At 63.0% G+C, this 56484-nt stretch carries 50 protein-coding genes, 2 tRNA genes and 4 pseudogenes (1 of these 56 only partly in view); 22 read left to right on the top strand and 34 right to left on the bottom strand.

The annotated features are described in order from the left end of the window. The 4 genes from BW990_RS17820 to BW990_RS17805 all read right to left on the bottom strand — a co-directional run. Positions 1 to 27: the 5' portion of a DUF3047 domain-containing protein gene (locus tag BW990_RS17820; protein ID WP_076450213.1), read on the bottom strand. It extends 666 nt beyond the left edge of the window; the window shows 27 of its 693 coding nt (coding positions 1–27); it begins with the start codon at positions 25 to 27; its stop codon lies beyond the left edge, outside the window. Between the two features lie 99 nt (positions 28 to 126). Beyond that, positions 127 to 915 carry a calcium-binding protein gene (locus tag BW990_RS17815; protein WP_076450210.1) on the bottom strand — a complete coding sequence of 263 codons (789 nt, stop codon included), beginning with the start codon at positions 913 to 915 and terminating at the stop codon, positions 127 to 129. Positions 916 to 1026: 111 nt separating this feature from the next. Next, positions 1027 to 1710, bottom strand: coding sequence for an ABC transporter ATP-binding protein (locus BW990_RS17810; RefSeq protein ID WP_076450207.1), 684 nt, complete (start codon positions 1708 to 1710; stop codon positions 1027 to 1029). Further along, complete coding sequence (locus tag BW990_RS17805; protein ID WP_076450204.1) at positions 1703 to 2989, bottom strand: lipoprotein-releasing ABC transporter permease subunit; 1287 nt, start codon at positions 2987 to 2989, stop codon at positions 1703 to 1705. The genes BW990_RS17810 and BW990_RS17805 overlap by 8 nt, the downstream gene beginning before the upstream one ends. A 117-nt stretch (positions 2990 to 3106) precedes the next feature. Between BW990_RS17805 and BW990_RS17800 the strand changes: the two genes are divergently transcribed. The 4 genes from BW990_RS17800 to BW990_RS17785 all read left to right on the top strand — a co-directional run bounded on the left by BW990_RS17800 (position 3107) and on the right by BW990_RS17785 (position 5568). Beyond that, positions 3107 to 3748: an NAD(P)-dependent oxidoreductase gene (locus BW990_RS17800; protein ID WP_076450201.1), complete on the top strand. Its 642-nt coding sequence runs from the start codon at positions 3107 to 3109 to the stop codon at positions 3746 to 3748. 57 nt (positions 3749 to 3805) lie between these two features. Next, positions 3806 to 4132, top strand: coding sequence for a DnaJ family domain-containing protein (locus BW990_RS17795; protein WP_076450198.1), 327 nt, complete (start codon positions 3806 to 3808; stop codon positions 4130 to 4132). A gap of 70 nt (positions 4133 to 4202) precedes the next feature. Continuing rightward, a complete protein-coding gene (locus BW990_RS17790; RefSeq protein ID WP_076450196.1) occupies positions 4203 to 5321 on the top strand; it encodes a pyridoxal phosphate-dependent aminotransferase in 1119 nt (372 codons plus the stop codon). A 61-nt stretch (positions 5322 to 5382) separates the two neighbouring features. Then, complete coding sequence (locus BW990_RS17785) at positions 5383 to 5568, top strand: hypothetical protein (protein ID WP_076450193.1); 186 nt, start codon at positions 5383 to 5385, stop codon at positions 5566 to 5568. A 159-nt stretch (positions 5569 to 5727) separates the two neighbouring features. On the opposite strand, the gene BW990_RS17780 is transcribed toward BW990_RS17785, so the two are convergent. After that, positions 5728 to 6978 (bottom strand): pyridoxal-phosphate-dependent aminotransferase family protein, encoded by a 1251-nt coding sequence (locus tag BW990_RS17780; RefSeq protein ID WP_076450191.1) that lies wholly within the window; start codon positions 6976 to 6978, stop codon positions 5728 to 5730. 179 nt (positions 6979 to 7157) lie between these two features. On the opposite strand from BW990_RS17780, the gene BW990_RS17775 reads away from it, so the two are divergent. The 4 genes from BW990_RS17775 to BW990_RS17760 all read left to right on the top strand — a co-directional run bounded on the left by BW990_RS17775 (position 7158) and on the right by BW990_RS17760 (position 11292). After that, on the top strand, positions 7158 to 7862 hold the full coding sequence (locus BW990_RS17775; RefSeq protein WP_076450189.1) for a phosphatase domain-containing putative toxin: 705 nt from the start codon (positions 7158 to 7160) through the stop codon (positions 7860 to 7862). After that, positions 7859 to 9658 (top strand): ABC transporter ATP-binding protein, encoded by a 1800-nt coding sequence (locus BW990_RS17770; protein ID WP_083950704.1) that lies wholly within the window; start codon positions 7859 to 7861, stop codon positions 9656 to 9658. The genes BW990_RS17775 and BW990_RS17770 overlap by 4 nt, the downstream gene beginning before the upstream one ends. A gap of 96 nt (positions 9659 to 9754) precedes the next feature. Then, positions 9755 to 10495, top strand: coding sequence for a CAF17-like 4Fe-4S cluster assembly/insertion protein YgfZ (ygfZ, locus tag BW990_RS17765; RefSeq protein ID WP_076450187.1), 741 nt, complete (start codon positions 9755 to 9757; stop codon positions 10493 to 10495). Next, the gene (locus BW990_RS17760; protein ID WP_076450185.1) at positions 10492 to 11292 is read left to right on the top strand and encodes a fructosamine kinase family protein; all 801 of its coding nucleotides are present in this window, start codon (positions 10492 to 10494) and stop codon (positions 11290 to 11292) included. The genes ygfZ and BW990_RS17760 overlap by 4 nt, the downstream gene beginning before the upstream one ends. A gap of 124 nt (positions 11293 to 11416) precedes the next feature. Here BW990_RS17760 and efp read toward each other — a convergent pair whose 3' ends face one another. After that, positions 11417 to 11980 (bottom strand): elongation factor P, encoded by a 564-nt coding sequence (gene efp / locus BW990_RS17755; RefSeq protein ID WP_076450183.1) that lies wholly within the window; start codon positions 11978 to 11980, stop codon positions 11417 to 11419. Between the two features lie 217 nt (positions 11981 to 12197). On the opposite strand from efp, the gene BW990_RS17750 reads away from it, so the two are divergent. Beyond that, positions 12198 to 12518 carry a DUF6280 family protein gene (locus BW990_RS17750; RefSeq protein ID WP_076450181.1) on the top strand — a complete coding sequence of 107 codons (321 nt, stop codon included), beginning with the start codon at positions 12198 to 12200 and terminating at the stop codon, positions 12516 to 12518. 120 nt (positions 12519 to 12638) lie between these two features. Here the strand turns inward: BW990_RS17750 and BW990_RS17745 are convergent, their stop codons facing one another. The 6 genes from BW990_RS17745 to BW990_RS17720 form a co-directional block, all read right to left on the bottom strand. Continuing rightward, entirely contained in the window at positions 12639 to 13985 is a 1347-nt protein-coding gene (locus BW990_RS17745; protein WP_143526272.1) for a hypothetical protein, read from the bottom strand. A gap of 71 nt (positions 13986 to 14056) precedes the next feature. Then, a complete protein-coding gene (locus tag BW990_RS17740; RefSeq protein ID WP_076450177.1) occupies positions 14057 to 15469 on the bottom strand; it encodes a TolC family outer membrane protein in 1413 nt (470 codons plus the stop codon). Positions 15470 to 15528: 59 nt separating this feature from the next. After that, on the bottom strand, positions 15529 to 16182 hold the full coding sequence (locus BW990_RS17735; protein ID WP_076450176.1) for a protein-L-isoaspartate O-methyltransferase family protein: 654 nt from the start codon (positions 16180 to 16182) through the stop codon (positions 15529 to 15531). Positions 16183 to 16360: 178 nt separating this feature from the next. Further along, positions 16361 to 17401 (bottom strand): AI-2E family transporter, encoded by a 1041-nt coding sequence (locus BW990_RS17730; protein WP_076450174.1) that lies wholly within the window; start codon positions 17399 to 17401, stop codon positions 16361 to 16363. 34 nt (positions 17402 to 17435) lie between these two features. After that, a complete protein-coding gene (locus BW990_RS17725) occupies positions 17436 to 17780 on the bottom strand; it encodes a phage holin family protein (protein ID WP_076450172.1) in 345 nt (114 codons plus the stop codon). Position 17781: 1 nt separating this feature from the next. Next, positions 17782 to 18126 carry an ElaB/YgaM/YqjD family protein gene (locus BW990_RS17720; protein ID WP_076450171.1) on the bottom strand — a complete coding sequence of 115 codons (345 nt, stop codon included), beginning with the start codon at positions 18124 to 18126 and terminating at the stop codon, positions 17782 to 17784. A gap of 148 nt (positions 18127 to 18274) precedes the next feature. On the opposite strand from BW990_RS17720, the gene BW990_RS17715 reads away from it, so the two are divergent. After that, positions 18275 to 18348 (top strand) — tRNA-Cys (locus tag BW990_RS17715). 212 nt (positions 18349 to 18560) lie between these two features. Here BW990_RS17715 and BW990_RS17710 read toward each other — a convergent pair. The 5 genes and pseudogenes from BW990_RS17710 to BW990_RS17690 all read right to left on the bottom strand — a co-directional run. Continuing rightward, positions 18561 to 18908: pseudogene (locus BW990_RS17710) on the bottom strand (M10 family metallopeptidase C-terminal domain-containing protein); the annotation flags it as partial. Positions 18909 to 19068: 160 nt separating this feature from the next. Further along, positions 19069 to 19794, bottom strand: coding sequence for a proteasome-type protease (locus BW990_RS17705; protein ID WP_076450169.1), 726 nt, complete (start codon positions 19792 to 19794; stop codon positions 19069 to 19071). A 94-nt stretch (positions 19795 to 19888) separates the two neighbouring features. After that, entirely contained in the window at positions 19889 to 20731 is an 843-nt protein-coding gene (locus tag BW990_RS17700; protein WP_076450168.1) for a transglutaminase family protein, read from the bottom strand. Then, positions 20728 to 21681 (bottom strand): alpha-E domain-containing protein, encoded by a 954-nt coding sequence (locus BW990_RS17695; protein WP_076450166.1) that lies wholly within the window; start codon positions 21679 to 21681, stop codon positions 20728 to 20730. Before BW990_RS17695 ends, BW990_RS17700 begins: the two co-directional genes overlap by 4 nt. A gap of 7 nt (positions 21682 to 21688) precedes the next feature. Then, a complete protein-coding gene (locus BW990_RS17690) occupies positions 21689 to 23101 on the bottom strand; it encodes a circularly permuted type 2 ATP-grasp protein (RefSeq protein WP_076450164.1) in 1413 nt (470 codons plus the stop codon). A 185-nt stretch (positions 23102 to 23286) separates the two neighbouring features. On the opposite strand from BW990_RS17690, the gene selD reads away from it, so the two are divergent. Further along, on the top strand, positions 23287 to 25449 hold the full coding sequence (selD, locus tag BW990_RS17685) for a selenide, water dikinase SelD (protein WP_076450162.1): 2163 nt from the start codon (positions 23287 to 23289) through the stop codon (positions 25447 to 25449). Here selD and mnmH read toward each other — a convergent pair. Further along, the gene (mnmH, locus tag BW990_RS17680) at positions 25439 to 26509 is read right to left on the bottom strand and encodes a tRNA 2-selenouridine(34) synthase MnmH (protein WP_076450161.1); all 1071 of its coding nucleotides are present in this window, start codon (positions 26507 to 26509) and stop codon (positions 25439 to 25441) included. The genes selD and mnmH overlap by 11 nt on opposite strands. Before the next feature lie 215 nt (positions 26510 to 26724). Between mnmH and BW990_RS17675 the strand changes: the two genes are divergently transcribed. Next, positions 26725 to 26799 (top strand) — tRNA-Phe (locus BW990_RS17675). 27 nt (positions 26800 to 26826) lie between these two features. Here the strand turns inward: BW990_RS17675 and BW990_RS17670 are convergent. The 6 genes from BW990_RS17670 to BW990_RS17640 form a co-directional block, all read right to left on the bottom strand. Then, a complete protein-coding gene (locus tag BW990_RS17670; protein WP_076450160.1) occupies positions 26827 to 27948 on the bottom strand; it encodes a tyrosine-type recombinase/integrase in 1122 nt (373 codons plus the stop codon). Positions 27949 to 28199: 251 nt separating this feature from the next. Further along, positions 28200 to 28532 carry a DUF2190 family protein gene (locus BW990_RS17660; protein WP_076450158.1) on the bottom strand — a complete coding sequence of 111 codons (333 nt, stop codon included), beginning with the start codon at positions 28530 to 28532 and terminating at the stop codon, positions 28200 to 28202. Between the two features lie 2 nt (positions 28533 to 28534). Then, positions 28535 to 28753, bottom strand: a complete 219-nt coding sequence (locus tag BW990_RS17655) for a phage head-tail joining protein (protein ID WP_076450157.1) — start codon at positions 28751 to 28753, stop codon at positions 28535 to 28537. A 2-nt stretch (positions 28754 to 28755) separates the two neighbouring features. Further along, positions 28756 to 30531 carry a prohead protease/major capsid protein fusion protein gene (locus tag BW990_RS17650; RefSeq protein WP_076450156.1) on the bottom strand — a complete coding sequence of 592 codons (1776 nt, stop codon included), beginning with the start codon at positions 30529 to 30531 and terminating at the stop codon, positions 28756 to 28758. Beyond that, positions 30524 to 31894 carry a phage portal protein gene (locus tag BW990_RS17645; RefSeq protein ID WP_083950701.1) on the bottom strand — a complete coding sequence of 457 codons (1371 nt, stop codon included), beginning with the start codon at positions 31892 to 31894 and terminating at the stop codon, positions 30524 to 30526. Before BW990_RS17645 ends, BW990_RS17650 begins: the two co-directional genes overlap by 8 nt. 2 nt (positions 31895 to 31896) lie before the next feature. Then, the gene (locus BW990_RS17640) at positions 31897 to 32436 is read right to left on the bottom strand and encodes a hypothetical protein (RefSeq protein WP_076450154.1); all 540 of its coding nucleotides are present in this window, start codon (positions 32434 to 32436) and stop codon (positions 31897 to 31899) included. 173 nt (positions 32437 to 32609) lie between these two features. Here BW990_RS17640 and BW990_RS17635 point away from each other — a divergent pair, with 173 nt between their 5' ends. Next, the gene (locus tag BW990_RS17635; RefSeq protein WP_076450152.1) at positions 32610 to 32837 is read left to right on the top strand and encodes a hypothetical protein; all 228 of its coding nucleotides are present in this window, start codon (positions 32610 to 32612) and stop codon (positions 32835 to 32837) included. An 85-nt stretch (positions 32838 to 32922) separates the two neighbouring features. On the opposite strand, the gene BW990_RS21610 is transcribed toward BW990_RS17635, so the two are convergent. From BW990_RS21610 to BW990_RS17605, 6 genes and pseudogenes are all read right to left on the bottom strand, one after another. Further along, the gene (locus BW990_RS21610; protein ID WP_143526270.1) at positions 32923 to 33807 is read right to left on the bottom strand and encodes a hypothetical protein; all 885 of its coding nucleotides are present in this window, start codon (positions 33805 to 33807) and stop codon (positions 32923 to 32925) included. Continuing rightward, on the bottom strand, positions 33792 to 35561 hold the full coding sequence (locus BW990_RS17630) for a phage terminase large subunit family protein (protein ID WP_076450150.1): 1770 nt from the start codon (positions 35559 to 35561) through the stop codon (positions 33792 to 33794). The genes BW990_RS21610 and BW990_RS17630 overlap by 16 nt, the downstream gene beginning before the upstream one ends. Continuing rightward, positions 35554 to 36060: a DNA packaging protein gene (locus tag BW990_RS17625; protein WP_143526269.1), complete on the bottom strand. Its 507-nt coding sequence runs from the start codon at positions 36058 to 36060 to the stop codon at positions 35554 to 35556. The genes BW990_RS17630 and BW990_RS17625 overlap by 8 nt, the downstream gene beginning before the upstream one ends. A gap of 14 nt (positions 36061 to 36074) precedes the next feature. Then, positions 36075 to 36542 carry a hypothetical protein gene (locus BW990_RS17620; protein ID WP_076450148.1) on the bottom strand — a complete coding sequence of 156 codons (468 nt, stop codon included), beginning with the start codon at positions 36540 to 36542 and terminating at the stop codon, positions 36075 to 36077. Positions 36543 to 37005: 463 nt separating this feature from the next. Beyond that, positions 37006 to 39168, bottom strand: coding sequence for a VapE domain-containing protein (locus BW990_RS17615; RefSeq protein WP_076450146.1), 2163 nt, complete (start codon positions 39166 to 39168; stop codon positions 37006 to 37008). Between the two features lie 968 nt (positions 39169 to 40136). Next, a pseudogene (locus BW990_RS17605) lies at positions 40137 to 40550 on the bottom strand (transposase); the annotation flags it as partial. A gap of 185 nt (positions 40551 to 40735) precedes the next feature. On the opposite strand from BW990_RS17605, the gene BW990_RS21605 reads away from it, so the two are divergent. Both BW990_RS21605 and BW990_RS21600 read left to right on the top strand, forming a co-directional pair. Further along, on the top strand, positions 40736 to 41443 hold the full coding sequence (locus tag BW990_RS21605; protein WP_143526268.1) for a hypothetical protein: 708 nt from the start codon (positions 40736 to 40738) through the stop codon (positions 41441 to 41443). A gap of 12 nt (positions 41444 to 41455) precedes the next feature. After that, positions 41456 to 43351, top strand: a complete 1896-nt coding sequence (locus BW990_RS21600) for a hypothetical protein (protein ID WP_143526267.1) — start codon at positions 41456 to 41458, stop codon at positions 43349 to 43351. 44 nt (positions 43352 to 43395) lie between these two features. On the opposite strand, the gene BW990_RS17600 is transcribed toward BW990_RS21600, so the two are convergent. Continuing rightward, complete coding sequence (locus BW990_RS17600; protein WP_076450142.1) at positions 43396 to 43878, bottom strand: IS5 family transposase; 483 nt, start codon at positions 43876 to 43878, stop codon at positions 43396 to 43398. Between the two features lie 18 nt (positions 43879 to 43896). On the opposite strand from BW990_RS17600, the gene BW990_RS17595 reads away from it, so the two are divergent. Beyond that, the gene (locus BW990_RS17595; protein ID WP_076450140.1) at positions 43897 to 44925 is read left to right on the top strand and encodes an IS110 family RNA-guided transposase; all 1029 of its coding nucleotides are present in this window, start codon (positions 43897 to 43899) and stop codon (positions 44923 to 44925) included. Positions 44926 to 45158: 233 nt separating this feature from the next. Here BW990_RS17595 and BW990_RS17590 read toward each other — a convergent pair. Then, positions 45159 to 45506 (bottom strand): annotated as a pseudogene (locus BW990_RS17590) (transposase); the annotation flags it as partial. Between the two features lie 153 nt (positions 45507 to 45659). Between BW990_RS17590 and BW990_RS17585 the strand changes: the two are divergent. From BW990_RS17585 to BW990_RS17570, 3 genes are all read left to right on the top strand, one after another. Continuing rightward, positions 45660 to 46076 carry a helix-turn-helix domain-containing protein gene (locus BW990_RS17585; protein ID WP_234990296.1) on the top strand — a complete coding sequence of 139 codons (417 nt, stop codon included), beginning with the start codon at positions 45660 to 45662 and terminating at the stop codon, positions 46074 to 46076. Positions 46077 to 46420: 344 nt separating this feature from the next. Further along, positions 46421 to 47359, top strand: a complete 939-nt coding sequence (locus tag BW990_RS17580; protein WP_076450134.1) for an MBL fold metallo-hydrolase — start codon at positions 46421 to 46423, stop codon at positions 47357 to 47359. 2047 nt (positions 47360 to 49406) lie between these two features. Further along, on the top strand, positions 49407 to 50669 hold the full coding sequence (locus BW990_RS17570) for an MFS transporter (protein WP_076450130.1): 1263 nt from the start codon (positions 49407 to 49409) through the stop codon (positions 50667 to 50669). Between the two features lie 4 nt (positions 50670 to 50673). Here BW990_RS17570 and BW990_RS22355 read toward each other — a convergent pair whose 3' ends face one another. Further along, on the bottom strand, positions 50674 to 50892 hold the full coding sequence (locus tag BW990_RS22355) for a GDCCVxC domain-containing (seleno)protein (RefSeq protein WP_076450250.1): 219 nt from the start codon (positions 50890 to 50892) through the stop codon (positions 50674 to 50676). A 1142-nt stretch (positions 50893 to 52034) separates the two neighbouring features. Here BW990_RS22355 and BW990_RS21595 point away from each other — a divergent pair. Continuing rightward, positions 52035 to 54221 (top strand): Hint domain-containing protein, encoded by a 2187-nt coding sequence (locus BW990_RS21595; RefSeq protein ID WP_143526266.1) that lies wholly within the window; start codon positions 52035 to 52037, stop codon positions 54219 to 54221. A gap of 27 nt (positions 54222 to 54248) precedes the next feature. Beyond that, positions 54249 to 54470: pseudogene (locus BW990_RS17545) on the top strand (transposase); the annotation flags it as partial. A 194-nt stretch (positions 54471 to 54664) separates the two neighbouring features. Here BW990_RS17545 and BW990_RS21590 read toward each other — a convergent pair. Next, positions 54665 to 55939 (bottom strand): hypothetical protein, encoded by a 1275-nt coding sequence (locus tag BW990_RS21590; protein WP_143526265.1) that lies wholly within the window; start codon positions 55937 to 55939, stop codon positions 54665 to 54667. Between the two features lie 238 nt (positions 55940 to 56177). Between BW990_RS21590 and BW990_RS22350 the strand changes: the two genes are divergently transcribed. Beyond that, positions 56178 to 56484 (top strand): hypothetical protein (locus BW990_RS22350; protein ID WP_234990295.1); only part of this gene is annotated, 307 nt, incomplete at its 3' end.

Raw genomic sequence — 56484 nt, 5'->3', positions numbered from 1 at the left:
CAGGGAAAAAAGGCGGCGTGCGGTCATGGCGTTCTCGCTTGTCCTCGTCATTTCGCTGTGACGGAGGCTAGACCGCAGCCAGGTTACAGCGAGCCACATTGACGTGAGAGGCCCGCGAGAGACGCGTCAGAGCGCCATGTCCTCGAGGAAGGCGATGCGGGAGGCGTCGACCGGTTCGGTGAGCCCGTCGAGCGTGATGACCGTGCCGTCGGAGAGGCGCAGCTCCACGCCGGTGGCGGTGACGGTCTGGGCGGCGATCTCGGGCGCCTCTTCGCCGGTATAGCGCACCACCAGCATGTCCTCGGTGCTGTCGAAATCGGTGACCGTGGCAGCGCCCGCCGCCACGAAGGCATCCGCGCCCGCACCACCCGTGGCGATGTCGGCCGGACCGAAGAACAGAAGATCGTTGCCTGCCCCGCCATCGAGCGTGTCCGCCGCGTCGTCCTCGGCCCCGGCATCAGTGGCAAAGAGCACATCCGCCCCCTCGCCGCCCTCGAGGCTGTCGGCATCGGCACCGCCCACCAGCGTATCGTCGCCCTCGCCGCCCAGCAGCAGGTCCGCGCCCGCTTCGCCGAAGAGGACGTCGTCGCCTGCCTCGCCCGCGACCGTGTCGGCATCGCCGCCGGCACGGATGTAATCGGCCCCGCCGCCCGCCGAGACGCTGTCCGCGCCGCGATCGGTGAAGGCGCTTTCATCGGCATCGGTTCCGACGACCACATCGTCGCCACCGCCACCGGGCAGCGGCAGGGTGTCCTCGGGCAGGTCCGGGATCAGGTCCGAAATGTCGGCGGCGTCGGCGCGTGCCGGATCGGCGCCGAACTCGTCGGGCGTCTCCGCGTCCCCGGTGCCAAGAAGGCCCGCGCCGACCGCGATCGGGGTCAGCGCGAACAGAATGAAAAGAAGTTCAGCACCCATGAGTCACCCGCAGGATATTGTCGTTGCGGAGCAGAAAAGCCGGTCTTTTGGGTGATTATGTGGCATCTCCGTGCCCTTCCGGACCCGGGACCGCGCGCCGATGCAATCGGGTCACACCGCGCAGAGGCGTCCCTGATCGAGCCGCACCTGTCGGTCCATGCGCGCGGCCAGCTCGAGATTGTGCGTGGCGATCACGGCGGCGAGGCCGGTCTCGTGCACGAGGCGCATCAGCGTGTCGAACACCCGCTCGGAGGTTTCGGGATCGAGGTTGCCGGTGGGCTCGTCGGCCAGCAGAAGCTTCGGCGCGTTGGCCATGGCGCGGCAGAAGGCAACGCGCTGCTGCTCGCCTCCCGACAGGGCCGCGGGACGATGATCGGCGCGGCTCGTGAGGCCGACCGACGCCAGCAAGGCGGCGGCGCGCGCATCCGCCTCTTTACGTGAAGCTCCATTCGCAAGCTGCGGAAGAACCACGTTTTCTTCCGCGCTGAACTCGGGCAGCAGATGGTGGAACTGGTAGACGAACCCCACCGCCTCGCGGCGCATGGCGGTGCGGCGACGGTCGGATTGGCCGGTCATGTCCTGCCCGCCGATGGCGACGCGGCCCGCATCGGGCGTATCGAGGAGCCCCGCGATGTGCAGAAGCGTCGACTTGCCGGCACCCGAAGGGGCCACAAGCGCCACCGCTTCGCCCGGCGCGACCTGCAGATCGACCTCGCGCAATACATGAACCGCGTTCGGCAAGCCATTATTATAGCTTTTCGAAATACCCCTGAGATCGAGCGCGGCATCACTCATAGCGCAGCGCCTCCACCGGGTTCATCCGGGCCGCGCGGCGCGCCGGAAAGATCGTCACGATGAACGAGAGGCCAAGCGACAGGCCCACCGCCGACAGCACGTCCGCCAGCTCCAGCTTCGCGGGCAGCTGGTAGAGCCCGCGTACCGAGGGGTCCCAGACCCCGCCGCCCGCCACGTAATTCACCGCCGAGAAGATCGGATCGATGTAGATCGCGAAGATACAGCCGAGGATCACGCCCGCGACCGTGCCGATGATGCCGGTGAAGGCGCCGCAGATGAAGAACACCCGCAGCACCGCCCCTTCGGTGAGCCCCATCGTGCGCAGAATGCCGATATCGCGCCCCTTGTTCTTGACCAGCATGATGAGGCCCGAGGTAATGTTCATTGCGGCGATCAGCACGAGCACCGACAGGATGACGAACATCACGTTGTCCTCGATCTCGAGCGCGTTGAGAAACCCGCCCGAGGCGTCCTGCCAGGTCCAGAGATAGGCGCCGGACCCGGCCGCGGCCTGGACCGCCTCGCGGTAGTCCGACACGGCTTCGGGTTCGGCGACAATCACTTCGATTTCATCGGCTTGCCCGTCGCGGTTGAAGTAAAGTTGCGCCTCCGCGAAGGGCATGTAGGCGCGTGTGCGGTCGATGTCGTAGCGCCCGGCGGAAAAGATGTAGACGACCTCGTAGGATTTCACGCGGGGGCTTTGCCCGAAGGCGGTCTTCACCCCGTCGGGCGAGATCAGCTTGACCATGTCGCCAAGGCGCAGGCCCAGTTCGCGCGCCACCCCGGAGCCGATCGCGATGCCCTCGCCGTACCGCGCGAAGTCGCCGCGCCCGGTTTCGGGATCGACGATGCGCGGCAGGGTCTGCACGTCCGACGCCGCCATGCCGAAGACCTCGATCCCGGAATTGCGGCCATTGGCATTGGCCATGACCTGCCCCTTCACCACCGGTGCGGCATGTTCCACCCCTGGCACGTCCGCAAGGGCCGCCGCGCTGGCCTCGAAATCGGTGAAGCTGCGGCTCACGACGCCGTTTTCGGTCACCGTTTCAGCGGCATAGACGGTGATATGGGCATTGGCGCCGAGGATCGTGTCGACGAATTCCGCGCGAAATCCCGACCGGACCGCCAGCGTGGCGATCAGCGCGAAAACCGCGAGCGTGATGCCGATGAGGCTGATCCAGGTCATCACGCTGACGCCCCCCTCGGCGCGCCGCGCACGCAGGTAGCGCCAGGCGATCATCCATTCGAACGGGGCAAAGGGGGCGGTGCGTCGGGCCATGGCGCCTCAGGTCTGGTGTCGGGCGATAGGTGACCGCTGCGCCCTGCCCCGTCAAGCGCGGCGGCGGCTTTTCTTCGGCGCGGCGCCGCTTAGCTAAGGGGGAAAGGAGATGACGTCATGAGCAAGATTCTGGTGATCGGCGCGACCAAGGGCATCGGCCTCAACGTGGTGGAATACGGGCTCGAACGGGGGCACGAGATCCGCGCCTTCGCGCGCTCGGCGGATGCGATGACGCTGACGCATGACCGGCTGGAGCGCTGGCCCGGCGACGCCCTGAAATCCGAGGAGCTCGCCGCCGCGCTCGACGGGGTCGACGCGGTGGTCATGTGCCTCGGGATCGAGGAAAGCCTGTCGATGATCTGGAAGAAGGTCACGCTCTTCTCGGAGGCCACGAAAGCGCTCATTCCGTTGATGGAGGCCTCCGGGCCGAAGCGGCTTCTGGTGGTGACCGGCATCGCCGCGGGCGATTCGATCCGCGCGCTGAGCTGGATCGAGCGGCAGGGCCATGCGATCCTTCTGGGCGAGCCCTACAAGGACAAGACCCGGCAGGAGGACTTGGTGAAGGCGTCGTCGCTCGACTGGACCATCGCGCGGCCGGTGATCCTCACCAAGCGGCCCATGACCGGCCAGTACAAGGTGCTGACGGAGCCCCGCGATTGGCGGATGGGGCTCATTTCGCGCAAGGATGTCGCCCATTTCCTGATCCATGCGATCGAGGATAACGCCTATGTGCACCAAGCCCCGGTGCTTGCCCGTTGAAAGGGCGCGCGCGGCATGTCTTGATGGCCGCGCAACACCAGTCAGGGACCGACGCGCATGGCCATGTTTCCCCGGATCGCCGAGCAGCGCATGCAGGAAGCGGCGGAGGACGGCCTCTTCGACAACCTCAAGGGCGCGGGCCAGCCGATCCCGGACCTGCAAAGCCATGACGGCCTCGATGCGGCGACGCGGGCCGGGTTCCGGATCATGTCCGAGGCGGGTGCCGTGCCCTTCGAGGTCAGCCTGAAACGCGCCCTGAACGACGCGCGCGCGGCCCTGCGGGATTGCCGCGACGCCGAGGCGCGGCCTTCGCTGATGCGCAAGCTCGCCGATCTCGAGATGCGCTACGCGATGACGATGGAACAGCGGCGCCGCGGACGCTAAGCGCCCGGCCCCCGTCGGGCGCGATCCTGCCCCCTTGCCTGCGGGCGGCGGCTGGGCATACTCCGCGGCCATGACCGGACCCAGATATACCCGCCTCGCCGAAACGCTGCCCTCCGACGTGCCCTTCGTGGGGCCCGAGGTGCAGGAACGCCGGATGGGCCGGCCCTTCCGCGCGCGGCTCGGCGCCAACGAATCGGTCTTCGGCCCGTCGCCCAAGGCGATCGAGGCGCTGCATGCCGCCGCCCCGGACGTGTGGATGTATGCCGACGCGACGAGCCACGCGCTGAAACAGGCGCTGGCCGCCGAGATGGGCGCGCGGCCCGAGAACATCGTGATCGGCGGCGGCATCGACGGGCTTCTGGGCAACCTGGTGCGGCTCCTGGTGGAACCCGGCGACCCGGTCGTGACCTCGAAGGGCGCCTATCCGACCTTCAACTACCACGTCACCGGCTTCGGCGGCATGCTGCACAAGGTGCCCTTCCGCGACGACCGCGAGGATCTGCCGGCGCTGATCGACCGGGCGCGGGAGACGCGCGCCAAACTGATCTACCTCTCCAATCCCGACAATCCGATGGGGTCGTGGTACGCGGGCAGAGAGATCGAGGCGGCGCTCGACACCCTGCCCGAAGGCACGCTCCTGCTGCTCGACGAGGCCTATATCGAGTTCGCGCCCGAGGGCACCGCGCCCCGGATCGACCCGGACGATCCGCGGGTCATCCGCATGCGCACCTTCTCGAAGGCGCGCGGGATGGCCGGGCTTCGCGTGGGCTATGCCACCGGCGCGCCCGCGCTGATCCGGGCCTTCGACAAGGTGCGCGACCATTTCGGCATGACCCGGCCGGCCCAGGCCGCGGCGCTGGCGGCGCTGCAGGATGCCGGCTGGCTCGCGCAGGTGCAGGACGCGGTGGCGGCGTCGCGCGACCGGATCGGCCGGATCGGCCGGGCGCACGGGCTGACGCCCCTGCCCTCGGCCACGAATTTCGTGGCGCTCGATTGCGGCGGCGACGGCGCGCATGCCAAGGCGGTGCTCGATGCGCTGGTGGCGCGCGGCGTCTTCGTCCGCATGCCCTTCGAGGCGCCGCAGAACCGCTGCATCCGCGTCTCCTGCGGGCGGCCCGCCGATCTCGATGTGTTCGAGGAGGTGCTGCCGCTGGCCCTCGCGGATGTGAAGGCCGCGGCGGCGGGCTAGGACTTTCCTTACGGGTCTTTCGATATATCCTGTCTGCAACCAGCAGAAAGGCGACAGGATCATGCGCGATCACCCTCAAGGCCGGGCGCCCGATTACACCACCCCCGCTTTGGTCATGGCGGCGATCAACCTGTTCTGGATGCTGGGCGTGATCTGGGCGCTGTTCGGCCTGCCCGTGGTGCTGGCGCTGAGCTGGGCGCTGAAGACGCTGATCGACTGGATGGGCGCGCGTCGCAGCCGGGCCTGAGCACCGCGGTCCCCTCACGATCGGACCGGAAATACCTCCAGAGAGCGCGAGAGACAGCGTCTCTCGCACGGGCGCGGCCCGGCCTCGCGCCGGACCGCGCCCGTCCCCCCGCCCCGCCGGGAGACGGCGTGCGGCGCATTCAAACGCTGACGACGCCCCTCAGCCCCAGCGGGCGACCTCCTGCGGATGGGCGGGCGTGGACAGCACCGCGCCGGTGCCCTCGGCCACGATGCGCGCCGCCGCCGACACCCCGCCCGCGCCATGCGGCACGCCCAGCGCGGCAAGCCCCGCCTCCACCGTGCCGAGCATGCCCAGCACCATATGCGCGTTCACATGCCCCATATGGCCGAAGCGGAAAAAGCCGGTGCCGGTCGGGTCGCCCTCCTCCGACATGCCGAGCCCGATGCCGAGCGTCACACCCGCCTGCTCGTCGGTCCAGGCGCGCAGGCGCGCACCGTGCGGCGCCCCGATGCGCAAGGCGGTCACGGCGTGGCTGCGCTCGGCGGGATTGGCCACGTTGAGCCTCAAGGGCCCCTCGCCCCCCCAGGCATCGACCGCCGTCCAGATCGCCCGGGCCAGCGTCGCATGGCGCGCCCAGATCGCCTCCATGCCCTCGGCGTGGATCATGTCGAGCGCGGCGCGCAGGCCATAAAGGTGATGGGTGGGCGCGGTGCCGCCGAAATACTGGTAGAACATCTGCGGATCGGCGCGCGGGGACCAGTCCCAGTAGCGGCTGACCCGCGGCATCCTGCGGCGCACCGCATCGGCGCGGTCGTTGAAGAAGACGAAGCCCAGCCCCGGCGGCACCATCAGCCCCTTCTGCGAGGCGGTGATGGCGATGTCGGCGCCCCAGAGATCCATCTCGAAGCGGTCGCAGGCCAGCGAGGCGATGCAATCGGCCATCAGAAGCGCCCCGTGCCCGGCCTCGTTCAGCGCCCGGCGACATTCGGCGATGTCCGACCGGATCGACGAGGAGGTGTCCACATGCACCGCCAGCACCGCCTTGATCGCGCCGCCCGCATCCTCGGCGAGGCGCGCGCGCAGCCGCTCGGGGTCGATCGGCGCGGTGCGGCCGAAATCGAGGATCTCCACCTCGATCCCCATGGCCTCGGCCATCTCCGCCCAGCCATGGCCGAACCGGCCGGTGGCGCAGACCAGCACCGTTTCGCCGGGTGCCACGGTGTTGGCCAGCGCCGCTTCCCAGGTGCCGTGACCGTTGGTGATGTAGATCGCCACATGACCGTCGGTGCGCGCCACGCGCTTGAGGTCGGGCACCATGCCGGCCACCATCTCGGTCAGCTCGCCCTCGTAGATGTTGGGCGAGGCGCGGTGCATCGCGCGCAGGACCGCATCGGGCATGACGGAGGGGCCGGGAATGGCGAGATAGGGGCGGCCTTGGGCAAGCGACATGAGCGCGGCATCCTGTGCTGGGGGCGTCGCCTTGCAGCGGCAACGGTCCGACCCTACTTCCGGACAGCGGGGCGTCAATCGCGACACGCCCCGGCGCCGGAATTTCCGCGAAGGGTTTCGCGCCCGGGCGCGACGGGATACACCCCGCCCTCGTGACCCTGAGGCCAGTATCGGACCCGATGATCAGAACTGCTTGGAACTGGATCGCCGCGGCGGAGCGCCGTCTGATGCGTTCGTTCGGGAAGGATATCTCGACCCCGTGGAACCGGTTCCTGTCGCGCGTCCACATGGCCTTCTTCGATCACGGCATCCTGCGCGGGCTCTGGACCAATTTCTACAAGGTGGCCCCGGGCATCTTCCGGTCGAACCATCCCACCGACCGCCGCTTCCGGCAGTTCAAGGCGATGGGGATCAAGACCGTGGTCAACCTGCGCGGCCCGGACAAGTTCTCGTTCTACCTGTTCGAGCGGGAAATCTGCGAAGAACTGGGCCTGACGCTGGTCGATGCGAAACTCTGGGCGCGGCTCGCACCCTCGTCAAAGCGCATCCTCGCGGCCATCGACGCGATCCGGCAGGCGGAAAAGCCGCTGGTCTTTCACTGCAAGTCCGGCGCCGACCGGACCGGGTTCCTCGCGGCGGTCTACCTGATCGTCTTCGAGGGCGCGACGCCCGCCGAGGCGCGCAAGCATCTGGGCCTGCGCTACCTGCACCTGAAATTCACCAAGACCGGCATCCAGGACTACATCATCGACGTCTACGAGTCGCGGCAGGCCATCGGGCCCATCGGGTTCGAGGACTGGATCCGCGACGAGTACCGCTCCGCCCGGCTGCAGGACGGCTTTGACCGCAAGATCCCCCCCTCCGAACTGGCGCATCCCGAATGAGCGAGAAGACCCGTCTCAAATCCTCCGAGGACTACGCCGCGGGCGAGGACAACACCTTCCGCGAGCGCGTCGCGCTTTTCGGCTGGGTCTGGCGCGACTACCTGATCCGCCACTGGCCGTGGTTCGTCGCGGCCTTCCTCCTGATGTCGGTCGAGGGCGCGATGTTCGGCGCGCTGTCCTACATGATGAAGCCCATGTTCGATAAGGTCTTCGTCGAGGGCGGCGAGCAATATATCGGCCTCGTGGGCTTTGCCTTCTTCGCGATCTTCACCATCCGCGCACTGGCGGGGATCGGGCAGAAGACGATCATGTCCCGCGTCTCGGCGATCTCGATGATGGAGCTGCGCGAGGCGCTTCTGCGGCACATCATGACGCTCGATGGCGGCTTTCACCAGGCCTACGGGCCGGGCTACCTGATGCAGCGTCTCAATGGCGACGTGAACACGATCAACACCGTCTGGAAGGCGTTCATCACCGGCGCGGGGCGCGACGTGGTGGCGCTCATTTCGCTCTTCGGGGTGGCCTTCTTCATCGACTGGCGCTGGACGCTGATCGCGCTGGTGGGGGCGCCGCTGCTGATCCTGCCGGCCTTCTTCATCCAGCGGCTTCTGCGGGGCAATTCGCGGCAGGTGCGCGACATGGATGCGGGTCTCTCGACGCGCCTCAACGAGATCTTCACGGGTATCGTGCCGGTCAAGCTCAACACGCTGGAGAATTACCAGGCGGGCCGTTTCCGCAGCCTGGCCGAGCGCGTGGTCGGCATCAAGATACGCAGCTCCGCCGCCGAAGCGGCGATCCCGGGCCTGATCGACATCATGTCGGGCCTCGGTTTCGCGGCGGTGCTGTTCTTCGGCGGCAGCCAGATCCTGTCCGGCGACAAGAGCGTCGGCGATTTCGTGGCCTTCTTCACCGCGATCGGCCTTGCTTTCGAGCCGTTGCGGCGCCTCGGCGCGCTGTCGGGCAAGCTGCAGCCCGCGCTGGCGGGGCTCGAGCGTCTGCGCGAGCTTTTCGATCTGGAACCCGCCGTGCGCGACCCCGAGAACCCAGCCCCCGCGCCCACCGCCCCGCCGCGCATCACCTTCGACCGGGTCAGCGCGGGCTACGGCGACGGGCCGATCCTGCAGGAGGCGAGCTTCGTCGCCGAGGCGGGCAAGGTCACCGCGCTGGTCGGGCCTTCCGGGGCGGGCAAGTCGACCGTGTTCAACCTGCTGACCCGGCTCATCGATCCCGAGACGGGCACGGTGACCCTCGACGGGATACGCACCGAGGACATGGCGCTTGGCGATCTGCGGGCGGTCTTCTCGGTGGTGAGCCAGGACGCACTTCTTTTCGATGAAAGCCTGCGCGACAACATCCTGCTCGGTCAGACGGGCGTGCCCGAGGCGCGGCTGCAGGCGGCGCTCGATGCGGCGCGGGTCACCGATTTCCTGCCCAAGCTGCAGGGCGGGCTCGACGCCACGGTGGGTCCGCGCGGATCGAAGCTCTCGGGCGGGCAGCGCCAGCGCGTGGCCATCGCCCGCGCCATCCTGCGCGACACACCCGTGCTGCTGCTCGACGAGGCCACATCGGCGCTCGATGCGCAGATCGAGGCGGATGTGCAGGCGGCCCTCGACAAGTTGGCGCGCGAACGCACGACGCTGATCATCGCGCACCGCCTGTCGACCATCCGCAGCGCCGACAAGATCGTCGTGATGAACCAGGGCCGCGCCGTGCAGGAGGGCACCCACGAGGCGCTTCTGCGCGAAGGCGGGCTTTACGCCGATCTGCACAATCTGCAAATCCGCGACGCCGATTGAGCCTTGCGTTTTGCGCAGGTACCCGGGCGCGCTCCGCGCTCCGGTTGCAGGCCGCGCGCGAGGGTTTAGGTTAACGGCACATGAAAAGAGGCTGATATGAGCGAGACAGAGCGCAGTGTCCTCCGCATCGCGGGCGAAGAGGCGCATCACTTCCTGCAGAACCTGGTCACCAACGATCTGGGCAAGCGCGCGGCGGGCCCGGTCTATGCCGCGCTGCTGACGCCGCAGGGCAAGTACAAGGCGGATTTCTTCCTCGTGGCCGATGGCGACGACATCCTTCTGGACGTGGCGACGCCGATTGCGGCCGATCTGAAGAAGGCGCTGACGCTCTACAAGCTGCGCGCCAAGGTCGAGATCAGCGACACGGATATCGCCGTCGCGCGCGGCACCGGGGCGCCGCCCGAAGGCGCCTACGCCGACCCGCGCGATCCGCGCATGGGCTGGCGCGCCTATGACGGGCGGCCCTCGGAGGCGGGCGTCGATTGGGATGCGCTGCGCGTTGCTGCCTGCATCCCCGAAAGCGGCGTGGAGCTGACGCCCGAGAGCTACATCCTCGAAATGGGCTTCGAGCGCCTGAACGGCGTCGATTTCCGCAAGGGCTGTTATGTCGGCCAGGAAGTGACCGCCCGGATGAAGCATAAGACCGAGCTCAAGAAGGGCCTCGCCGTGGTCGAGGTGGATGGCGAGGCCGCGCCCGGCACCGAGATCACCGCGGATGGCAAACCGGCGGGCGTGCTCTACACCCAGGCGGGCGGCGCCGGGCTGGCCTTTCTGCGCTTTGCCCGCGCGACAGGCGACATGGAAGCGGGCGCGGCCCGCGTGAAGGTGCAGGGATGAGCCTGCCGCAGCCTCTTCTCGACGCGCTCGGAACCACGGTCACGCGGACCGAGGCGCTGGCGGGCGGCGATCTGAGCCAAGTCGCCCGCGTCACCCTCGCAGACGGGCGCGACATGGTCACCAAGCGCGGGCCGCTCGTCGATGCCGAGGCGCGGATGCTGTCGGCCATGGCGCATGTCCACGCGCCGGTGCCGCAGGTCCGGCACGCCGAGCACGGGCTGATCTGCCTCGATTACCTGCCACCTGCCCCGGCCACATCGGCGGGCTGGCGCGATTTCGGCGCGGCGCTGGCGCGGATGCATTCCTGGGACGGGCAGGATTACGGCTGGACCGAGGATTACGCCTTCGGCGACGTGCGGATCGAAAACGCCGCGGCAGCGTCCTGGCCCGCTTTCTGGGGCGAGCGGCGCCTCCTGCCGTTCCTGCCGCACCTGCCCGCAGCGCTTGGCGCACGGCTGGAGGCGCTGGCGGCCGATCTGGGCGACAGGCTGCCCGCGTCGCCCAAGCCCGCGCTGCTGCATGGCGATCTCTGGGGCGGCAACGTGCATTTCACCGATCAGGGCGCCTTCATGATCGACCCGGCCTGCTATTACGGCCATTCGGAGGTCGATCTGGCGATGCTGACCCTGTTCGGTCAGCCCGATGCCGCCTTCTGGCGCGGCTACGGCCGCCTGGAGCCGGGTTTCGAAGCCCGCCGGGTGATTTATCAGCTCTTCCCGGCGCTGGTGCATCTGCGGCTTTTCGGAGAGGGCTACGCACCGATGGTGACCGGGCTTCTGGACCAGGCCGGCGTTTAGGGACGTGTGACGCGAAGCGCGGCCTGAACGGCTGCGGGGCTGGCCGTAACGGACCGCCCCCGCAAAATTGAAAAAGCCGCGGGCCCCTGGGGCGCCGCGGCTTCTTGATTGTGCGGAACGCGGTTCAGGCGCGCTCGGAATATTCCATCGTCTCGGTGTTCACGACGACTTCCTCGTCCTGGCCCACGAAGGGCGGGACGTTGATCTTCACACCATTGTCGAGGATCGCGGGCTTGAACGAATTGGCCGCGGTCTGCCCCTTCACCACCGGCTCGGTCTCTGCGATGCGGCAGGTCACCTTCTGCGGCAGGGTCGCGTTCAGCGCCTCCGATTCGTAAAATTCGACCTGGATCGTCATGCCGTCCTGCAGGAAGGGACGGCGGTCGCCGAGGATCTCGGCGGGCAGTTCGACCTGGTCGTAGGTCTCGGCATCCATAAAGGTCATGACGCCGTCGGTCTCATAGAGAAACTGCATGTCGCGCTGTTCGAGGCGGACGCGCTCGACCTTGTCGGCGGAGCGGAAGCGTTCGTTCAGCTTCGAGCCGTTGCGCAGGTTTCGCATTTCGACTTGCGCGAAAGCACCACCTTTTCCGGGCTTTACATGATCGACCTTCACCGCGGCCCAGAGGCCGCCGTTATGCTCGAGCACGTTGCCGGGGCGAATCTCGTTTCCGTTGATCTTGGGCATGTGGCAATTCTTTGACGAAAGGTTGATCGGATCGTGCCGCCCCCTATATCTGCCCATTGGGGACCCTGCAACCTTACCATATATCGTGTGGGACCAGAACGTAGCTATGCGCCTCGCGAAGGGGAGTTATGCGTTTCTGCTGTATCCGAATCGCGGTGGATAGGCCATAAGGACCCTCACGCCCGAAGGACAAGATCAATAACCAGAAGGACGACACATGCGAGATTTCGTTGACGGAACGGCTTTCAATGCCGAGCAGGGCAACCGTGCCCGCAAGCTCTTCGCTGCCGTTGTGCTTGCCGCGCTCGACGACGCCATCGCCGACGACAAGAAATATGGAAACGGACCCGAACAGATCGCCCGATGGGCACGGTCGCGCGACGGTCGAGAGGTGCTTAGCTGCGCCGGTATCGACCCGAACGAGCGTGTGGTGGAAGGTCTGATGGAGTTCGTCTCGAAAGGTGTGCGTACCTCTGTCGCGCTCTCGCGCGAAGAGAGCGAGCGTCGCAACGCCGCGTTGCAGGCCGAAGCCGCCTGATCTTTCGAGACCTATGATTTCCCTGATTTGGCGCGCCTCCGGGCGCGCCTTTTTTATGCGCGGGTCGCAAACCGTGCCGCCGCATGGCGCGGGCCCGCGGAACGGACCCGCGGGGCGCGCTTATTCGTAGTTCTGGCTCATCAGCGCGCGCTGGATCTCGCGCCGGACGAGCTTGCGCACGTTGCGGGTGATCCGTTCGCCAAGCGCCCCCTGCAATTCGCTGCGCACAATGCCCACGACAAGCGCGCGCAGGGCCTCTTCGTCGAGACCGGCGGTCGGAGAGGCGGGCGTCTCGTCAAGCTCTTCCTCTTCGAGATCTTCGGCCATACGGGATAGTTCGCCCGCGCGGCGCGTCTGGAAGATCGCCTCGGGCCGGGGCGCGTCTTCCCATTCGAGCGTGTTCAAGAAGCGCTGCGCATAGCCCGCATTGCCGCCCTGCCCTTCGCGTTCGTCGTCCCATTCCTCGGAGCTGCTGCCGCTGATCATCGCCTCCAGCTCGGCGATCTTCTGCTCGAGCGACATGCCGTCGGACGGCGGGGCTGCGCGGTCCATGCCCGCCTCTTGCGCGGCGGCATCCATCCTCTGCGTCCGGCGGGGCCAGACCAGCGGTGCGGCATCGGCCTCGGGCGTCTCGGCGTCATCGCGGGCGTGGTGCGGATCGGCGTCTTCCGGGCTGTCTGCATGCCCTGCGGTCGCGGTCTCCTGCGCGTCGGCGCGCTCGGTCCCGGCCGCGTCGTGGTCGCCGGAGGGTGCACGGCGCAGCGCGTCGGCCAGTTCCTCCTGCACGACCTGCGCGAGGACCGAGGCCGGGGAAATCGGCGCATCGGCTTCGTCGTCCTCCGCGTCCTCGTCGTATTCCTCGACGGTCACGGCGGTCAGAACGGATTCGGCGTGGGTCTCGCCGTCATGGTCTTCTTCGTGAAGATCTTCGTCGTGATGGTCTTCGGCGTCTTGATGCTCGCCTCGGTGCTCTTCGTCGTAGTGGTGATCCTCGGGCGCGTCGGCCTCCCAGGCCTGCGGCTCTGCGCGTTCGGCCGCGTCCCCCCGCGCCGCCACCTGATCGAGCAGGAGCACCGGGTCGAGCGGTTCCTCATAGGCGTCGAACCCGTCCGAGGGATCGTGCTCGGCATGGGCGCTGTTATCCGCCACGCGATGCGGTTCGGTCAGCAGGATCGGCTGGGGCGCATCATGCGACGTGGCCGCGTCCCGGGGCTGCGCGGCCTCCCCCGGGGTGTCTCGGTCGTCTTCCCGGTCGGCTTCGTGATCGGAAATGCGTTGCGCCGGCGTCAGGATGAGCCGGTCCGCGCGCAGCACCTGCGCGGCCTTCTCCGCCCGCGCCGCTGCGGAGGCATCGACCTGTTTGGGTTGCAACGCACGCGCCGCGGACCCGCGACCGTCATCGGTCACAAGCCGACGGATGGACGCAAGCACGTCCTCGATTTCGACGCTCGAGCCTTGTTTGGACATCTTGTTCACCGCTCTACCTCGGAGCCGAGTGTAACCCCGCCCCCGATTCCGCACAACAGATCGGAAAAACCTTAATCTTTTCCAATCGCCCTCAGGACACGGTTCAGCTGTTCCCCCTGGCTGGAGAGCGCCGGCGCGTCCTTGACGAGGTTGTAATAGACGGTGGGATCATATTGCTGCACCGGCAGATTCAACGCCGAGGCGGTCAGGCGGCCCGTCGCGGCGATCACGTTGTAGGCCGCCACGTATTCGTCCACCTGCGCCGAGATCAGCAGCGTGCGCGCATCGAGCAGGTCCTGCTCCGCGTTGAGCACGTCGAGCGTGGTGCGCGCGCCGAGCTGCGCCTCTTCGCGGATGCCGTTGAAGGCGACCTGCGCGGCCTCGACCTGCTGGCGGCTGGCCTGGATGGCCGAACGGGCCACCTGCACGTTGACATAGGCATTGGCGACGCTCTGGCGGACATTGTCGGACACGACGAGCAGCTGCGCGCGCCGCTGGTCGCGGATGGCCACCGACTGGCGCAGCGCCGAGGTCAGCGCGCCGCCGCGATAGATCGGCCCCGACGCGCCGAGCGAAATGGAGCCGCCGCGATTGTAGAAATCCCGGTCATCGAGATCCTGCGTCAGGCTGTAGCGCCCGGTCAGGTTGACGGTGGGCTTGAGCGAGGCCTCGGCGATCTTCACGCCGAGATCGGCGAGCGTCACGGCATATTGCGCGGCGATGAGGTCGGGCTGGGTTTTCAGCGCGATGGCGGTCGCCGCCTCGACCGAGGGCGGGATCGCGGGCACGGTGCCGAGGGCGCTGCTGCCCCCGGGGCGACGGCCCGTCGCGGTGATGTATTCCTGTTCGGCCCGGGCCACGTCGCCCTGCGCGACGGCCAGCTGGCTGCGCGCTTCGGCAAGACGGGCTTCGGCTAGGGCCACGTCAGTGCGGGTGACCTCGCCCACTTCGAACCGGTCCCGGGCGGCGCGCAATTCGCGGCCGATGACGGTCAGGTTGTTCTGCCGGACCGCCAGCACCCGCTGGGCGCGCTGCAACTCGAAAAACGCCTGGGCGCCGCGGAAGAGGATTTCCTGCTCGATCCCGATCAGCTGGTAGCGGGTGGCCAGCACCGCCTGCTTGGCCGCGTCGATGCTGAGCCGGGTGCGGCCGAAATCGAAGACCAGGAGCGAGGCCTGCAGACCGATCGACGCGCTTTCGCTGACCGTGCCGACGCGGTCGCCGAAGGAGCTGGCGCTGCGGCTCTCTCCGAATTGGCGGGTGACATCGGCGGTCCAGTCCAACACCGGGCGCAGCGCCGCGACGGCCTGGGCGACGTCCTCGTCGGCGGCGCGCAGAACCGCGCGGTTCTGTTCCAGAAGACCCGAGCTGTTATAGGCCCCGACCAGCGCATCGGCCAACGTGTCCGCGCGGGCAACATGGCCCCCCGCGAAGGTCGCAGCGAGGCCCAGCCCCGCCGCAAGAATGATCTGTCGTAGCGCCATCCGGCTGTCTCCTGCCTGTATCCCTGCCCGGGCCGCGTCGCGGCGGCCCCTCGGCCGCGTCAGAGTGCGAAGGCCCGCGCCTGGGCAAAGCCCGGCAGGATCGGTGCGCTCGCGTTGAAGGCGTAGCGCCAGTTCAGGTGGCCATCGATCTTGTAGCCGATCCGCACCGTGCCGAGACGCCCCTCGACGAACAGGCAGGCGATGCGCCCGCCCTCCTTCAATTGCGCGGCGATGCCCTCGGGCAGCTCTTCGATGCCGCCTTCGAGAATGATCGCGTCATAGGGCCCGTGTTCCGGCGCGCCGTCCTTGAGCGGACCCTCGTGCACGATCACGTTGTCCGCGCCGGTCTCCGAAAGGATGCCGGGCGCCTCGGCGGCGAGATCGGCCTCTTCCTCGACCGCAACGACGGCCTCGGCGATCCGGGCCAGCACCGCCGCCGAATAGCCGTAGCCGCAGCCGATATCGAGCACGAGCATGTCATTGGTGACGTTGAGCGCATCGACCATCTTGGCGAAGGTGCGCGCGGCCAGAACTGTCCGGTCGCGCGCGATGTCGATGGGTTCGGAAATATAGGCGATCTCGGCCTTGTCGCTCGGCAGGAAGGCCTCGCGCGGGACGGTCAGCATGGCCTGGATGATCGGGAACTTGGTGACGTCGGAGGGACGGACCTGCGTGTCCACCATTACTCTCCGAAGGGTCGCGTAGTCTGACATCCGCTAAACTCTTTCGTTCAGAATTACCCTTCGGTTCTGCCACAGCCGCGCAGGCCCGGCAACACGGCTCGCGGGCGAAAGCCCGACAAGGCGATCACTTTTTGCCGGAGGAGCGCGCAAGTGTGCGGGGCGTGCAACGCATCTGCCGGGCGCAGCACCCGGCGGGGCGCGGTTCGGCTCAGCTCGGCCGCACCGCGCGGGTCTGCGCCTCGAGGCTGTCGTCGCTCATCGCGACGGCGATCACCAGAACCGGAATGGCCACGATCCCGCCGATCGGCCCCCAGAACCAGAGCCCGATCACCAGCGCCATGAACACCAGAAGCGGATTGAGCCGCACATGCCGCCCGACGAAGGCCGGGGTGACGAATTGCGCCTCGATGAGGTTCACGAGCATGAAGAGCACAGGCGGCGCCGCGACCATCAGGCCCTCGAAATGCACGAGCCCGCCCAGCAGCAGCACGACGACCATCACCGCGGGCCCGAGATAGAGCACGTAGTTCAACAAAGCCGCTCCGAGCCCCCAGACGTAGGGCAAGGGCATGCCAAGCGCGGTCATGATCGCGGTCACCGCGATCCCGAGGGAGAAATTGACGATGGTGATCGCCACGAAATAGCGCGAGACGAGCCTTTCGGCGACCCGGAACCGCCGCTTGATGAGCTCGGTCTCGCCCACGGCGCTGAGCCTGCGGGCGAGGAAGGAATAGACCTCGAGGCGGTTGACCATGAAGAAGTAAAGCGTGCCGGCGAAGATCAGGACCTGGCCCAGAACCGCCGGCGCCGCGAAGAGCGCGTCGGTGACCGAGGGCACGCTCGCCCCCTCGTCGCTGCTGCCGTCCCCGTTGCCGCCGCCGAGGGCCTCCTTCATTTCCTCGTTGACGTTGCCGATGCTGCGCAGCGTCTCGCGGAACTCGAAGACGATCTCGCGGATTTCCCAGCGGATGGCGGGGATGGCGTCGACGAAGCGCCAGAAGACGGGCTCGAACGCGACGACGGCGGTGGCGATGACGCCCAGCGTCAACAGCAGGATGACGGAGGCAGCCACCCCCACCGGCAGGCCGAGGCGGCAGAACGCGTCGAGCACCGGCGCGGCGATGATGCCGGTCACGACCGCGAGCGTCATCGGAGCGGCGATGTCGGAGGCGTAATAGAGCACGCCCGCGACGAGGATCGCCGCGATCACGATGACGGAGACCTGAAAGGCGCCGGTCTTCTGTTTCAAGTCCTGCTCCTCCCCGCGCGCACGGCCGCGCGTGTCACTTGCGCGACCTGCGCCCGGCATCGAGCCCGATGAGGAAGCCCTCGATCAGTTGCGCGATGGGAAGATCGGCGGTTTGCGGCGCGGCGGAATGCGAGCCGACCACGACCGGCCGCGTCGACACGATGCGCCCGACACCGAGCAGGATCAGGCCGATGGCCACGAGGCCGCCTCCGATCACCTGCGCCGCGAACAGCGCATCGCGCAACTCGACCAACAGGATCCAGAGCGCGGCGCACAGAAAGGCGAGCCCCGCGAGAATGAAAAGGACGCCGACAACCGAAAAGGCGGCCCCGCTCACCTTGCGGCGCGCGACGGCCTGTGCATGGGCGATCAGTGCCATGTCACTTCCGGCTGGTCAGGAAACCGAACAGAAACCCGAGACCGACGGCAATGCCGATCGCCGTGGCCGGCTGGCGGCGGATCGCCTCGAGCGCCTGGTCCTGCGCGTCCTCGGCGCGGTGCCGCGCCTCGCCATAAAGCCGCTCTCCTTCCGAGCGGGCCGAGGCGTAGCGCGCCTTGGCGCTTTCCAGCGTCTCGCCGGTGCGCCGCGCGCCGATATCGCCCAGAAGCTCGGTGATCGAGGCCAGATCGGCCTTCAGCGTGTCGATCTGCGCCATCAGCGCTTCGGTGTCCTGTCCGGCGTCGCCGCTGCCTTTAGACCGGGTGGTGGTGTCGGATTGTGCCATGGTCCCTCTCCATTGTTCCATCAGTCGAACGCGGGCCGCGCATCACTTGTTCCGGCGCAATGCGGCAGAGCGGCGAAAAACCACTCCGCGGGGCAGACCATAACCGCTTGACGCGGTCAGCCGAGCCTCCTAGAGACAGGGTCGCTCTGGCGAGTTGGCGGAGTGGTTACGCAGCGGATTGCAAATCCGTGTACACCGGTTCGATTCCGGTACTCGCCTCCAAATCCCCACCTCTCCGGTATCGCTGAACGCGCGCTTCTTTGTCGCGCGATTGATCGCCTGGGTGGTGGCGCAATTTGAAAATTCACACATTATCAATAACTTGCGCACCAAACCTCAGGATTCACATTAGGTTGCAAAAGGCGGGTCTGACACGAAAAAGGGCCGCCCCGAGGGCAGCCCTTCTGACGCGACCCTGATCGCGCCAACCTACGTCAGGCGTAATCCATGGCGCTCGTCTGGGCCAGACCGAAGCCTTCGAGGAGGATGGTCTGGTCGAAGAAGCTCAGCTCCAGCCCGTCCAGCGTCTGATCCACCTCGAGATTGCGCAGGACGTTCAGGGCGCCGTAATCGCTCACATCCAGACGGTCGACGCCGCGCTCGTAATCGGTGATGACGTCGTAACCGGCCTGCCCCTCGACGAAGATGAAGGTGTCCGCCCCTGCACCGCCGGTCATCACGTTGTCCGCCGCGTTGCCGACGATCGCGTCGTCGCCCGAGCCGCCCGTCGCATTCTCGATCACGACGCCGTTCGCAATGGTATAGCCGCCATAGATGCCGTCCGCATAGGAGAGCCAGCCGCCGCCCTGTTTATGGCCCCAAGTATATTAAGATGGACGATGATCTGTCGCCTCGCGAAACAGTAAATCTACAGCGCATGATACCATGGCGCAACAGGCATTCAGGCACTCATGCAAATACTGGAAACCGCGCGTTTCCGGATCAGACCGTTTCGATTTCCTGGAAGGAGCGCCGCAGCGCTTCGGACCAGGCGTTGCTCATGGCCTGGAAGCCGGCGTCGTCGGCGTCGATCCGCCGGGCCCGCGCGATCCGCAGGCCGTGGTTCTCGATCACCACGAGATCGAGCGGCATGCCGACGCTGAGATTGGAGCGCAGCGTCGAATCCATCGACAGCAGCACCGCCTTTTCGGCGTCCATCAGCGACGTGGTCGGTTCGATCACCCGGTCGAGAATGGGCTTGCCGTATTTGTGCTCGCCGATCTGAAGATAGGGCGTCTCGGCGGTGGCCTCGATGAAATTGCCCTGCGAATAGATCAGGAAGAGCCGCATCGCCCCGTCCGCGCGCTGGCCTGCGAGGATCAGCGAGGCGGAGGTCGAGACCTTTTCCTGTTGCTGGATCTTGCCGCGGATCTCGTGGCTGACCTCGGCCAGCGTGTCGCCGACGATCTGCGCCACGGCCAGCATCGAATGCGCGGTCATGATCGAGCGCTTCTCGTCGCCGCTGTCGATCGCTTCGGTGAGCCGCGCGATGGTGGTCTGGGTGACCGACAGGCTGCCCGCGGTCATGATCGCGATCACCCGCTCGCCCGGGGCCTCGAAGGTGAACATCTTGCGATAGGTCGATATGTTGTCGAGCCCGGCATTGGTGCGGGTGTCGGACAGCAGGACCATCCCTTCATTGAGCAGAAGGCCGACGCAATAGGTCATTGATTCGAACCTGTGAGGAGGACACGCCGCGAGATAGACGCAATCGGCGCGCCCGCGCAATCGGCATCGCGCGGACGAGGTAAAGGCCGTGGCGTCATTGCTGCGCCTGGGCCGCGGCGGGATCGTCGGCGTCGCGGATCTTCACCCGCACATCGAGCGTTTCGCCCCCGCCGCCCGACACGACGCCGCGAATGGGGGCCGCGTCCTGCGCGTCGAAGCCGGAGTTCAGCCGGATATAGCGGTCGTCCGGACAGCAGCGGTTGGAGGCATCGAAACCGACCCAGCCCAGATCGGGCACGTGCAGCTCGGCCCAGGCATGGCTGGCCTCGGACATATGCTCCTCGGCGGCGCTGAAAAGATAGCCGGTGACGTAGCGCGCGGGGATGCCCGAGAGCTGCGCCAGCGTAATCAGCACATGGGTCTGGTCCTGGCAGACACCCTTGCCGCCCTCCAGCACCTCGGCGGCCGGTGTCAGCTGGTCGGTCTCGCCCGGTACGTATTGCACCGTGTCGGAGACCATCGCGGACAAAGCGTGCGCGCGGTCGAGAGGCGTCGCCGCGCCCATGCCTTCGAGCGCGCGGCCGGCCAGTTCCCGCAGGCCCTGGCTGGGCCGGGTCAGGTCGGTCGCGGTCAGGTAGGCCGAGGGCGGCACCTTCTCGCGGTGTTCCTGCAGCACGCCCGCGAAATCCTGCGTCTCGACCGTGCCCTCCACGACGATCTCGAAATGATCGCGCGGACCCTGGACCGTCACCGTCTCGGTCCAGTCGCCGGCGCCGTCGCGAAAGGCCGCGCCGCGCGTCGCGCCCTCCATCCGCACCTCCCAGGACTGCACCTGCTGGTTGGCGCAGCGCGACGGCGTGAGCCGCTGCGACTGGATCAGACGCGCGATCGGTGCGCCGAAGCTGTAGCGCGTGACATGGTTGACCGTAAGTCTCATTCTGGCACCCCGCTGAGATAGGTGGCTTGCACCGCCGCCGCGATCTGGTCGTTGCGGCGCATGAAGCGCAGAAGGAACTGGTGAAGCCCCTCGTCGAAGATATCCTCGACCGACAGCTCGGCGATCTCGCCCAGAAGGCCGCGCGCCACGGTGGCCGCGCGCGAGGGTTGCTTGTAGCCCCGCGACAGCGCCTCGAGGTGATCGACGCTTTCCTGCGTCGCCGACAGGAGCGAGCGCGGAAACTGCCGGTTGAGGATCAGCAGATCGGCGATCTTCGCCGCGGTGATCTCGCCCTTGTAGCTCCAGACGAAGGCGCGGTGGGCCTGCATGGAGCGCAGAAGCGTCGCCCATTGCGTCTGATCGAGCGCCGATCCCACATAGGAAAGGCTCGGCAGGAGCACGTAGTATTTCACGTCCAGAAGCCGCGCGGTGTTGTCCGCCCGCTCCACCGTATAGCCGAGCCCGATGAAGCGGTAGCCGTCGTCGCGCAGCTGCGTGCCACTGATCGCGCCGCGAATGAGCGCGCCCGCGCGCAGCGCCCAGTCGGTCATGTCGTTCAGCAGCAGCTTCGAACGCTCGGTGCGGTGAAACTCCTGCATCTCCTGGAAGCTCGTGTTGATCGCGTCCCAGACCTGGCTGGTCAGCGCCGTGCGCACCACGCGGGCATTCTCGCGCGCATTGGCGATGCAGGACATCACCGAGGCCGGGTTCGAGCTGTCGAAGAACAGGAAGGTCTCGACGTTGCGCTGGTTGGGATCGCTGTATTTCTCGCGGAACGCCTCGAGCTGGCCAAGCGCCTGCAAAACGGCCTCCCAGTCGTTGCGGTAGCCGCCGCCGATATCGGGCAGAAGCGCGTTGCGCCCGCCCATCTGCAAGAGGCGCGCGGTGGTCTCGGCACGCTCAAGATAGCGGGCCATCCAGTAGAGATGCGATGCGGTGCGGCTCAGCATGTCTGTCTCACTCCGCCAAGACCCAGGTGTCCTTGACCCCGCCGCCCTGCGACGAGTTCACCACCAGCGAGCCCTCCTTCAGCGCGACGCGGGTCAGACCGCCGGGAACCAGTTCGATCTTCTCCCCCACGAGGCAATAGGGCCTGAGATCCACATGCCGAGGCGCCACGCCCTCCTCCACGAAGGTCGGACAGGCCGAAAGCGCCAGCGTGGGCTGGGCGATGTAGTTCCAGGGCCGCTCCTCGATCTTGGCGCGGAAGGCCTCGATCGTAGCCTTGTCCGCCTTGGGACCGACGAGCATGCCGTACCCGCCCGAGCCGTGCACCTCCTTGACCACCAGCTCCGACAGGTTCTCCAGCACGTATTTGCATTCATCCGCCTTGGCGCATTGCCAGGTCGGCACGTTCTCGAGGATCGGCGCCTCGCCGAGATAGAAGCGGATCATCTCGGGCACGAAGGTATAGATCGCCTTGTCGTCGGCCACACCCGCGCCGGGCGCCGAACAGATCGTCACCCCGCCCGAGCGGTAGACGTTCATCAGCCCCGGCACGCCCAGCATGGAATCGGGCCGGAAGCACAGCGGGTCGATGAAGGCATCGTCGATCCGGCGGTAGATCACGTCGACCTTTTTCGGGCCTTCGGTGGTGCGCATCCAGCAGAAATCGCCCTCGACGAACAGGTCCTGGCCTTCGACCAGCTCGACCCCCATGAGATCGGCGAGGAAGGAATGCTCGTAATAGGCCGAGTTGAACTGCCCGGGCGTCAGGATCACCACGGTCGGGTCGCGGTCGCATTTCTGCGGCGCGACCGAGGCCAGCGTCTTGCGCAGCGTGTCGGCGTAATTGTCCACCGGCGCAATGCGGTTCTCCACGAAGAGGTTGGGGAACATGCGCATCATGATTTCGCGGTTCTGCAGCATGTAGGAGACGCCCGAGGGCGTGCGGCAATTGTCCTCGAGCACGTAGAACTGGTCGGGTCCGGTGCGCACGAGGTCGATGCCCACGATATGCGACCAGACGTTGCGCGGCGGGCGGAAGCCGACGACGGCCTTCTCGAAAGCCTCGTTATGGGTGATGAGATGCTCGGGCACGCGGCCCGCGCGGACGATTTCGCGCTGATCGTAGACATCGGCGAGAAAGGCGTTGAGCGCCGCGGCCCGCTGCCGGATGCCGCGGTCGAGCTTGCGCCATTCTGAGGCGGTGAAGACGCGCGGGAACATGTCGAACGGAATGAGCCGTTCGGGATCGCCGCCCTCGCCATAGACCGCGAAGGTGATGCCCACCCGGCGGAACAGCGCCTCCGCCTCGTTCTGCTTCATCGCGCGCAGGTCGGCGGGCATGTCGTTCTGCCACTTCTCGAGGTTCCTGTAGGCCTCGCGGACATGGCCCTGATCGACCATTTCGTTGAATGTCTCTGCCATCGTTCCCCCTTCGTCGACCTTAAGACATAACGCGCAGGGGCGAAACGCAATGGCATGGCGGGAAAAAGCGCCTGTTCGCGCGGCATTCGCATAAATGCGCGGCGCTTGGTGCCCGGGCTTTGCGCTTGCCCGTGGGCGCCCGAGGGCCCATGTCGGGATCAAAGCGCTTAGGAGAGCTCCCTGCCATGCATCAGCCGCCCCTTCCCCTGACCCGCGATCTGGTTCTCGTCGGCGGCGGGCACACCCATGCGCTGGTGCTGCGCAAATGGGGGATGGACCCGCTGCCCGGCGCGCGGCTGACGCTGATCGACCCGACGCCGGTGACCGCCTATTCGGGGATGCTGCCGGGTTTCGTAGCGGGACATTACGCCCGCACCGAGCTCGATATCGACCTCGTGCGGCTGGCGCGCTTTGCGGGGGCGCGGCTGATCCTCGGGCCGGTCACGGGCATCGATCCGGCGCGCCGGCTGATCGAGGTGCCGGGCCGTCCGCCCATCGCCTATGATGTCTGTTCGCTCGATGTGGGCATCACCTCGGCGATACCGGGCCTGCCGGGATTTTCCGACCACGCGGTCCCGGCCAAGCCGCTCGGGCCCTTCGCCGACCGCTGGACCGGCTTTCTCGAAGACGAAGGCCCCGCCCGCGTTGGCGTGATCGGGGGCGGCGTCGCGGGCTGCGAGCTCGCCATGGCGATGGCCCATGCGCTGCGGCAGCGCGGCAGGTCGCCCGAGATCACCGTCTTCGACAGCGCGCAGGCGCTGCAGGGGCTCGGCGCCCGCACCGAGCGCGGGTTGCGCGGCGCGCTCAAACGCAACGAGGTGACGCTCCGCGAACACGTGGTGATCGAGCGGGTGTCGGAGGCGGGCCTGCATCTTGCCGATGGCACGCTCTCTCCAGCGGATTTCATCGTCGGCGCGGCGGGCGCCAAGCCGCATGACTGGGTGGCGGCGATGGGCCTCGAGCATGAGGACGGCTTCCTGTCGGTCAGCGCCCGGCTGCAAAGCAGCGATCCCGCGATCTTCGCCGCGGGCGATTGCGCCCATCTCGCCCACGCGCCCCGCCCCAAGGCCGGCGTCTTCGCGGTGCGCGCCGCGCCGGTCCTGTTCTCCAACTTGCGTGCGGCCCTGGGCGGCGGAACCTGGCGTCGCTTCGAGCCGCAGGGCGATTACCTCAAGCTCATCTCGCTGGGCCGCCAAAGCGCTTTGGGCGCGCGGTTCGGACTTTTCGCCGAGGGCGATTGGGTCTGGCGCTGGAAAGACCGGATCGACCGGCGCTTCATGGAGCGGCTGTCGACGCTGCCCGCCATGACGCCGCCGCCCCTGCCCCGCCATCACGCCGCCGGTCTTGCCGAGGCGCGCGGATCGAAGCCCATGTGCGGCGGTTGCGGCGCCAAGGTGGGGCGCGCCACGCTGGCCCGCGCGCTCGCCACGCTGCCTGCGCCCGCGCGCTCCGACGTGACCGCCCTGCCCGGCGACGATGCCGCGCTTCTGCAGATGGACGGCGTGCGGCAGGTGCTGACCACCGACCATCTGCGCGCGCTCACCCTCGATCCGGTGCTGATGACCCGCATCGCGGCGCATCATGCCTTGGGCGATATCCACGCCATGGGTGCCCGGCCCCAGGCCGCGACGCTGAACCTGACCCTGCCGCGCCTCTCGGACACGCTGAGCGAACGGATGCTCGAAGAGATCGTCACCGCCGCCACCGAGGTTCTGCGCGGCGCCGGAGCGGAGATCGTCGGGGGCCATTCCTCCATTGGTGACGAACTGACCGTCGGATTTTCCCTGACGGGCCTGCTCGAGCGCGCCCCGATCACGCTGTCGGGCGCGCAGCCAGGCGACGTGCTGCTCCTGACCAAGCCGATCGGCTCCGGCACCCTGCTTGCCGCCGAGATGCAGGGCGCGGCATCGGGCCATGACGTCGCGGCCTGCTGGGAGCTCATGTGCCAGGATCAGGCGGCAGCGGCCGCGTGCCTGCGCGACGCGCGGGCAATGACCGATGTGACCGGGTTCGGACTGATCGGGCATGCGCGGAACATGGCGGAGGCGTCGGGCTGCGGGCTCGTGCTGTCGCTCTCCGCGATCCCGGTCATGGCCGGGGCGCGCGCATTGGCCGAGGCGGGCCACCGCTCGACGCTCTATCCGCAGAACCGCGAGGCCGCGCCGGAGCTGCCCGAGACGGCCGCCCATGCGCTGCTCTTCGATCCGCAAACCGCCGGGGGTCTTCTGGCTGCATTGCCCGCAGAGGCCGCGGCGGAAACGCTCGATGCCTTGCAACGGGCGGGCTATCCGGCGGCGCGCATCGGCCGCGTGACCGACCGCGCGGGCAGTATCGAGGTCACGCCCTAGGCGCTGTCTCCATCCGGTCGAGCGCCGCCTCGATCTCGCCCGCCACGCTGTCCAAAGCGCTTTGATCGAGCGATCGGGCTGCAATCCGCGCCATGATGCGCGGCGCCTGCGCTCGCATCGCCGTGGCATAGGCCGGGTCATAATGATCGCGCATCAGGCTTTCCACGAGCCCCGGCTTGTCGCCCCGCGCGATCCGGTCGTTCCAGTCATCGACCAGCGCATGGCCGCGGTGACGCCTGAGCGGCGCGAGCTTGGCCCGCAACCTGTCGGCATCGGCCAGGATATCCGCATAGGCGTCGACCAGATAGGCGGTGCGCGCCTCGATCGGCGCTTCCACCTCGATCCAGGGCGCGTCCTTCATGGCGGCCCAGAGCGAGGGCGGCAGGATCAGCTCGCCGATCTTGCTCGATTCCGCCTCCACCACGACCGGGCGCGCCGGATCGAGCTGCAGGATGTCCTGGGCCAAAGCGCTTTCGAAGGCTTTCTGGCTCGGCTGCCCGCCGGGCCGCGCGCCCAGGAGAGATCCGCGGTGCCGCGCGAGCCCTTCGAGATCGATGACCTGCACGCCCCGCCGCTTCAGCACCGCCAGAAGATCCGTCTTGGCCGTGCCGGTATATCCGCCGAGCTGGACGAGCCGCAGGTCGAGCGGCGCGTCGTAGAGCATGCCCGTCACGAGGCGCCGATAGGTCTTGTAGCCGCCGTCGATCGTATCCGCGCGCCAGCCGATCTCGCGCAGCATCCAGGCCATCGAGCCCGAGCGCTGCCCGCCGCGCCAGCAATAGACCAGAGGCTGCCAGCCGCCCGCACGGTCCGCAAGCGGCCCCTCGATATGCCGTGCGGCGTTCTTGAACACGAGCGCCGCGCCGATCTTGCGGGCGCGAAACGGGGAATCCTGCTTGTAGATCGTCCCGACGCGGGCGCGCTCCGCATCGTCGAGCACCGGCAGGTTGATCGCCCCGGGCAGATGATCCTCGGCGAATTCCGCGGGCGAGCGGACGTCGATCACCGTGTCGAAGCCGTGATCGCGCAACTGTTTCAGATCGGTCGGGGCCATGGGCATGGGCGAGCATGTAAAGCAGCCGCCCCCCGCGGGAAAGCGCGAATTGGGCTCTTTTCGATGCGCTTTTTTCGCCTGATATGTGGCCTGGTGTCCGGCGTCGCCCGGGCTGGTCGAGCGACTTGGCGATACGGCCCGGATTTTTCGCCCGGGCCCTCTGGACACCCGTTTCAGTTCTGGCTAGACCGCGCTCACCCGAGGGCGCCGCCCTCACCCGTGCCCGGGTAGCTCAGGGGTAGAGCAGTGGATTGAAAATCCTCGTGTCGGTGGTTCGATTCCGCCCCCGGGCACCATCCTTCTTTAGAAGCTCATATTATCAGTCACTTAGGTTGCGATTTTGTCCCACCCGGCACAACCGCTGCCAAAAGTGGGACACTTTCGTCCGGGGTTTGTTCTAGGGAAAGACGACGAAGGGCGCTTTCGGCACGGGTTTTCTGACTGGCCGCGCGGGTGTAACGGGTGACTTCTTTGCTGGTTCGGTGGCCGGTGATCGCCATGATTTCCTGTTCCGTGCATCCCAGTTCGGCAAGCCGTGCTGCGGCGGCCTTGCGGAGTCCGTGAACCGCACAGTGCGGAAGCCCGGCTTCGTCGCTCCATTTGCGGAAGCGATTGCCGAAGCCGTTCGATGTGAACGGCCGACCAAAGGCGGTTTTCAGGAAGGCCATGTCGCCAGTGTCGGTCGCGTCGATGATCCGCTGAAGCTCGGGGATGATCGGAATTTCCATGCGGACCGGCTTGCGATTGCGGCCTTTGTGCTGCTTGAAGATCAGCCATCCATCGCGGACGTGTTGCTTACCCAACACCACTAGATCGGCGCGGCGTTGGCCGGTGTAGAGAGCGAGGGCCAAGGCGAGCCGCGCGGGGGTGCCAATTGGATGCACTTGTTCGTATTTCTCAATCTCGGCCAGCGTCCACGAATGGTAGCCGTCGGGGTTACCTTTTAGGTATTCGACCTTTTCCGCCGGGTTGTCGTCGTGATGGTCATAGCGAAGCGCGTAGCGGTAGAGCTGGCGCACGGCCTTCACCATGCCGTTGGCGGCCTCGGGTCGGTCCGCCATCTCATCACGGCGGACGCGGATATGGCGGGGCAGCAATTGAGCGAAAGGTTTGTCCCCGTCGCCCTTGTGCTCGCAAAACCGTTCAAGGATGGACCGGCGGACCTTCTGAGTCCGGGGGTCCAGCTCTTGAAACATGGCGCTCTTGAAGTATTGGACGCAAAGCCACCTGAAGCTCTTAGGCACCACGCGCCCGGCCTTATCGGTCTTGGCCTCTTTCGGGCCAGCGGCAGCGGTGCGGTAGTCTGCCAAGAACTCAGGCGAACCGGCGGGGCCGCGCAAGCGAACCTTCCGCCCGTTGCGGCGGTAGTAGAGGCGGACGTTGCCGTGGCGGTCCACGTCCTCCACCACGTATTTCAATCTGAATTTCATCGAACCCTCGGGCATCCTTTAATCCCAAGCATTGTGGTCGGACTCGTCCCCACCGGGCAAGGCGTCAAAAAATTGGTCCAAAGCGCGCACGTCCCACACCCTTCGCCCGTCGATTTTCTTGGCCTTGGGCATCCGCCCGTCACTCACCATGGCGTCGAATTTGGACGTGCCAACGCCGATGTATCCAGCCGCCTCCTCGCGCGACAGCCCCCGCCGCGTGGGCGGCGGAAGAGCTGAGCGCGCATGAGTGGAAGCGGCGGGCATGGTCAGCCGTCCAGCCGCACGACAACGGATGCGGACGGGTTGGCGGCGGCCGTGACTGCCACGCCGATGCGGTCATTCGCGCCGGTGCCGTCTTCGGTCGTGACCACGCCATTCGCGGCGTCGAAGTAGAGCACGTCGCCCACGATTACGGCGTCGGTGGACACCTTGGGCAGCATGAAGCACCCGACGGTAACAAGGTCGAGGCCTTCGCCGCTGGCGGCGTCGCCAGCCGCCACGCCGATCAGCGCGCCGATTTGGACGATGCTACCCGAGGTGATCGCCCCGGGCGCTGTCAGAGTGAGCGTGTCACCCGGTTGGACGTAGTTCGTTGCCATGCTCAGAGTCCTTTCGAGGTTCTGAAGAGGATGGTGGAAGGCGGCCGCCGGGTGACGGCCGAGATTTCAGCGTCAAGCGCGGCAAGGGCGCGGGCCATTTCGGTATCGGAGCGGTATTCCACTTCCTCGCCGTTCTGGTCCCGGTAGCGACGCGCACCGCTCGCCCGCGCTGTCATAAGCGCGTCACGTGCGGCCGTGAGCTGGGCGAGCGTCAGGGCCATGTTCAGGCCCCGGCGTTGCGGAATGCGCCCCGATGATCGACGGCACCGCAGCCGAAGTCGAGCACCACGCGAAACTCCCGGCCGAGCGTTTCCCAGCCATCGCGGCTGGCGAGCTGCGGCCCGGGCGCACTGGACAGGTAGGCGTATTCCAGCACCGGGGCCGTGGCCGGGTCACCGAAGACCCACCATTGCTGGCCAGTAATGCGCGGCTCCACCAGCAGCGACAGCTTCGTGGCGTAGACGTTCACGTCGTCGGTCGTGGCCGGGTAGATGCTCGCCAGCAGCTTTTCGGCGGCGCTTTCGGCCTCCGGCCCTACCAACAGATACTTGGGCCGGACGTTGACCGGCGTCTTGCCATCAAGGCCCTTCTGCGTCCGCATGGCGAGCCGAGCTTCATCCAGTGCGCCTTCGACCCCCGCACTTCCGAGGGCGACCCCCGTGCCTGCAAAGTTGCCGTGATCGGCATGGAAGAGGTTCTTCCCATCCGACAACTTAACGCCGCCACCGCTGTTTGCGGTCAGCAGGCCCATGAGCTGCGCCGCTTCGGTTTCGGCCGCCGCGCTGCCCATCATCTCGGCCCAGCGGCCGAACGCCCCCAGATCATCGTTGATGATCGCCTTGCGGGTCAGGCTGAACATGCCGCCAAAGGTTTCAAGTGAATAGCCTTCCTTGGTCTCGCCCGTGGTCATGGCCTTGATTTCACCATGCTCCGAAACCTTCTGAAGCCCGGAAAATTCCGCCACCTTCAGGATGGACAGAGCGCGGAAGTCCGACGCCGTGCGCTGGCGGGCCAGCGTCTTCAGCACCGACTCCGCACGTTGATATGCATTCATCAGCACGCGGTTGCCCGCCCCGGTCAGCAGCTCGGGGAAGTCGCTGGTGCCGTGCATGGCGCGCGTCATCAGCTCTTCGCGGCCCATCATGCCCACACGCTCGCCCGCCCGGGTCAGGGCGTCGCGGGCGAGGTCTTCCAGTCCAAGGCCCATATAGGCCCGGGCATCGTCGCTGGGGGCGTCGCCAGCCATGCGGCAGGCCAGAGCTTCGGTCTGGCGGGTAGCGATGACGGCCGGGTCTTCGTTCTGCGGTGCGACCGTGCGGATGGTGGGCGCGGTGCGGGTGGCGCGGGCGGCGACGGCCTCTTCCCGGCCGAACTCGCGCACTTCATCGTCGGTCAGCTCTTCGCCCGCTTCTTCCATGCGGGTTGCCCAGTCCTCGGGCAGATTGTGGGCCGCCCGGACGCGCTGGATCAGCGCGCCGCGGTCGGTCGTTTGGGTATCTTTCGGCACGTCGGCCTCCTCTTGATGCCGCACGGCCGCGTTCGGGTCGGCGGGGTTGCTAGTCAGGGTAACTTCGGAAAGCGTGATGCGCTTGGCGGTCTTGGTCCGCATTGCGCCACGCTTCCCGATGGTCCATCCGGCAACGCGGTAACCTATGCTGACGCCCGACAGGGTTCCGTCCGCGATCCGTTGCCCGACGGGGGCAACATCTTCGGCAGAGGAAAGCCGCATGTCGGCTTCAATGGCGGCGTCCGCGCGCCGGACGGATACGGTTCGGCCCAGAACCGCCCGCACGGTGCGGGTATTGTGCGAGTCGAGCACGGGCAGGTTTTGCGCCGCCAGATCGAAGGCGTCCGGCGGCAGGATTTCCAGATAAGGGCCTTGCGCGTCACGGCGGGCTACAGCGTGAGCCGTGGCGATGACGGCCGAGAAGGTCCGGGTTTCCGGGTCGAAAGAGTTCATCCGCACTTCGGCCGAGCGTGTCAGAATATCTTCAAGCATTGCCGGACTCCTTGGGTTTGGGGGTGAAGCCGTCGACCGCGATTTCCGAGTCCAGGTCTTCCAGTGCCCAGCCCCGGGCAGCCACGGCCTTGCGGCGGCTGGTCAGTCCGGCTTCGATCTCGGCCACGGTCGCTTGCGTGTCCTTCAGCGGGTCCACTTGCTGCCACGCCGGGGGCAACCACTCGGCCCGGTAGGCGCGCGGGTCAGACTCGTAGTCGGGCGCGTCCAGCGCGCCGGACAGCACGCCCCACGCCACCACGCGCCGCCAGATCGGGTTGAGGAGCTGCGGCACGAAAACGCCATACTGGACTTGCTCGCACCGCTGGCGGAAAGGCAGAAGCCCGGCGCGCAGGCTGGAATAGTTCGCGTCGCTCAGGTCGCCGTCCAGAAGGTGCGAGGGCAGCCCAAGCCCAGCGGCGAGCTGGCGCAGGTTAAGGCGCAGGAAGGCCCCCAGCTCTTGCGCCTGCGCCGGGCTGTTGAATTTCACGTCCAGCCCCGACGGCAGCCGTTTCAGCGTGCCGGGTTCAAGGCCGGAATCCATGATGCCGCCCGCTTCGGTGCCGTCGTAAGGCTCGCCTGCCGTGCCGTTCATGTCGGTCAGGAAGCCCGCGTGCATGGCGGCCACCTTGGCCCCCATCAAGAGCGCGTCGCAGAGCTGGTCGAAGTCGGACGCGGACAGGATGACGGGGGCCAGCCACGACACGCCCCGGACTTGGCCCGGGCCGAGTGGCTTGAACACGTGCAGGATTTCCGCCGCCGGGATGCGGACTGGCGACGCGGTCGTGGCGAAGGTATCGGTGGGCTTGGCAGGCAATACCCAATAGGCGGCGCGGGTGCCAGCGGCGGCAAACTCCACGCCCGAGACGATGTAGCGGCCGTCGGCCAGCTCGCGGGTCAGGGACTCGTCCACCAACTCGGGCGGCAAGAGGCGCAAGCGCGGTCCCTCAGGCGTGTTGAGGAGCTGCACAATGGCTTCGCCGTCCACGACAAGGCACCGGGCAATCTCGGCCTGAAGGCCCCAAACGTCCGTCCGACCGTCTACGTCAGCCTCTTCGCCCCATTGCGTCCAGAGTGCCGAAAGCCCGGCCCGCGTGTCGGCGTCGCGGTGCTGGGGCGTCGGGTTGATGCCCGTGCCAGCCAGCGCGCCCACGTAGTTGCCCACGCCCTGAGAAAGCCAAGGGTTGTTCGCCGCCAGATACCGGGCGCGGTTGCGCAAAGTCGGTCCGGCGGCGGCCGTCTCGGCCCCGTGCCGGTGATAGGTACCCACCCCCCAGCCACGCCGCCCACCCGCCGCACCATCGAAACGGCGGGTCTGCACGGCGTGGGCCGGAGTGCGGTTCAAGAGGCGCGACAGCAGGGACACGATCAGGCTCCCAGCTCCACCAGCAATTCCGCAATCAAGCGGGAGGCATGAACGGTGAAAGTCGCAACGGGCTCTTTGGTCTTAACCTCAGAGAACACATTGTCAGCGACGGTCGCCGCACTCGCATCGTCGGAGGGCCAGTCAGCAAAGAATGCAAGACGGCCGTCACGATGAAGATGCAGGTTGAAGTCGAATGTCTGCCCTTCGCGCACGCGCTCAACGGCTTCTTCGACCGGCGACATGGGACGCTCACCGCCATCAAGCCTGACGCGGCGGGCCGGTCCCGCGGGTTGGCTCTGCATATCGCGCGCGAAAGTATCCAGCACCCAGCGGTCAGAGAGGATGCCACTTGCCGCTTGAAGCACCCGCAGGGCGCAGATGGTGTGGAGGGGATAAAGGTCGGCCCGGCCGCGACGATCAGCAGGCGGGAGGTAGTGTCGTTGCGACAGGTTTCGCAGCGCCTTGTCGAGCGCGGGCAGGTTCTCTTCAGCAATCGCGTCGATGCGTGCGAAACAGGTCGTGGCTTCTTTGATGGTGAACACGGTGAGCCTCCAAAACAGCTTGAAGACTCATTAACTCACAAATGAGTTGTATGGCAAGTCAGAATCACCTTAGAGTTTAGGCGTGGCCCGTTCGCAGAGTGTGGGTCACGAAAGTGCCAAAGGCGGCCGGGGATTCCTCGCTCCGGCCGCCGCCCGCAAAGCAGGAAAATCCAATGCTGGAAGCTCTCGAAAGCACCCGCAGGGTGCGTGAAATAGTTATTGCCGCATTGGCGGCTGCGTCTGAAATGGGGATGTCCGTAGGCGAAGCTGCCGCGATGACTCAGGCTTATCTTGCGGCACGTGGAATGCCGGACGTGCCCGACCCTATCGCCTTCGCCACCGAAGGCCGCCACACCATGAAGTCGGGAGACCTTCGTGCGCCGCTTGTCATTCGGAGCTGAAACGAAGCAACATGCCACAAAGATTGGCAAATAAAGCGGCGGGCACATCGGCCCGCCAATTTCATTTTGGACACCTAGCAAGAAACTATAGCACAGAAAATAAGACTATCAGCATAGTCGTTAAGGTTGGAATTAGAAGACACGCCAGCCCAAGAATAAACAGAATGTAAATAAGTGCTCTAATCGGGAAGTTACGAAAGTCGTCTATTCTATATCCAACATAGAATACTTCTTTTGATAAATCGTTTGCCACATGGTAAAGCGGCATATGAAACGCTCGCTCTGCTCTTCTTTCGCTCACCATCAACTCCATAATCCTATCAGTCATGAAGTGACCGGTCCCCGTCTGAAGCTCAGCGAGTGTATCAGAGCCCAGCTCCGCAAGCCCCGCTAATCTATCAATAAGAAGATGTAGAGGCTCCGCAGCCGCGTATGGGAAGCTGGGATGCAAGTCCCCAAAAAAGCGGTTGGCTCTTTCGCCTTCGTTGTACTTAAAGAATGTCTCAATTGCGCTTCTTAAATGCCTATAAACAAGATTATCCGTCTTGACCGACTCCATATTCGAAACGTACTCAATAATATTCTCGTTCTCTCGGACTTTGTTTGGACAGCCCGTCGCGAAAATTGCTGCCGCCGCCCCATAAAAAACTAACCCGAAATAAAGGAAGTGTAGACTATTCTCTCTAAGCCAAACAACGCCATAACCAGTTTCTGGAACCAAAAAGTTTAGCCGCAAATATTCCTGAATCTGAGAATTATAGAGAACCAGATACCCAACGAACGGCGCGAGCGCACTAAGCTTTGCAGCTCTTGATCGAGTGAAATTCTTCAAAGTTGACCAGCGTGTTCTCTCACTCGTCCGCTCTGACAAGTCCGCAATAACACGCTGAGCCCAGTAGAAAATCTTCCTCAAAATAAAGCTCCATTGCGCCGGGTCATTCGTACTTGGGCCGCCTATCTGCTCAGCCAAGACGACTTGACCACAGAGGGCGTTGGTTTGGAAAGAGTCCTTGCCTCAACCTCTTCTGCGCGACGATCCACGCTGGCGTTTACCAGCGCCCGAACGGCCATGCCGTAGATCACGCAATCGAGGGACTCTGCCCGGCGGCCCGGGGTGCGTTCCCATTGCCGGACGGGGGCTCCGCGCCGATAACGGACCACCAGCCGTTCGGACGCCAGTTCCTCAAAGAACCGCCCTTCCAGTGTGTCGCTGAAGCGGACAGAGCGGCCCCGGGTCAGGCGGTTGATTAGCTGCTCCTTCAGGCCGTCCACCCCCACGATGAAGAGACGTGCGCCCCGCGTGTCGCTCGCACGGATCGCTTGCCGGTCACCGGACGCGCCTTTCACGGCGAAGATGCGCCGGACCATGCGCGGGCGGCAGAAGCCCAGGACTCGGTCCATGGTCACGCCGTCGCCTGCGTCGATGCCCGCCGCGTCCACCCGAAGGAAGCCGCCTTTGGGGTGCTTCCAGATGGTGCGCAAGGCGTCGTCCAGCTCGGCCCACACGTCTTCCCCCATCGGGTCGCCCCAAATGACGGATTGCCCAAGCACAAAGATTTCGTCGCGGCCCCAGCCGAGAAAGACCATTTCCAGCCGGTCGCGTTGCACGTCGATTCCGGCCGTCACGAATAGCACCTCGGGCGGGATCGCGTCGGGCAGCGCGAAGGGCTCGGCCCGGGCGGCCAAAGCGGCGTCGTCAATCTCTTCGGCCGCCTCGCGCCAGCCTTGGCCCATGAGCGTATTCGTCCAGACTTGCAGCTTGTCCGGGTGGGCCTTCGACTCCAGAAACTCTTGCGCGATCTTGCCCCAAGAGGCGTTCGCCAGTGTGGACACCAGCGCATTGAGCCGGAAGCCCGCATGGCCTTCCACCTCGGGCCGGGTGATGCGCCAGCACCCGGCGGCCACCATGGCGGGCTTGTGCCGTTCTTCGGTCACGCCGTCGCAGCTCGGGCAGACATAGGCGGCTTTCAGGGGCTCGCCCTCGGGCCATTGAATGTCCGACCATGTGATTTCATGGAAGCCGCCGCAATGCGGGCACGGCACCTCATAGACGCGGGAGTCGCTGGTGGCATAACTGCGCAGCACGTTGCTGGTGGCTTCCAGCGTGGGCGTGCTGCCCAGCACGATCTTGCGGTTAGGGAAGCTCAGGGTGCGGCGTTCTGCCAGCGTCAGGGGCGAGCCCTCGGCCCCGGGCTCCATGGCGTCGGCTTCGTCGATCAGCAGGACGCGTATATTGTGGCGGCGCAGATTCCGGGGGCTCTTCGCCGCCACCACTTTCAGGCTGCCACCCGGAAAGCGGCGGGACAGGAGGGTGTTGCGCCCGGCTTCATCGGACTCGGCCGCCAGCAGGCCCTTCAGCTCGGGCGTGGCGGCGAAGATCGGTTCAAGGTCACTCACCACGTAGTCGCGGGCGTCAGCCTCGGTCGGCTGCAAGACCATGATCGGCGCGGGTTCGTTGGCGATGTAGGACGCCACCGTGCCGGACAGCAGCGTGGTCAGCCCGACGCGCACCGGCTTGACCACGGTAACCCGCTCAATCAGCGGGTCGCTGATAGCGTCCGCAATGCCGCGTTGATACGGCCAGAGGCTCACGCGGCCGGGCGTGGCCGAGACGCCCTCGGGCAGCCGCATGGTGGACTCGATCCAGTCGGGCAGGCTCAGGCGCGGCGGCGGCTTCAGCGCCGCCAGCGCGTTGCGGCGGGTCCGGGTCAGCACATCAATCATCGTCCGACAGCTCCATGAGAACGTCGCGCACTTCGGCGTCCAGCGTCTTCAGGTCGTGCGGGGTCAGGTGGCCGAGCTTGCCAGCGGCCCGGCTCGGCAGGGCAAGGAAGGCGGCGCGCACGTCGCGCAGGACGCCAGCCCAAGCGCGTTCCACTTCGGCCGCCGCGATCAACTCTCCCCTCGCTTTGGCGTTCGCCAGTTCGAGCTTGTCCGCGTTGGCCTTCGCCAGTCGCAGTTTCTCTGCCGACAGTTCAGCGTCCGCCCGGCGACCGGTTGCCCCGGCGCGGGCGTGCTCGGCATAGGCCCGGACGGCGGCCTTGAGCGGGAAGCGTTTCGCGTCGTCGCGGGGAACGATGCCGTCTCGTGCCAGAGCCGAGACGCGGTTGGCGGTAATGCCCAGCCAATCCGCCAGCTCGCCAGCGGTCACGGTCCGCTTTTTGGGCGGACCGTTTACCAACGCTTCGATTTCGGTGAGTTCGTCTGCAAGAATATCGTTCAATGCCCCCCCCTTTCTCACACCCATTTTTTCACGTTAGTGAGCTGGTGTTGGGCTTGCTCGCGTAAGTCCTTCATCGCTCGCCACTTGGCAGTCCCCGGAGCCCGAACTTCCCAGTAGAGCCAGCCATTCAGACTTGTTTTCTTGCCATCCTTGGTGCGGGCGAGATCGGATGCGGCTGCGGAAAGGGTCGGGTACGCCTTGCCATCCACAACCAGCTTCCCGTCTAGAAACTTGCCCTCATAGAGCTGCGTGCCACGCAAGTAACGCATCCGGGCGTCGGAGCCGTGAAGAACAGAGACTCCATCTTCAACAAAGGGGAGCCCTTCGCGGCTTAGGTCCTCGTCCACGATTTCCGCCGGTTCGATTTCCGGCAACCCAAGCAGCCGCCTGAGCGCAACATAATGTGGCTCGTCGAAGCTGCGACGCTCAGCCTCAATACGCTTGTGGATGTCAAAGTCGATCTCGATGGTTTTCAAGCTCATAGCGATTCCCCTAAGTTGACTGCTAATATCGCTATTACTACTATATTTACTTTACGCAGTAAAGTGGAGTTTTTGCAGGTAATTTGTTTTTGAAGAGTGAAACACCGGGGCTCCGCGACCCCCGCGTTCCCACCCGCTGGAAAGGACCCGTCACGGTAAAGCCGGTAAAGTCGGTAACACTGATTACCCTTAGCCCTAGTAACGTGTGACCACCTCACGTTCGGATGGGTCACACGTAAGGCCATGTATTCATTGCGCCTTTGCACGCTGTGACTACCGTGACTACCTTTTCCCCATTGTAGTGGCTGAGTCTTGTCGGCCATGGGTTGGGCAGCCGTCTTACTTCCCCAGCGGTTTTTTCCGCTAAAGGTAGTCACGGTAGTCACAGGGCGAATTAACCCATCGAAAACAGATGGTTGCTTGTGACGGCAGGTAGTCACAGAGGTAGTCACGGAAGTCACCATCATTGCTCCGGCCGCCGCCAGACTTTGCCGCGTCGCGTGTGGTGCTTCGCCCATCCCAGCTCCATCAGCACGGCACCTGCCCGCATTTGATCCGCTCGGGTATGCCGCCCGGTCAAAATGCCCAGAGCCCCACTCAGGACCTCGGAAATGGTAACCTCGCACCGGGGCGTTATCTGCCCGCCGAAGTCGTCTTCCGGCTTGTCCAGCCATGCCGACACATCCTCCGCCCAGCTATCCGAGACGTAGGCAGCGGCTTGAACCGGCGCGGCGTGCTCGGCTTCAAAGTCGCGGTCCAGCCACCACGGTTCGCCCGCCTTGAACGCTGCCACGGCTTCCGCAAAGAGCTGGTCGCGTTCGGCTGCCAGTGCATCCACGTCGATTACCCGCGTTACCGCCACGGGCCAGAAGCGTCGCCCGCCCGTCGCGTCCCGCAAAAACTGGTCTTCATTGGTCGTGCCGACAAAGACGCATTGGCGGGGAAAGGCTTCATCGAATTTCGCATACGGAAGCCTCACCCGGTCCACGGCACCGGAGAGGAAGGCTTTCAGGTCTTCCGTTTCGCTCTTCCGGGACGGGGCCAGCTCGGCCAGCTCCACCAGCCACTTGCCTTGCAGGTGGCGGATTGCGTCGGTCTTATCGCCACGGATGGACGGCAACGTGTCGCTGAAATACTCGGCCCCCGCCAAGACGCGGCAAGCCGTGCTCTTGTTCTGACCCTGACGCCCGGACAGAACAAGCGTGTGGTCTTGCTTGCATCCGGGCTTCATGACGCGCGCCACCATGGCCACCAGAAACTTCCGCCCGACGGTCCGGGCGTAGGGCGTGTCTTCCGCCCCAGCGTGCCGCACAAGCCACGAGTCCAGCCGCGCCACGCCGTCCCATACCAAGCCGTTGAGCTGGTCCTGGATCGGATGGTGGGCGCGCTTGCGGGCGACAACGTGGGCGGCGTCGGCCACCATTTCCTTGCCGACGGTATCGAGCCCCCGGCGTTCCAGCGCCATTCTGGCAAGCGACACGGCCGCGTCGTTTAGCTGGCCGTCCCGCCATTCGTCCCGGCCGTTCATGAGATTGTGCGACAGCCCGGGCAGGATCGAGTCGAGGTTTTTGCCGAGATAGATCACCGTGTTGAACAGGTTCGGAATCGGCCGGTCGCCGCGCATCAACGGCGTGCCCCATTCGACTTGGGCCAGAGCCTTTGAAGGTCCGCGCACCAGCGCGGCAATCTCCTCCTCCTCTTCCGCGTCCGGCCCGTCGAAGTCGCCCGCCGCCTCGGCCGCCTGCCATGCGTCAAAGCCGGGATGCTTCCAGCCATCATCTATTGCAGGACGCAGGATCGCCCAAACAGTCGCACGCTCGCCCGTGTAGGCGTCTTCCCGGCACCACTTGGACTGGGCTTCATGATAGTCATAGCCGCCCCAGCCTTCGGACCATTCGTGCCAGAGTGCGTTGCCATCTTCAGAGCCGCCAGTTTCGTCATAGATGATGCGCCCGATCTTGAACCACTCCCCATCAGAGCCGAAATGCACTTGCCGCGCCTCAATCGGCAGCGACAGCAGTGCGTCGCGCAACACATGGAAGGGCAGCCCGGAAGGTTCGGCGGTGCTGACGCTAACCGCCCTGCGGCGCTGGACGGGCAGCGGCCACGCGGGCGGTGCCACGTCGCGCAGCGCCGTCCACAGTTGCAAATCGCCCGTCTGATAGCTGTAGCCGTCCGAACCCGGCACGCCAGCCCAGCCACCATCGGCGCGAACGTCCACGCCCTCCATGCCGTTAAGGTTCTCGACCTTGCGCTGGCCGGGCACATGCTCAAACCAATAGTGCAGCCCGCCAGTAGGGGTCTTAATAATGACGGGCGAGTCCACGGTGTGCCCCGCCTCGCGTAGCGCCGCCACGCCGTCCTTGCCGTCTTTCTGGTCGAGGTCCAGCACGTCAATTCCAGATCGCTCTCCGGTCACAATGCCGACTTGTGCTTCAGGCCATCTCTTCCACCACTTGCGGATCTGCGTCGGATCGGTCGTCGCCTTGTTCGGCCAATCGGTGATATGGGGTACCTTGTGGCCATCCTTCCAGCGCCACGGCAGGACGGGGTGTCCAGCTTCGGCGTGGTCAAGAGCGGCGGAGACTTGGCCTTTGGGGGCTTTGGTGCTACCTTTTTCGGGCATCGTATCTTCCTCTTTCGGTGCCGCGACACGGGGACTTAGCCGGTCCCGCTAGTCGGTTTTCATGGCCCCCACTGGTCGCAGCCGGTGGGGGTTTTTGATTCCGAAGGATTGGATTCTGTTGGCCGTGAAGCGCCGAACGGGTGGGACAAAAATCCTGAAAAACCTAATGAAACTATGGGAAGATTTAGCGCCCCACTTTTCCATAAGTCATTGATTCATATAATTTTATGCACTCCGCCCCCGGGCACCACTTTTTCGTAGATCGAGAACCTCTTGGAATGCTCTGAGCCACGTAATGGCAAGCAGATTTGAACGGTCCAGAGCGGTCGTTCGCTGCGCCGACCACGTATGTCGGACAGCCCACAAAACGGCTGTTTGCGCGTCTTAGAGGTTTGAAAAAACTAAGCCCCGGAATGATAACCGATGAGGTTTTCGACGGATAGCTTTCCTTCCGCTTGGGACTGTAGGCGCCGACAGGTCTCGATCACGATCGACCTGATCCAAGCGCCACCGGCATCGTTCGCCAGCCGTGAACTCCAGAAGAACCTGAACAGAACCGACTCCAGATCGACAGGCGGCTTCATCGCTTTCAGTCCGAAAGCGTCCATATCCCACGCAAGAAAATTCGCTAGAAAGGTCGCGAGGAAACCCGATGGCCACCGAAAGCTACGCCGCGCCCTGGGACGTCACCGAGAAAGATATGCAACATATGTAACCGCCCCAAGCGCAAGCGGGATTTTGAAGCATTTTCTGACGCGTTGTCGGGTGCTGACATATGTCCGGCCTCATGATGCTACCTCACAGATGCCGCGGGCCCGTATGCTGTTCGCGGATCAGGCTCCAAATCAACGCCGCGTGCTCGGGGGCACTTTGTTGCAGGCTGGTTCCTCTGATCCCGTCTCACGATCGTTGCGCCAAACTTCTCCTTGCCCTCTTCCGCTCCGACGCCCTCGCGACCTACAGCGGGCTTATGCCGCCGCAGCCGGAGATTGGTAAACGCCACCGCGGGCCATCAGGGCCCAGACGATGCGCGCCATCTTGTTCGCCAGCGCCACCCGCACCAGCATTGGCGGCTTGCGCGTCAGCATCCCGGCCAGCCACGAGCCTGGTCTGGCTGCGGCATGGACGTGCCGTTTGATGATGACGCTGTTAGTGCCAATGATCAGCAGACGCCTCAGTGATCGCTCGCCCATCTTCGTCGTGGCCCCGAGCCTTTGTTTGCCGCCCGTCGAATGCTGGCGGGGCGTGAGGCCGAGCCAAGCAGCAAAATCCCGGGCCTTGCGGAAGGTCTCGGGCGGCGGCGCAAGGGTCGCTATGGCCGTCGCGATCAGCGGGCCGATACCGGGCACCGTCATCAGCCGCCGCGCGACGTCGTTCTCCTTTGTGGATCATCGCAGACCCACCTTGGCACACCGATGCCGTCGGGGGGACGGTCACATCATCAACGCCCATCGAATACTTGATTTCAAACGCGTTTCCGGCAACCGTACAGGCAGATAGCTCCCCAGACGAAGACCTGTGAAGACTGGGACACTCCGGAACGACAGCATTAATCTAAGGCGATGATATGGGATTTGATTTCAGTGACTGGGACAAGCCAGATGAATGGCTATCTGACTGGAGAAAACTAGACAAAAAGCTGTCTGAATACTCAGAACTTTCAAGCGTTACCAATATGCCAATTGGTTCATACCCAGATTTCGAGAGGTACATTGTCACATCTATTAAAGTCGCCCAAGCCTTTCGAAGGAGCACGAAAGCGGTTGTCGATCAAGCATTTTTGGTATCCAAAAATATTGATAAAATTCTAGAAGAGATGTCAAAATACAAAACAAAAACAACGGAATACCACCGCACAAGTGGATTTCAAGATCGCCTGACTGAATTTCGCAATCAAGAAGCAGCCTGCATTGCCCACTTTTATCGCTTCCGCTCAATTGTAAGTGATACGTTGGCAGCCCGTGTTGATAATTATGTTAAAAAGAACCAGCTTTATGAAATTGAACTTTCAGGCAAGAGTTTTGCAGATGCGTTGCGTAGCTTCCTCTCTCAGGCTGGGGGATACTTGTTTTCCGACCTCAGACATATAAATCCCAAACCTGGGCATGCGAAAGAATTACTGGAGGCACAGCTTGGCGTCGGGCAACTCATATTAGAAATGGCTGAATGGTTCGATTACTACATGATGAGCATGAATAATATTACGACGACACTCGAGCATAGCTTATCATTGATATCGAACGAGCTTATCGAACTCGACCCCGATCTTTCTTGAAGGAGTGAATAGATGACAGAAATTGACAAGGTGGCCTCCAAGATCAAAAATGTTGCTGCAGAGGCTCAGGCCAAACTTGCAGAGATCGAACACAAGACAGATCCGAAAAGAACTCCTGAATTTGCCGGACCAGTCGAGCATAAATCACTTGATGATATGCTGCCCGAAGGGCATCCAATTGATGTTTCCATTCCCACCATTGAGTACGATGGCGTTTCCTTTGCCCTCCCGAAAGAAGGCGTTGCCATCCCCGATGGAGAGCGCGCTCCGCATCCTCACAACCTGAAGTTAGAAGACTGGCTTATTATTGCTCGAAGCTCAGAGATGCTTCGTGGCGTCGATATGAACGCTTTGCTCGGATTCGGGTCGGTATCAATGTCGCGCGCCTATCCGTTGATGTGGAAGAAAACGAAATCGGACAGTTTTGTAACAACAGCCGAGCCATCCACATCAAGGACTGAGGCTCACGAAACAAAACAAGGCCGTGACATCGCGATGGCCGGAGCCTCAGAGATCGGCGCGCATGTCGGCACACCATGGGTCAGCGCTGCTGCCCGGCAAAAGTCGTCCGACAGCAGCGGATCGAGCGTTGCTGGCAAGATCGTGTACATGGTTGCGCGCTACCGCGTGCCATATTGTTGGGTCGATCTGGAGCGATGTACTCTTTTGTCTCCCGCATTCATCGATGCGGTTCGCTCCGCCCTTATGCGCCGTCGAAACGAAGATAAAATCACAGCCTTGAAAGAAGTTTTTGAATTATACGGGCACACGGTCCCAAAACGCGTACTTCTCGGTGGTACGATCGCTTTTTCGAGTCGTACAACTCTATCGGCTCAAAAATCTATCTCGAAAGCTGAGGATGAGTTTTCCGCAAAAGTAGCTGGCAAGGTTCGGTCGCTTGAGGCCGGTGGTGAGATTTTTAATAGCGAGTCTACGGAGGCAGGTTCGGAAGAAGATCATTCTTCTGAGACGGTTGACTTCAAAGTCAGCGGCGGCGACGTGTCATACGTTAACAATGTTCCTGCATGGCTGCCCACAAATAAAGATCCGAACAATTGGATCGTGATCGAACGTGAAGGTGTGGTCCGCCTCTTGGATCTGTTAAAAGATCAGCAGCCAGAATTATCCGCTGAAGTCGAAACAATCTGGCAAAGGTATCGTCGTGAATCATGGGGTTCATATGAGCCACCGCTTGATGAACCATTGCCAGTCATGGAGAACGGAAGATTTAAAATTCTTCGCTCCGATGGACGCGCACTTAGCTGGAAAAAGAAGTCGAAAGATCGTGATTTCATCAATTCAGATGACCTCGACTACAAAAAAGTCGTCCGATTTCCGTCTGACGAGGTTGCTAACGTTCACATTCCGTATCAAGAAGTTGAGATAACACAGAATTTGAAAGGGAATGCGCCTCTCTTCGCACCAAGGCGCGATAATGCTGACCCGGAGGCGAAGGGTCTCTTATGGAAGCTGGTTTATAGTGGCAAGACGACACAAGGTCAAGGAAAGGGTCGGCCGATTTACGCCATAGTTGCTGCCACCAAAGAACATGAACCTAGTCGCCCATTGACATATGACCCCAGTCAGCCCTGGCCAGGCGCGAATTCCTTGTCTCTCGGCGTAGAGCAAATTGCAGCTGGTTTTCGCTACGATTGCTTTCTCTTCGACGAAAGGTTTGTGAAAGGCTATCGTGCCATTGCGCCATCAGATCATAAGGCCAGCTGGGTCGTAGCATGTATCGACGGTCCGCGCCACGTCTTGCACTCTGTGTATACGGCTGGAAACCTCTTTGGCGCGGCGGAGAATACATTTGAATTTTTATCAGGCGTTGCAGACGCGTCTGATCCTGTCGCCAACGCGGCCGTAGATACGACACTTTTCACGCTAGAGCGATATGACCCGAATTAAACCGGACCATAAAAGGCTTCGATTGCGACAGTTAGGCTCAGGACTCATAGCCAGTAGATGACGATAGCGGCGAGAGCGATGGCCGAGAGGAAGACCTTGGGGCACCTGTCGTATCGCGTTGCCACCCGCCGCCAGTCCTTGAGCCTGCCGAACATGATTTCGATGCGATTGCGCCGCTTGTATCGGCGCTTGTCGTATTTCACCGACGTCTTTCGTTGTTTCCGGCCGGGGATGCAGGCGCGTATCCCCTTGTCTTGCAATGCTTCCCGAAACCAATCGGCGTCGTAGCCGCGATCGCCGAGGAGCCAGTCGACATCCGGCAGACTGTCGCAAAGCGCGCGCGCACCGATGTAGTCGCTGACCTGTCCTGCCGTTACGAACAGGTTGAGAGGGCGTCCCTGGCTGTCGCAGATGGCGTGCAATTTCGTATTCATGCCGCCCTTGGTGCGTCCGATCAGACGACCGCGCCCCCCTTTATGGATGGCCCGCCCCTCCTGCCGGCGCCCGTGTAGGGTGTCGGTGTTCAAGAGAGGAAGGAGCGAACCATGAGTATAGTGATCCTCGGCATCGACCTGGGCAAGAACAGCTGCAGCATCGTCGGCCTTGACGCGAACGGTGCGGTAATCGTGCGGCGGCGGATGCGACGCGACGGGGTGATCGCGTTTGCCGCAAAGCTGCGTCCATGCACCATGGCGATGGAAGCGTGCTGCGGAGCCCATCACATGGGCCGGGCGCTGGCGGAGCTGGGGCATGAGGTTCGATTGATGTCGCCGGAGTATGTGCGACCTTATGTCAAAGCGCAGAAGAACGATGACCGCGATGCTGAAGCGATCGCAGAGGCGGCGACCCGGCCGACCATGCGCTTTGTCGAACTCAAGAGCGAAGAGCAACTTGACGTACAGACGCTTCATCGGGTGCGCGACCGTTTGGTCGGCGATCGCACCTCCCTGACCAACCAGATCAGGAGTCTTCTGCTGGAGCGTGGTCACGTAGTGGCGCAAAGCCATGCCCGGCTACGCCTCCTACTCGCCGAGCTGCTGAATTGTGAAGCAGGCTCGCTAAGCCCGCGCATGGTGTTCCTGCTGGGAGATATGCGGGCGCGTTGGGAGGAGCTGGATCGTCGCATTGGCGCCTTCGACGCCGAGTTCGCAGCGATGGCCCGAACCGACGATCGGGCGCGCCGACTGACAAGCATTCCTGGCATCGGTGCGCTGAACGCCACCGCATTGGTCGCCGCAGTCGGTGACGCAGCAACTTTTGACAAGGGACGCGACCTCGCTGCCTGGTTGGGTCTGGTGCCCCGCCAGGCTTCCACTGGGGGCAGACCGAAACTTTTGGGGATCACGAAGCGTGGAAGTCGATATCTTCGCAAGATGCTGATTCAGGGTGCGCGATCGGCCATGCCGTCGCTGGCCAAAAGCGACACGGCAGTTGGAGCCTGGCTGCGTGGGCTTCTCGCCCGCGCGCATCCGAATGTCGCGGTCGTGGCATTGGCCGCGAAGATGGCCCGTACTGTCTGGGCGCTCCTGCGCCACGGACAGACCTACAACTCAGCGCCGCGAGCGACGATCTGAAGAACACGCGTCGGGCCCGGACAGCTCCCGACGTGATGAACTGCGAGTGGTGAAAGGAAGATGGCCTGACAGTCGATCGGCGTCCCGAAAACCTCCGGCGAAAAATGGCTCTCAGAAGCCGACCCCTTTATGAGGATCAGGACGCGCGGATCTCCATCTTGGCGGCGGCAATCATGCCGACATGCCGGATACGTTTGTGCAGACTGATTACGCCGTCACCCAATCGTCGCTTGCAACCGGGGCGGGCCATACGTTTTGACGCCCAGACTGGACGCCGTGCGGTGGGCCTTCAGGTAGGTGGCGTCGATCATCACGGTCTTCTTCTCGCCGTGTTCGGCAACCAGTCCCGCCATCATCTTCGCGAAGATGCCCTTGTCGCTCCACCGCTTCCAACGATTGTAGAGCGTCTTGTAGGGGCCGTATGCGGCAGGAGCATCGCGCCACCGCAAGCCGTTACGATTTATGAAGATAATCCCACTTAACACGCGCCGATCATCAACGCGCGGCTTGCCATGGGACTTCGGGAAGTAGGGCTCCATACGCGCCATCTGCGCATCGCTCAGCCAGAAGAAATCAGACATATCACCGCTCTGTTTTCGTGCGGTGAATCATGCCCTTCGGCTCAGATCAATGGGTCCTGAGCCTAGGACTTTGTGCTTCACGGCTCCGCCCCAAAATATCGATCCCGATCCTCATATAATCAAGCATCAACACAAAAGATGCAGAGGATCGACATGAACCACAGCCCCACCGCCCGCCTGATCGCAGACGCCATTGACGCTTCCGGCAAGACACAACGAGAGATCGCAGAGGAGGTCCGCTTTCCCCGCGGCAACGTCATCTCCATGCTGCGCTCAGGAGAGATGCGCCTGCCGATTGAACGGGCCTCTGCCCTCGCCCGCGCGCTCGGCATCGATGAGAAGCTGCTGATCAGCACGGCCATGACGGAATACATGCCAGAGACATGGAACGTGATTTCTGGTGCGAGCCGAGCCTTTCCCGAAATCCAGATCAACGTGAAGGGACCGGCGCCTGTGATGGAGCGCTTCAAGGCGATTTGTGCGACAGAACGGCGGACGTATGCCGACATGCTCGATCGATTGATGGCCGGGTATGATCCCGAGATGGAAACGCTGCTCGACGATATCTGAGCATGTTGAGGGGCGCGACGATCGGCATCGACGCGCCCTTCGAAGCTTCTGGGCTGAGCGGCTTAGAGCGCGCCACACAAAGCTTCTAGGCGAACTTCGCGACCTCCGTCCCTATGGCACCAATGGCACTGAGCGCGGCACGCCGAGGGGCACAGGCCATCGACCAACACGTGGTGGCCCTTGCCTAAGGCGACGAGTTTCGGGCCTTTTTCACGGATCATGATTGTCGGCTTTCGCGATGGATCGAACGACTTATCAGCGTTTCCACACAGCTTATGCGCGCAACTGGATTACGTTTTCTTCCCGCCTAGTTTTCAAAATCATTTCTTGTGGAGAGACCCGCGATGACGACTACCCCGAACTTGACTCGACGCGCCGCTCTTGCCGGTGGCGCAGCCCTGCCGTTTGCTGCTACGGCCATCACCCGCCCCAGCGCCGCGGTTGCGGCTGGGCACGAAGCGATGACACCGAACGCGAACAAATACTCCTTCAAGCTCGGCGATTTCGAAGTTTCTACGTTGCTGGTGGGCACGCGCACCGTGGAAGAGCCCCAGAAGACTTTCGGCATGAACGTGTCGGCAGAGGAGTTTGCGCAAGTTTCGCGCGACAACTTTATTCCCGACGACAAGACGCAATTCTTCTTCACCCCGACTGTCGTCAACACTGGCGAGCAGGTTGTGCTATTCGACGCCGGTCTGAACGCGGAAGGAACCAGAGCAGCGCTTGAAGCCGCGGGCTTTTCGACCGACGATATCGATACAGTCGTGATCACCCACATGCATGGCGACCACATCGGCGGTCTCTCTGGAGAGGATGGGACCCCGACTTTTGCCAACGCAAACTACGTCACCGGTCAAATCGAGTTCGACGCCACCGCATCAGCGGGCAACGACACCTTCGAAGCCAAGGTCCGGCCTCTTGCCGACAAAATGTCCTTCATTGGCGATGGCGGTTCTGTTGCTTCGGGCATCACCGGCATGGCGGCATTCGGCCATTCCCCGGGTCATATGATCTATATGCTCGAAAGCGGCGGCGAGCAGATGGTGCTCATTGCTGACACTGCCAACCACTATGTCTGGTCGCTCGCTTATCCCGATTGGGAGGTTCGCTTCGACCGGGATAAAGCAGCTGCAGCTGCAACGCGACGTCGTGTCCTCGACATGCTTGCGACGGACCGGCTTCCGTTCATCGGCTACCACATGCCGTTTCCGGCGGTTGGGTATGTGGAAACGCGTGGCGAGGGTTTCCGCTATGTGCCCAGTTCTTACCAGACCATGCTCTAAACCTGGGGCTTACCCAAACGTTAATGAATGCGGGGCGCGCTTTGCGCCCCGTTGTTCATTTCGAATGCTTCGGCCTATATCCTCCGGCAAGCCGAACGCATTAGGCCGCAAGAATATTTGGTGCTTGCATCAGCAACCGATGGCTTCCGCGTGTCTCCGCCTGAGCCATGCGCGAAGACGCACAGGAGCGTCGCACAACGCACTTGAGCACCCTTTACGGCATGCCCCCCATGACGCAAGCGCCTCTCACGGGCGCACTCTGGGGCTCCGATTTAGTACACCCGCCGCGGTTCCAGCGCATCATCCGTGTCGAGCGATAGCGCCGCCTGCCAGAGCGATGTCTTGGCGTAGTGGCGACTTCAAGAAGCTGCCTTGGCTCTGACAGCTCGGCCAAAAGCCCTGCCCAACAGACGGGTCCAAGACACATAGCCGAAAATACCCTGAGCGCCCGCCGACTACGAATTGGATTTGGGACCTGACCTATACAATACCGCGACATTTGCTCTGTGCTCTTCGGTGACCGTTTCGGCTTTTAAGGATGCAGATTGTTCGCTTAGACTGGGTCCTACCAACGTCCTCGCATCGGGAGACGATGTGATATGCGCCGCCTTGTCGCGATTTTGATTTCAGTTCTCTTGATCGGCGAGAAAGCTGTCGCTCACGAGACCACGACGACTGAGGTCGGTACCACGATCTCCGCCTTCCTAAACGGAATGACTTGCTCCGAGATATCGTCGTCATATTGGGCCACCGGTCGCATCATGCGCAATCACGGAGCCCGTAGCGCCGTCTCCGCGAGCGACCTACTGCCGAGTATGATCGCGTATCTATACGCTAAAGGAGTTGAGGCAGGCGGAGGTGGCGATATCGGGGATGTCATCTCGACCGCTCAACGGTATTGCGAAGAAAACCCCTCGGCAGCGTATGTCGACGCCTTTAAATAGGCCGCCCCCATCGTCGAGCCCTTCATAGCGATCTGCGCGGCGGAGCAGCGGACCTATGCGGACATGCGGGAGTGCCTGATGGCAGGGTATGACCCTGAGATGGAAAAGCTGCTCAATGACATGTGAGCGCACAGCACGCATAAACCGATCGTAATGGTTGGGCAGGCGCTGCCGTGCACAGTGGCCTGCCCAACCGTGTCGGCCGATGTTGTCAGCCGGGGCGACCCGCGTCCCGGCTCAATCTGTGACTGCTTGCTTACGACCGTGCGGTCTGCGCCTTTGGCGCGGGTGCCGGATAGTCGAGGGCGCGCCCGGGACGGGACAGGAACGCACAGAAGAAGAGTTTGGTAATTCCCATTTTGGGAGCCTTCTATAAGATGTGAAGCGGACGGCGCGGGGCTTAGTCTTCACCTGAATATAGGAACCTGTTGAGTGTTTTCGGCGAGCACAAACGGCGTAATCCAGACTTTTTACGACACGCTCGACGTCGCCTCGTCAGAAAACGGATGCTAGTGCAGCAGATAACTCAGCCGCAGCCCCGGCCTCTTCCGAAACCCAGATCAACGTGAAGGGGCCAGCGCCCGCTATGGAGCCCTTCAAGGCGATCTGCGCGGCGGAGCAGCGGACCTATGCTGATATGTTGGATAGGTTTAGGGCGCGAGAGGGTCGGCTTCGGCGTGCCCTTTCCTGCGCCTGGGCCGAGCGGCTTAGAGCGCACCACACAGAGCGCGCCTGTGGCGTATTTACAGGCTAGCCCCCCAAACAAAAAACGGCTCTCGCGGGCAAATTCTGAAGGCTTAGCGACTTGCGAAAACCCGGGCGGGTCGCATGGGTTTTCGACCACACTCTCTTTGTACAGCAATTTCAATGAGCAGCTAAGCATCGCGATGATTACTAAAGAGGCAAGTCGCCACAGCTGTCATTTCCAAACGATGGAATGTTTACGAGAAGCTGGAGAAGCCACTCATACAAAAGCGGATTATCGGAAGTCGATGGCTACAGCTGAGATGGCTACAGCTGAGATAGATACGTATGGGCGCCAGCCCCGAATTGAACTTTAAGCACCGCTAACGCCATTGTCACATAGTACAAGGACACAAAGCATGTTTCGAGTTCTTCTCAACATTTGGGCACTCCTTCTGGGCATCGTGCTGATCATGCTGGGAAACGGCATGCACTTCACACTGATTGGCCTGAGAGGCGGGCTTGAAGGGTTCTCATCCACCGAGCTTGCAGTCGTCACCTCAGGTTATTTTGCAGGCTTCCTGCTGGGTGCTCGACAGAGTCCGATCATGATCCGCCGGGTCGGGCATGTGCGGGTTTTCGCGGCTCTTGGAAGCTTCATGTCCGCGGGCTTGGTCGCCTTGCCGCTTCTGACTGAGCCGTGGTCCTGGACATTGCTGCGCATTCTGATCGGTTTCTGCATGTCGGGTATTTACGTAACCGCCGAAAGCTGGCTGAACGATGCGTCCACGAATGAGACACGCGGTCAGGTGCTGGCCGCCTATATGCTGGCGCAAACTCTTGGAATAATCGGCGCTCAGGGCCTTCTGAACCTCGGAGATGCTGCTACATCCGTGCTGTTCATCGGAGCCTCCATATTGGTTTCGGTTTCCTTCGCGCCCATTCTCTTGTCAGCAACCCCAGTTCCTGCCGCGGCGGTCACGCGTCCGATGAAATTGCGAGACCTGTTCCGCGGTTCGCCGCTCGGCACGATCGGGATCTTCCTTTTAGGCGGCGTCTACGCGACCCAGTCTGGCATGGGCGCCGTTTTCGGGACAGAGATCGACATGAGCGCAGCGCAGATTTCGCTGTTTGTCGCAATGCTCTTCGCCGGTGCTCTGGCCCTGCAATATCCGATCGGATGGCTGTCAGATCGCATGGATCGGCGGTGGCTGATATTTGGAGCTTCCGCCTTGGGTGCCTTTTCTTGCGGACTGGGTTTTCTCGTTGGATCCAAGCTTTGGGCTCTGATGTCAGTTGCGTTCTTCGCAGGGGGTGTAACGACCCCGCTTTACGCCCTGTTTCTCGCATACACTAATGACGCCTTGCCAGCAGAAGACATGCCTGCAGCGTCAGGCGGTCTGGTCCTGACTTTCGGGATTGGTGCAATCCTTGGTCCAATCGCTACCGGGTGGGCAATGGAAACATTCGGAGCCTTCGCGTTCTGGCTCGCACTCGGTGTGACCTTCGCAGCAATTGCGTTCTACGCCTTGTATCGTATGACCCAGCGGCCAACCGCCCCCGCAGGGGAAACAGATAGCTACCTCGGTGTTGTTCCGACAGCATCGCCGGTGGCCGTCGAAGCTGCAGGTGCCTGGGCTGTCGAGAATGCCGAAGCCGCGAAGGAAGCAGAGGATCAGTGATCAATTAACGACAGCAACTTCCACCCTTTTGTATCGGCGGACATGGAACCGTCGCGTAAGAGCAGAACACGCAACAATTCCCTTCCTTCGGCTTCAAACCGGCACCGCAGGAATTGCACTCGTAGAACCACTGACAAGCGTCGGTCGGCATCGTCTCGGTCTCGACGTGCCCGCACTCGGGACAGGTTAAAGTGCTCTTCAGAACGACCCCTTGATCCGCCATCGCCATAATATCCTCGTTGGAGTGCGCCAGAACGACCTGAACTTTCGTCAGGGTTCTCCGCATGTTTCCAGATGGGCGCTTTCCCGGGATGATTTCCCGGCTTCTTGGTCGTTCCAAGCGACATACTGAGTTTTTTCAACAGAATGGGCGGAAAGCGGACCTTCTCCGCAGGTGCGAAGAGGTCCAGCGTCACCGGTGGTAGCGGACACTGGCCTTCAAGCTCGCTTCGGTTGAGCCAATATCGTTGACCAATGTTCCCGAACAGTAGCTTTATGCTCCTCGAAATTCACTCTCGTAAGGTTCCGACACACTCTCGTTCCGATCCAGACTTTGGAGTTCGAAGTTATTCACAAGATCTTCTCCGCTTTCATTGGAAGTTTATTGCGCAGAAACACATTCATTACGAATGCCTCGGGCGACGACAGGGCCTGCTCTAAAAAACTCCATATTTCAGCGCAATGTTACCACTTTCCTGCGCCATAGAAGCGGCCCGAAGTAACTGTCGGGGGCCGAGATGGCCAAGTTTAAAAAAATATCGAACTGGATCAGCCCGGCCTTTTGGTCTGGCATTTCGGAAGCGGCGGGGGGGGCATGCGCTCGATGTCCGTGGGATTTTAACCCTTTTGGTGGACATCAATTGCGACACCGGCGGGCTGTCGATCTCGGAAAAGCGACCACCTTCACAATCATTGGCAGTCACGGCATGAGCGATGTTTCACTTGTTGGTCGGCAGAGCTGGAGACAGGACAGATGGCCAGATCAGACTGTTTGGCAGACGGGCACCTTTTCGAGGACCTTCGAGTAATCATGGACATGTCCTGCATTCCCACGGATATCACGGTCGGGCCAGACGCGCTCCGGATCGCTCAGGTCCGAGTTTTGGTTTCTTTTGCCCACACCCGGATGGCGGCGAAACGCATCGGTAACCAGCGCGACCTCGTACCATTTTTTCCGAACGTAACCTTCCGCCGGACGCTCACCGGTTCGCCAACAACACCCCAAGCCTTCCCGACTGTGTGGCGCAGAGACACGGCCGACGAGATCTCAGTTTTCCATAACCGGCCAAATCAGCTCAATGCGCCCCGTCTCCGGCAAGCTGAGCCATCTTGTGAACGTGCCGCCGTTGTCGCACGAGGACCGCGATGACCGGCTATATCTCAGAGGTCGACTACGACGGCGGGGCTGGCTCGAACTTTGTCGAGGTCGTCGTGCCCGCCGGAACTGATGTTTCGGGATATACGCTCGTCATTTACGACACCGATGGCAAGATCATCGAGACATTCACCTTCGGCACTCCGTCTCAGACGATTGCTGGTCGGGATGTGTATCTTTTCGACGATGCGATCGGAAACTGGATTGATCTCCACAACAATGAAGCCGTGTCGCTTGTTGACGGCACCGGCACCGTCGTCCAATTCATTGCCTTCAAGGACCCAATCACCGCCGTTGAGGGGCCCGCGAACGGCCAATCGGCGACGCAGATCGGTGAGCATTCCGGCGGGGAACAGTCGCTCGCCAGCTCGGACGACGGAGCGTCCTATTCTACGACGAGGACCTCGTCGCCGGGGACGATAGAAGCTCCCGGAGACGGTATTGTCAGTGGCACCGAGTCGGATGACTCCATCGATGCGGCGTATACGGGCGACCCGGAAGGCGACAAGGTCGATAATGGCTGGGGAACCGGGCCCGGAGGAGATGGCGATCTCATCTATGGCCTGGGCGGGGCCGATACGATCAATGCCGGGGCTGGCGACGATACGGTATATGGCGACAGCGCCATCCCTCCACCCGGACCAGCGGCGGGTGCAGAGCTTCTGACAGCGGACATAACCGATGGCGATATCGACGGATCGGGCAGAGCGGTCTTTCTCATCAGTGACCTTGGCAACGAAAGCCTTGCCAACGACCTGACCATTACCGACACCGCAACCGAGGCGCTTACGCTTCTTGAAATACGTGAGCTGGGCGACGATGACGGCGAAGACGACGTCATCCGGATCGACCTGTCGACGTTCGACGACGATTTTGACATCCTCATCGGCAACGAGCGCTCCAACGACATCATCTACATGATGGGCGTCGAATCCGAGGTCGACAACGGCGACGGCACCTTCACCTATAGCTATATCGGCAAGGACGACGCGCTTCACACGGTGACGGTTGACCCAGATTTGGCAACCGTCATTGCCGTATTTTCAGAGGTAGCCACGCCGGGCTTCGACGATGTCATCGACGGCGGTGTCGGCAACGACCTTCTTTATGGCGAGGGCGGCAATGATTCGCTGAGCGGCGGCACCGGCGATGACACACTGATTGGCGGCGACGGCAACGACACAATCATCGGCGGCTCCGGCTCAGACCAGATCGATGGCGGTGTCGGCGACGACAGCCTGACCGGCGGCGACGGCAACGACATCTTTATCGTCTCGGACGGCAACAACACGATAACCGATTTCAATTTTGGTAATACCGGTGCGCTCGGCGACGGCGACCAGACGAACAACGATTTTATCGACTTGTCCGGCTACTACGATAGCCTCGACGAACTCCGCGCAGACCAAGCGGACGATGGCATCCTGAACCAATCGAACGCCTTCGACGACGAAGGCAAAGCCGTCGATTATTCAGACAAAACGCAGTTCGGCTTTAACTCGTTGACCATGCAGGGCGCGACGGCGTCAAGCTATTCTTATGACAATACCGGAATCGTTTGCTTCGCAAAGGGGACGCAAATCTTGACCCCACGTGGCGACGTGCCAATCGAAACACTCAAACCGGGCGAACTTGTCACGACGCTCGACCACGGACCGCAGCCCTTGCTCTGGATCGGCATGTCTCACGTTAACGCGAGGGCGCTGCGCGAAAACGAAAAGCTGCGACCGATCCTTATTAAAGAAGGAGTTCTCGGAAACGAGCGCGACTTGCTGGTCTCACGCCAACACGGGATGATGCTCGGACCTGACCACCTTGTCCGGGCGATACATCTCGCGCGCGAAACACGCGGTGTGCGGGTTGCCCACGGCAAGCGCGACGTGACCTACGTTCACCTGCTTTTCGAGCGACACCAGATCGTTATCGCCGAGGGCACCCCGAGCGAGAGTTTCTATCCTGGGCCAAACGCCCTGAAGACTATTGGGACTGCCGCGCGAGCAGACCTGATGCGGCACATCCCAGCTCTCAACGAGCCGGACGCGTTCGAGCGCCGCGAATTTACCGAGTCTGTCTACGGGCCGACTGCACGACCCTTTGCCCAAGCACACGAGGTTTCCGCTCTGCAAGCGGGACACATGTTAGGCTCAAGACCCATTGATCTGTTTGTGCGGTCGTGATTCACCGCACGAAAACAGAGCGGTGATATGTCTGATCTCTTCTGGCTGAGCGATGCGCAGATGGCGCGTCTGGAGCCCTATTTTCTGAAGTCCCATGGCAAGCCTCGTGTCGATGATCGGCGCGTTCTGAGCGGGATTATCTTCATCAATCGCAATGGCTTGTGATGGCGGGACGCGCCGCGCGAGTATGGGTCACACAAGACACTCTATAACCGTTGGAAGCGGAGGAGCGAGAAAGCCATCTTCGCGAACCCCACTCGGGTGGAGTTTCAGTTCGTCGCGTAGCCCCCCCCCCCGCGAACCCACGGATGAACTCCAATTGAGAAAGACTACGTTTCGAAGTCTGCTGCTATCGGCCAATAACCATTTGAAAAAATTGGGGATGCCCACGCCTGCATCGTCCAACATGACGAACGCCGTGAGCACCCCAACCTGTTATCGGCCTACCTCAGATACGCCCATGTTTTCGCTGCGTTTCTCACTGCAGCGGCAACCCGCTCATTTAGCTCCGCAAATGGCGTCAGACCTTCGAAGTCTTCGTTCGCAGTTCGCTTCCAGCCTGTCCGCTTCCTGCGACCTAGCGCGCGAGGATTGAGATATGCATCCTTCTCCCGCTTGGCCAATGCAGCCTGACGAGCAGCGAAGCATCCGCCATTCCGGAACCTTTCGAGTTCAGCCGATGTGATTAGGCAACCGCCGGTAACGTTAAGGACGGGTAGCCAGAACTTGAGGTATTTCCGGCCAATTTGACGCAGGCCGTCACCAATCGCATAGCAATTGGTAAGATTGTTGTGGCGCAACTCATCACCGCGGATGGACACCACAATGCTTGGCAAATATGTTTCGGTGCCACGACCACTAGCGCGTTCGTCACCTCGACCACAACTCGGGAATGCATGGTTACTGACGAAGAAATATATTTCCTCCTCAGGGCCACCAAAGAAAATAGCCCCATCTGCCTGGGCCTGCACGTAGCTGGATGGCTCCAAATACTCAAGAAATCTCGAAGATTTTGGATATCGAATTCCGTATGATCTCCAAATATCATCTATATGACGATTCATCCAGAGCTCACCACGTGCAATAGCACCACCTTGCGGGGAATAAATATCCCCTGAACCATCGTCGCCATCGGAGTTCAGAGAGTATGGAAGACCTTCCTGAACGTTCCAAACTTCAGATGGCGGAAGGAAATGTCTCCATAGCAGATCAACCACCTGCCAGTGACACAGTTCAGATTCTACACTTTGGCTGACCACCTGCATTGCGATCTTGATACTGTAAATTTCCCCCTCCGTATGCACTTCGGGCCAAGCATGAAGCTTTTGCATTGTGCAGATAACACATTTAGGAGTCGGGTGATCAAAAATTATATGGAATTCACCATTTCCATGATCTTCAATCCGGCAACTTCCGTCGGAACACAACGCAATCTCTGCTTGTAGGACCTCCCAGTCTATACAGTTGGTATATTTACCTTTTATTTTCAGGTATTCAATTCCGAGCCAAAATTTGAGCTTATTCAGATCCACTTGTGGTGTCAGCAAAATTTGGCTTTGAAAGCGATGTTGATTCTTCGATCTTACAACGTCATATCGCATAGCCACTTGGTCGCTGAGGTTGAGCCCCAAGCGCGTAGCAAACTGAATTTCCGTCGTAGAGGGAATTTTGCCCTTTAATTTCGAAACAATTAGCGGGTTCAGATTGACGTATTTCATGCTCTTCTCCTTTTTTGAGCGCACAGGTTGATTGATCTGGCGAAAGGCATCGCCAGGTTCGGTGATAGTTAAATTTCCGGAATTCAGTCGCTTACGCGGATGCCCCTGACGCTTCCGCCTCCAGCTCGCTCATGGTCATTCGCCGCCAGTCGACAGCTCTGACCTGCGTCCAGAAACCGCTGGGCGTTGGCCTGCGCCATGCAGGCACAACCCTCGACTGAAGTGCTATCAGCGCGACATGGAAGTCCTCGATGTCGTCTTCACCATCAACACCAGTTATTCGATAAAAACCATCTCGCTTCAGACCCGGGTGGAATATCGACCCATCGGAGCCGATAGGCACGAAGACGACTTGTTTGAGGTTCACATCTTTTTCGGCATCAGCGGGCAAAGACTGGTTGTATTCCAAGATCGAGGGCAAGAACGCTGTTTGTGTTTTAAGCCACTCAATGTTGGATGTCACCGAGAACTGACCCGGCAGCAGTCGGAATTGTCACTGAGATTTGACCCATGTGGAACCTTGCCTCTGACGGAGTTCGTCGGGG

It is taken from the genome of Roseivivax lentus, assembly GCF_900156805.1.
In the GTDB taxonomy this organism is placed as follows: domain Bacteria; phylum Pseudomonadota; class Alphaproteobacteria; order Rhodobacterales; family Rhodobacteraceae; genus Roseivivax; species Roseivivax lentus.
The sequence above is the reverse complement of the archived record's forward strand: the minus strand, read 5'-3'. Positions and strand labels throughout refer to the sequence as shown.

What these genes read in the sequence shown, in the direction of transcription:
- BW990_RS17815 (WP_076450210.1), bottom strand. Translation starts at nt 915, where the DNA reads ATGGGTGCTGAACTTCTTTTCATTCTGTTCGCGCTGACCCCGATCGCG.
- BW990_RS17810 (WP_076450207.1), bottom strand. Translation starts at nt 1,710, where the DNA reads ATGAGTGATGCCGCGCTCGATCTCAGGGGTATTTCGAAAAGCTATAAT.
- BW990_RS17805 (WP_076450204.1), bottom strand. Translation starts at nt 2,989, where the DNA reads ATGGCCCGACGCACCGCCCCCTTTGCCCCGTTCGAATGGATGATCGCC.
- BW990_RS17800 (WP_076450201.1), top strand. Translation starts at nt 3,107, where the DNA reads ATGAGCAAGATTCTGGTGATCGGCGCGACCAAGGGCATCGGCCTCAAC.
- BW990_RS17795 (WP_076450198.1), top strand. Translation starts at nt 3,806, where the DNA reads ATGGCCATGTTTCCCCGGATCGCCGAGCAGCGCATGCAGGAAGCGGCG.
- BW990_RS17790 (WP_076450196.1), top strand. Translation starts at nt 4,203, where the DNA reads ATGACCGGACCCAGATATACCCGCCTCGCCGAAACGCTGCCCTCCGAC.
- BW990_RS17785 (WP_076450193.1), top strand. Translation starts at nt 5,383, where the DNA reads ATGCGCGATCACCCTCAAGGCCGGGCGCCCGATTACACCACCCCCGCT.
- BW990_RS17780 (WP_076450191.1), bottom strand. Translation starts at nt 6,978, where the DNA reads ATGTCGCTTGCCCAAGGCCGCCCCTATCTCGCCATTCCCGGCCCCTCC.
- BW990_RS17775 (WP_076450189.1), top strand. Translation starts at nt 7,158, where the DNA reads ATGATCAGAACTGCTTGGAACTGGATCGCCGCGGCGGAGCGCCGTCTG.
- BW990_RS17770 (WP_083950704.1), top strand. Translation starts at nt 7,859, where the DNA reads ATGAGCGAGAAGACCCGTCTCAAATCCTCCGAGGACTACGCCGCGGGC.
- ygfZ (WP_076450187.1), top strand. Translation starts at nt 9,755, where the DNA reads ATGAGCGAGACAGAGCGCAGTGTCCTCCGCATCGCGGGCGAAGAGGCG.
- BW990_RS17760 (WP_076450185.1), top strand. Translation starts at nt 10,492, where the DNA reads ATGAGCCTGCCGCAGCCTCTTCTCGACGCGCTCGGAACCACGGTCACG.
- efp (WP_076450183.1), bottom strand. Translation starts at nt 11,980, where the DNA reads ATGCCCAAGATCAACGGAAACGAGATTCGCCCCGGCAACGTGCTCGAG.
- BW990_RS17750 (WP_076450181.1), top strand. Translation starts at nt 12,198, where the DNA reads ATGCGAGATTTCGTTGACGGAACGGCTTTCAATGCCGAGCAGGGCAAC.
- BW990_RS17745 (WP_143526272.1), bottom strand. Translation starts at nt 13,985, where the DNA reads ATGTCCAAACAAGGCTCGAGCGTCGAAATCGAGGACGTGCTTGCGTCC.
- BW990_RS17740 (WP_076450177.1), bottom strand. Translation starts at nt 15,469, where the DNA reads ATGGCGCTACGACAGATCATTCTTGCGGCGGGGCTGGGCCTCGCTGCG.
- BW990_RS17735 (WP_076450176.1), bottom strand. Translation starts at nt 16,182, where the DNA reads ATGTCAGACTACGCGACCCTTCGGAGAGTAATGGTGGACACGCAGGTC.
- BW990_RS17725 (WP_076450172.1), bottom strand. Translation starts at nt 17,780, where the DNA reads ATGGCACTGATCGCCCATGCACAGGCCGTCGCGCGCCGCAAGGTGAGC.
- BW990_RS17720 (WP_076450171.1), bottom strand. Translation starts at nt 18,126, where the DNA reads ATGGCACAATCCGACACCACCACCCGGTCTAAAGGCAGCGGCGACGCC.
- BW990_RS17705 (WP_076450169.1), bottom strand. Translation starts at nt 19,794, where the DNA reads ATGACCTATTGCGTCGGCCTTCTGCTCAATGAAGGGATGGTCCTGCTG.
- BW990_RS17700 (WP_076450168.1), bottom strand. Translation starts at nt 20,731, where the DNA reads ATGAGACTTACGGTCAACCATGTCACGCGCTACAGCTTCGGCGCACCG.
- BW990_RS17695 (WP_076450166.1), bottom strand. Translation starts at nt 21,681, where the DNA reads ATGCTGAGCCGCACCGCATCGCATCTCTACTGGATGGCCCGCTATCTT.
- BW990_RS17690 (WP_076450164.1), bottom strand. Translation starts at nt 23,101, where the DNA reads ATGGCAGAGACATTCAACGAAATGGTCGATCAGGGCCATGTCCGCGAG.
- selD (WP_076450162.1), top strand. Translation starts at nt 23,287, where the DNA reads ATGCATCAGCCGCCCCTTCCCCTGACCCGCGATCTGGTTCTCGTCGGC.
- mnmH (WP_076450161.1), bottom strand. Translation starts at nt 26,509, where the DNA reads ATGCCCATGGCCCCGACCGATCTGAAACAGTTGCGCGATCACGGCTTC.
- BW990_RS17670 (WP_076450160.1), bottom strand. Translation starts at nt 27,948, where the DNA reads ATGCCCGAGGGTTCGATGAAATTCAGATTGAAATACGTGGTGGAGGAC.
- BW990_RS17660 (WP_076450158.1), bottom strand. Translation starts at nt 28,532, where the DNA reads ATGGCAACGAACTACGTCCAACCGGGTGACACGCTCACTCTGACAGCG.
- BW990_RS17655 (WP_076450157.1), bottom strand. Translation starts at nt 28,753, where the DNA reads ATGGCCCTGACGCTCGCCCAGCTCACGGCCGCACGTGACGCGCTTATG.
- BW990_RS17650 (WP_076450156.1), bottom strand. Translation starts at nt 30,531, where the DNA reads ATGCTTGAAGATATTCTGACACGCTCGGCCGAAGTGCGGATGAACTCT.
- BW990_RS17635 (WP_076450152.1), top strand. Translation starts at nt 32,610, where the DNA reads ATGCTGGAAGCTCTCGAAAGCACCCGCAGGGTGCGTGAAATAGTTATT.
- BW990_RS17630 (WP_076450150.1), bottom strand. Translation starts at nt 35,561, where the DNA reads ATGATTGATGTGCTGACCCGGACCCGCCGCAACGCGCTGGCGGCGCTG.
- BW990_RS17620 (WP_076450148.1), bottom strand. Translation starts at nt 36,542, where the DNA reads ATGAGCTTGAAAACCATCGAGATCGACTTTGACATCCACAAGCGTATT.
- BW990_RS17615 (WP_076450146.1), bottom strand. Translation starts at nt 39,168, where the DNA reads ATGCCCGAAAAAGGTAGCACCAAAGCCCCCAAAGGCCAAGTCTCCGCC.
- BW990_RS21605 (WP_143526268.1), top strand. Translation starts at nt 40,736, where the DNA reads ATGGGATTTGATTTCAGTGACTGGGACAAGCCAGATGAATGGCTATCT.
- BW990_RS21600 (WP_143526267.1), top strand. Translation starts at nt 41,456, where the DNA reads ATGACAGAAATTGACAAGGTGGCCTCCAAGATCAAAAATGTTGCTGCA.
- BW990_RS17595 (WP_076450140.1), top strand. Translation starts at nt 43,897, where the DNA reads ATGAGTATAGTGATCCTCGGCATCGACCTGGGCAAGAACAGCTGCAGC.
- BW990_RS17585 (WP_234990296.1), top strand. Translation starts at nt 45,660, where the DNA reads ATGAACCACAGCCCCACCGCCCGCCTGATCGCAGACGCCATTGACGCT.
- BW990_RS17580 (WP_076450134.1), top strand. Translation starts at nt 46,421, where the DNA reads ATGACGACTACCCCGAACTTGACTCGACGCGCCGCTCTTGCCGGTGGC.
- BW990_RS17570 (WP_076450130.1), top strand. Translation starts at nt 49,407, where the DNA reads ATGTTTCGAGTTCTTCTCAACATTTGGGCACTCCTTCTGGGCATCGTG.
- BW990_RS22355 (WP_076450250.1), bottom strand. Translation starts at nt 50,892, where the DNA reads ATGGCGGATCAAGGGGTCGTTCTGAAGAGCACTTTAACCTGTCCCGAG.
- BW990_RS21595 (WP_143526266.1), top strand. Translation starts at nt 52,035, where the DNA reads ATGACCGGCTATATCTCAGAGGTCGACTACGACGGCGGGGCTGGCTCG.
- BW990_RS21590 (WP_143526265.1), bottom strand. Translation starts at nt 55,939, where the DNA reads ATGAAATACGTCAATCTGAACCCGCTAATTGTTTCGAAATTAAAGGGC.